Here is a 57,671-nt window from a genome sequence, read left to right as displayed (position 1 = left end):
AACCCGAAAACCCTTGGTGGCACAACGGACCGGTGCTCGAACCACCGTTCGGAATGCACAGCCGGCTGATCGGACCGATCGGAAAAGTGGTCGCGCAGTTCGGTTCGTGGGCCGACCGTCAGGTGCAGATCTCGGGGTCACCGTCGATGATCAAGACAACCGTCTACGCCTTGCGTGCCGGCGGAACTCCGCTCGACCAGATCCGGCACGACCCGCTCTACTGACTACAGGAGAACTTTCATGGCCCAGCGAACCTGGTCGAGCACAGTCGTCGAACATCACCGTCTCCGTGAGGATCTGGCGGTTGTTCGTCTTGTCGGCGACGTCGTCCCGTTCCGACCGGGCCAGTACGTCGACGTCAGCGTCCCGCAGAATTCGCGGTTGCTCCGTCGACTCTCCCCCGCACTGCCTCCCTCACACGACGGGAAGTTGGAGTTTCACGTCAAGACGGTTCCCGGTGGTTGGGTCAGCGGTTCGATAGTCAAGGACACCCAGCCTGGTGACGTCTGGCAGATCCTCGACCCGCGCGGCAACCTGTCCGTCGACGAGAACGGCCCCACCGTCATCATGGTCGCGGGCGGAACCGGTTTGGCCCCACTCCGGTCGATCATTTTCGATCTGGCTCAGACCCCGAACCCGCCGCAGGTGTACCTCTTCTTCGGTGGCCGAACGCTTCGTGATCTCTACGCTGCGGACATGCTGTGGCTGCTCGCCGACCAGTTTCCGTGGTTGCAGCCCATTCCTGTCGTCGAAGATCTCTCCGACGGCGGCCCGCCCGACGGATGGTTCGACCGGTTGAACGTCGACATCGGATTCGGCGACGATCATCTCATCGAAGGCACGCTCGCCGACGTCGTCGCGTCGTACGGTGCGTTCACCGAACATCAGGTCCTGGTGTGCGGATCGGCGGCCATGGTTCGGTCGACGCGTGATCGATTGATCGAGGCCGGAACGCCGGCCGAGGTCATTCAGTTCGATCCGTACTGACGGTCAGTACGTCGGGTCGTTGCGAACGGTGTCGACGTCGATGCCCACCGCGCGAAGCCTGAATTTGGTGCTGTTGACCATGGATTCGCTGCCGACGACCTGGATGTCGTAGCCCGCCCAGTCCCCGAACGAGGTCACGACCTTTCCGACCTTGCCGACGATGCGCCTTGCCATGCCGATCGGCGGCAGCGGTTCCGACTCGGTGTGCCACCACGGATTCTCGTCTTCTTCCGAGACCGGGATGATCGTGAGCCACGGGTGCTTCTCGGCCAGCTTCCACAGATGCGGAAGGTCGTAGAGATCGCACGGATGCTGTCCGGAGTAGAACAGTTGGACCTTGCGAGTGTTGCCGCGTCGGATCAGCTCGAGTATCTGAGCGCGCAGCGGAGCCACTCCGGTTCCCGACGCGATCATCAGAAGGTCCTTGGAGTTCTCCGGAATCCCCAAGGCACCGATGGGCGAACCGACCACCCAGGTGTCACCGACAGCGGTCTGGTTCACCATGACCGGGCTGACCCACCCGCCGGTGACCTGGCGGATGTGGAACTCGAGGATTCCGGTCCCGTCGTACGGCGTGGCCGGAGAGAGGTAGCGCCACATCCGTGGCCTCGCAGCGACCTGCACGCTGACGTACTGACCGGCGCGGTACTCCATCGTCTGGTCGAGTTGCAGCCGCACGACGGCGACGCCCTTGATGACCGGGCGGCATTCGATGACCGTGGCACTCCACGCGGGCGGACCGTCTTCCGCGTTGGCGGCGTCCATCATCGCTGCCGAGATGATCGCGAGCGCGTTGCGCCACGCGCTGTCGACCTCGTCTGTCCACATTTCGGCGCCACCGAAAGTCTCGAGTGCTTCGATCAGGGCATTGCCGACTGCCGTGTAGTGCTCGTCGGTGACGCCGTACTTACGGTGATCGCGGCCGAGCTGCGCGAGGTACTCGAGTATCGCGTCGGACTCGTCGAGGCGTTCGACGACGTGAGCGATAGCGCTGACAAGCCGGTCACGCTGCACATCCATCGCTGCCGGAAAGAACTCCCGGGTTTCGGGCGATCGAGCGAACAGGATCGAATAGAAGGTACGGGCGAGCCGTTCCGGACCATCTTCTACCGCAGCGACGGATTTGAAGCTCGACCGGACCAGAGAGATTGCTTGCGAATCCACGCTCATCCTCGTCCCGACTAGACGCGGCAAGACCCGCCGCGGAATTTCGTCTGCAGCTTATGTCACAAATGTCTGACTCGTAAATCATTCTGGACAAGTGTCACAATGCGACCCCATTTCGCGGTGTGACCGTCCCTTTCTTATTCTTGCGTGCAAGATAAACAAGAGCTTCGACACTCTCGATCGCCGAGCTAACGTTCAGCGAAATCTCAACCAGCCAAACAGGAGTCGTGCCGTGGATTTTGTTCGACAGGACGAATTGCCCACCGATAGCGGGCTTACGTCCCAGATCGCCTCCACTACCCCGACGCTGACCGAGCTTCAACGTCGGGAACTCGAGTGCGTCGAATTTTTCGACTCTCCGGAACTGGGCCACCTCCCGACGTCTCGGCGGCGTGAGGCCTTGCGTGAACTCCATCGGACCGGCACCTACACGCACACAGCGGAGGAATTGCTCGTCGGCGCCAAACTCGCGTGGCGAAACCACGCCAGGTGCGTCGGTCGCGCACATTGGCGGACCCTCAAACTCATCGACGCGCGCGATGCCGTCACGGCTTCCGCTCTCGCCGAAGCATGCTGGGAGCACCTGCGACTGTCGACCAACGGCGGCGCTCTGCAGTCGGTCGTGACGGTCGGGCCACTCCCCCGCGAGGACGGTCAGGAGTACCGAATCCTCAGCCCGCAACTGATCCGCTACGCCGGCTACCGGCAGCCTGACGGCACCATTCTGGGCGACCCGTGGCACGTCGATCTGACTGCTCAGGTCACCGCGATGGGGTGGAAGGGCGCCGGTACGCCGTTCGACGTTCTCCCCGTACTGATTTCGGTTCCCGACGAACCCCTGCAGTACTTCGACGTCCCGACCGACCTGATTCTCGAGGTCGAGATCGAGCATCCCGAATACAGCTGGTTCGCTGATCTGGGGCTTAAATGGCATGCCGTCCCTGCGGTCTCGGACATGAACCTCGACATCGGCGGAATCGTTTATCCCTGCACGCCGTTCAGCGGTTGGTACGTCAGCACCGAGGTAGGCGCACGCAACTTCAGCGACACCGATCGCTACAACATGTTACCCACCATCGGAGCGATGATGGAGCTCGACATGAGCCACGACCGCACGCTCTGGAAGGACCGCGCACTGGTCGAACTGAACCGTGCAGTTATCCACAGCTACCGCAAGGCCGGCGTCATCATGGTCGACCATCACACTGTCGCAAAGCAATTCATCGATCACATCGCGCGTGAGGACAAGGCCGGGCGCAAGTGCCCGACCGACTGGTCATGGGTGAACCCGCCCATGTCCAGCTCGCTCACGCCGACGTTCCACCGCCTGTACGACGAACCCGATCTCGACATCCGGCCCAATTTCGTGACAAAAAAGAAGAAGGGCACCGACCAAGGCCGGTGCCCCTTCCACAACTGATCGCGCTCAGAAGGGGATCTGCCCCAATCCGACGCCGACCACGAGCATCGTGATCGAGATCAGGCCCGCTCGCCACAGAACCTTCTTGTGGTGATCCGCCAGAGAAACACCGGCGAGTGTGACCAGTAGCAGGATCGCCGGGACCAGCGGGCTCTGCATGTGCACGGCCTGCCCGGTGATCGAGGCGCGCGCCATCTCCACCGGCTCGATGCCGTACTGCGCTGCAGTCTCGGACAGCACCGGCAGCACACCGAAGTAGAACGCGTCGTTGGTCATGAAGAACGTGAGCGGGATACTCAGGACGCCCGTGATGACGGCGAGGTGCGGGCCCATCGCGTCGGGGATGACCTGAAGCAGCCACTCTGCCATCGCCTCGACCATGCCGGTTCCCTGGAAAACGCCGGTCAGCACCGCTGCTGCCAGCACCATCGCGACCACCGAGACGATGCTCGACGAATGGCGTGCGATTGCTTCACCTTGATCCTTGACCGCCGGGAAGTTCACCGCGAGGGCGATCGACGACGCGATCATGAACAGCACCGGGATGGGCAGGATGTCCATCACGAGTACGACGAGAAGGATCGTCGTCAGCGCAGCGTTGAACCAGAGCAATTTCGGCCGCAAGGTGTCCCGCTTGGGGTCGAGGCCGTCGATGAATCGTCCGGTGTCGCCGCCGTCGTCCTCGGAGTCTTTCGAGCCGCCGGTGCCGGCGCTACCGGTGCTGGAACTTCCACCGTTTCCGACCTTTTCGAGGATGCGCTCAGAAGTCAGGACCAAAGTCCCGATCCTGCGGCGCTCCATGATCCCGAGGTGAATCGCGAATCCGAGCACCATGATCAGGCCGACGATCAACGACGGCACCATCGGCACGAACACGTCGGAGGGCGAGAGTCCCAGCGCGCTCGCGGCCCGGACGGTCGGGCCGCCCCACGGAATGATGTTCATCGTCGCGTTGGACAGGCCGGCGATCACCGTCAGAACGACGGGACTGACACCGAGTTTGAGGTAGAGCGGAAGCAGCGCCGAGGTCACGATGATGAAGGTCGTCGAACCGTCTCCGTCCAGCGAGACCACCATCGCGAGCACTGCGGTTCCGACCACGAGCCGCATCGGATCGTCACGCACCATCCGTAGGATGAGCTTGACCAGCGGATCGAAGAGTCCGACGTCGATCATGATTCCGAAGAAGATGATCGCGAAGAACAACAGTGCCGCAGTGGGTGCGAGCGACTTGATGCCGTCGGTGATCATGTCGCCGATTCCGAGGCCGGCCCCGGCAAGTAGTCCGAAGGCCACCGGAACCAGAGTCAGTCCCACCACCGGGGTCGCGCGTTTGGTGAGGATCAGGAACATGAACACCGCAACCATGAGGAAGCCGAGTGTGACGAGCATGATGAACTCCTTTAGTGCTGAATTGCCGAGAAAAACGGCACGGCAAATCGAGCCGGTGACCTTCGTGGAGGTGAAACGAAACTTCGGTAGTGCTCAGTTGATGCCGGGCGGATCGAGTGTTGCGTCGACGAACCGGGATTGATCGGTGAGGAATGCGGAGAACTCGGGTTCGGTGAGAACTGCACTGTTCCAACCGTTTCGGCGAGACAGCTCGTTCCAGCGCGGGCTTGCCGCCAGATCCCGCACCAAATTCTGCAAGTGCTGACGCTGATCGTCCGTCAGGCCCGGCGGCGCCATGAGACCCCGCCAATTGGTGAACGTGACGTCGACGCCAGACTCCGCCATCGTGGGCGCATCCACCGCCGGGGTACGGGCCGGCGAACTGACCGCAAGGACCCGAACCGTGCCTGCCGCAATCTGATCGAGGTATTCACCGATACCGGTGGCGGCTACGTCGACCTGCCTCGTGAGCAGTGCGGGAAGCAGTTCGCCGCCGCCGTCGTAGATGCGGTACGGGGAGCGCGACGGATCGACGCCGACCGCCCGTGCGAACAGAAGGCGGAACAACCCGTCCGGTCCACCTTCACTCGAACCACCGCCGATCGAGATCGACGACGGATCCGCCACCCAGGCCTGCGTCAGATCGGCGAGAGTTTTGTACGGTGAATCTGCTGGAACCAGTAGCGCTTCCGGTTCTTCGACCAGTCTCGCAATCGGTGTCACGTCGGCAAGTGTGTGCTCGGACGGCAGTATCTCGAGCGAACCGAGAACTCCGAGCCCCATGACCATGAGTAGGTCGGGATTCCCGCTTTCGAGAGCCAACCGGTTGAGTCCGACGATGCCGCCCGATCCGGGCAGCACAACGACGTCGGCGTCGACGGTCCCTTCGTCGGCCAGTGCTTGCACCATGGTCCGGGCGGTCAGGTCGTAACCACCACCGGCCACCGAGGGCACCAGTACGCGCAGTTCTTCGGAACTCTCACCCGCTCGGCCACCGGCGAAGAAGGACTCGACCGGAGTGCATCCGGTCGAGAGCACGAGAGTCATCGCGCAGGCACCGAGCAGGGCGATATGCCTGCTCAGCCCCTTCGATGTGCTCATGGCTTCGTCCTTGTCTGCCGGTACCGATGTGTGAACAGGTTTCATACTGACGCACTTTGTGACTGGGGTCACCATTGGGAAAGCAAATTGATTTGTGCTCATTGTGCTCACGAACGGCCGCTTTCCCGGCATCGAACTGAAGGCTAGGGTCTGGCTGGTGTCCTCAGGAAACGAGCAGGCGGAGCGAGAGAGCAAGTCGTCTCTGTTTGCCCGGCTGTTTCGCCGCCGGCACACTCTGGCGACACAACTTCTCGAACTGCAACTTCTGATCGTCGTTGCAGTTCTCGTGTGCGTCACCGCCCTCTCCCTCGCGCAGTCGTCCGCGAGTTTCCAACGCGAGGAGGGACGTCGCGCACTCTCGGCAGCGGAATCGCTCGCAGCCAATCCGGCAGTACGCGAGCTACTCCCCCAGGCGCAGACCCGCCTCCGCTCCGGACTACAAGGTTCGGTCGACTCGGTACGCGCCATCTCGGGCGTCACCTACGTCTCGCTTGCCGACGCCGACGGCAGTGTCGTCATTTCGACGCGTCCCGGTGATGTCGGCATCGACGCACGTCAGACGGAGGATCGGTCGTGGACGGGTTTGGTCGACACGCCCTCCGGCAAGGCCGTGGAGGCGCACGTTCCGATTCTCGGCAGCGAAGGAGCGATTACCGGAACCGCGATCGTCGGCATCGAGTACCCCTCGATCTGGACACGGCTGCTGCAGTCTGCACCGAATCTCCTGGTATACCTCGCGGTGGCATCCCTTCTCGGCGGCGTCGGGTCGATCCTGTTGGCCCGCAGGGTAAAACGGCAAACCCTCGGCATGGAAGCCGGCGAGATCCTGGACCTGGTTCGCCAACGTGAAGCAATGCTGCGCGGTCTCAAGGAAGGCGTCATCGCATTCGACGCGCAGGGAAAGGTGGTGCTGATGAGCGACAGTGCCCACCAACTCCTCGACATCCCACGCGGCAGCGCCGGTAGATCGGTGCGGGACCTCGGTCTCGACGACCGCCTCCAGAGTGTACTGACCTCCGGCACAACCGAATCCGATCAGTTGGTTCTTGTCGGCGATCGCCTGCTCGTCCTCAACACCGTCTTGATCGAATCGAAAGGCCGCACCATCGGGTCGGTCACCACTTTCCGCGACCGCACCGAATTGCGCTCCGTGGAAGAAGAACTCGACGTGACCAAAACCAGCACCGACGCACTACGCGCCCACATCCACGAGTTCGACAATCAACTGCACACCATCTCCGGCCTCATCCAGCTCGGCGAATACGACGAGGTGGTCGGCTACGTCGAGGGTCTGACCATGGAGCGCGCGCAGGTCAGCGCGACCGTGACCGAGAAGATCGCCGACGTCGGCACCGCCGCACTCGTGATCGCCAAGATAGGTGCTGCTGCACAGGGGTTGGTCACGGTCGAGCTGGCGGCGGACACACATCTGGAGACGGTGGACCGCAGACTCGGACGAGATCTCGTGACAGTGGTCGGAAACCTCGTCGACAATGCCATCGACGCCGTCGGTGAGATGCCGGAAGCCGCGCGCCGCAAGGTTCGGTTGTCGATTCGGGGCCGTGGCACCGCGGTCGAAGTGCGGGTCGAGGACGCCGGCCCCGGTATCGCGCCGGAGAATCGCGACAGGGTGTTCGGCCAGGGTTGGAGCACCAAGGGACAATCGAGCGACGGACACGGTTTCGGTTTGGCGCTGGTGCGCCTGACGTGTCGTCGGCGGGGCGGCGACGTCACCGTGAGCACTCGTTCGGCAGAGGACATCGAGTGGACTGTCTTCAGCGCAGTCCTACACGACGGAGAGGGCGCATGATCCGGGTACTGGTGGTCGACGACGACTTCATGGTGGCGAAGGTGCACAGCGGATTCGTCTCACGGATAGACGGTTTCGAAGTGTGCGGCGTTGCCCATTCGGCCGAGACCGCGCTGGCCGCAGTCGGTGAGTTGCAACCCGACCTGGTGCTTCTCGACGTCCACCTGCCTGGCACCACCGGACTCGATCTGATCGCCCCGTTTCGCGAGCTGGCACCGGAGCTGGATGTTCTTGTCATCACTAGTGAGCGCGAGGCCGGCTCGGTCAAGAAAGCGCTGCGCAGCGGCGTCGTGCATTACCTGATGAAGCCCTTCACGTTCGAGGTTCTCCGTGAGCGTCTCGAGCGTTACCGATCGACATACGCAAACCTCGACAGCTCCGGCGAGGCAGAACAGGAGGCGGTGGACGAGGCTTTCGGCGTGGCAGGTGGCGCGACAACGGCGTCGTCCCTCAAGGGTCTACCGAAAGGACTCAGTCCTGAGACCCTTCAGCTGGTCGAGGCAGCACTACGAGACGAAACCGAACCCGCCTCGGCCACAGACATTTCCGAGAGGGTCGGCATCTCACGCGCGAGCGCGAGGCGCTACCTCGAATACCTCTACGAAACCGGGCGGTCCACCACTTCGCTGAAATACGGAGTGGTGGGCCGCCCGGAACGTCGTTACGTCTGGAAACGCTGACCCTTCGCTACACGACGCTGGTTCCTAGACCGCGCGGGCGCTGGTCTCCCAGTACCGCGCGCGCAGCGCCTTCTTGTCCAGCTTGCCCAGCGGTGTCAGCGGGAGTGATTCCACGAAGTCGATGCTCTTGGGAGCGTGAACCGAACCCTTGGCTGCCTTCACCTTGTCGACCAGTTCCTCGGTGTCGACGGTCAGTCCGGCACGAAGTACGACACAGGCCTTGACGGCTTCGCCCCACTTGTCGTCGGGCACACCGACTACCGCCACCGACGCGACGGACGGATGCGCCGAGATCACGTCTTCGATTTCGCGGGGGAACACGTTGAAACCACCGGTCACGATCATGTCCTTCTTGCGATCGACGATGGACATGAACCCGTCCTTGTCCTTGCGCGCGATGTCGCCGGTGTGCAGCCAACCACCCCGGAACGCCTCGGCGGTTTCGGCCGGCTTCTTCCAGTAGCCCTTCATGATCAGCGGGCCACGGACGCAGATCTCACCGAGTTCTCCCTGCGGCACCTCGTTGAGGTCGTCGTCGAGCAACCGGACGTCGAGCCACGGCACCGGACGCCCACACGTGGCGAGGCGGGCCGGATCGTCGGCGAGGTGTTCTTCCTTGCGCAGCACCGAGATAGTCATGCCGCACTCGGTCTGACCGTAGAACTGGAAGAAGATCTGACCGAACTTCTTGATGCCCTCCTGCAGTCTGGCGGGAGACATCGCGGACGCTCCGTAAAACAGCGTCTGCAAACTCGAGACGTCCCGCTTGGGCAGATCGGGGTGGTCCATGAGCATGTAGATCATGGTGGGCACCAACATGGTTGCCGTGATCTTGTGCTTCTCGATCGCTTCGAGCACAGCACCTGGCTCGAAGGCAGGCAGGACGATCAACGCACCGCCGCGCAGCAAGGTCGGGATGAAGAACGCTGCACCTGCGTGTGAGAGTGGCGTGCAGATGAGGAAGCGGTTGTCCTCGGGCCACTGCCACTCCGACATCTGGATCTGATTGAGCGCAGCACCCGAACGGAAGGATCCGACAACACCTTTGGGCTTGCCGGTCGTTCCACCGGTGTACACCATGCTGCTGGCGTCTTCGGCGTCGACGTGCGCTGCCTTCAGCGGCGCGGGCTCGAACGTGGCAGCCAGCGCGAGGATGTCGATTCCAACCTCGGACGGCCCCATCGAGAGCACGTTGGTCAACGAGGGTGACGACGCCTTCAACTCGGCGGCGCGCTCTTCGAAGGCATTGGGATCGAAGATCAGCGTCTCGATCTCGGCGTCGTCGACGATGTACTTGTGGTCGTCGAGCGATCCCATCGGGTTCAAGGCGCTCGCCCGGCAGCCGGTGATCATGGTCGCGCCCATACTGATCAGAACCTCGGGGCGATTCTTCGACAGCATCGCGGTGCTGGTGCCCTGAGTGATTCCCAAAGACGCGAGCGCCTGGGCGAAGCAGCTGATCTGATCGCGCATCTGACCGCCGGTGAGGATCACGTCGCCGAGGTACAGCGCGGGCTTGTCGTGATTGCGTTCCAGAGCGGTGATGAGCAGGTCCGGACCGTATACCGGTCGGTGCAGGTCAGCGAACTCGTCTGTCATCTGGTCTTCCTTCTGCTCGGCGCGTGCAGTCATCGAGATGTGCTCCCGGTCACGGATACGATATCCAGAATTGCACAAAACTGGAACAGGTTCCACCTCTTCGATCGAATCCGAGAATGCTCCCGATCAGCGGGAAGCCCGTCGTCACCCGCGTGAGCGGTGGTTAGCGTCGATGTACCCACCGAGACGACAGCGTCTCGGTCGCGTCCAACGGAGAGTGTCATGACTACCAACCTCGGTACCGCCCACTTCACGGCAACTGCTCCGCGTACTGCCACCACGCTCCTCTCCGATTTCGACTCGTTGTACGGCACCGTGCGCTCGGCACCCGACGGGGCCGTCGTCGAGCAGGACGTCGTGTTCTTCGGACGCCCCGATCCCGGCGCACTGCTCACCGGATCCGTGAGGGCGTTGAGTTCGACACTCGAGCGGATCACCGAATACCACGACCAGACCGGACATCTGGTGGCCGAGGTCTTCGTCCGGGAAGTCCCGACAGCGGGCACCGGAACCGATCCCGTTGCCGCCCTTGCTGATTTCGCTGCTCGTCGTTACGGCTCGGCGTCACTACGACGCTTCCGCGGACGTTCCACCGCGACTTCCACGGGAACAGATCTGCACTGCTCCGTGACAGTGCTCGCGACGTACGAGAAGGACCACGAGAGCGTGGCCGACGTAGCTCTGGTCGCCACCGATCCCGCTGGGGTCGTCACTGCCCGGGCCTGGGCGACTTACGCGATCGACGATGTGGCGACACTCGCGAGCTGAATCTCTGCAGGTCACCGAGTAGGCGTTCCATCCAGCGGGAACTGCCGTATCTCCAGCGGACGCTTCGTCGTTGTATGAGACGGATCACATCACTGGAGCGTCGCAAGACGCGGCTCGGAGGAAGACATGGCACTCGGAACCGGCCCACTCACCACTACGGACACCCCGACGCAGACGGGCGCCGGCGAGGAAATTCGAGAAATCGAAGCGGCAGCGCCTCCCGCACGGTTCGCACGTGGATGGCACTGCCTCGGACTGAGCAATACCTATCGCGACGGTCAGCCCCACCAGATCGAGGCATTCGGCACCAGCCTTGTCGTCTTCGCCGACAGCAAGGGCGACATCAAGATTCTCGACGCCTACTGCCGCCACATGGGTGGCAACCTTGCTCACGGAACCGTCAAGGGCGATTCGATCGCCTGCCCGTTCCACGACTGGCGTTGGGGCGGTAACGGAAAATGTACGGCGATCCCCTACGCACGACGCGTTCCGCCGCTGGCCAAGACGCGGGCATGGATCACTCTCGAGAAGAACGGTCAGCTGTTCGTCTGGCACGATCCCCAGGGAAATCCCCCGCCCGCCGAGGTCACGATCCCCGACATCGAGGGCTTCGGAAGCGATGAGTGGAGCGCCTGGAGCTGGAACACGCTCACCATCGAAGGCTCTCATTGCCGCGAAATCGTGGACAACGTCGTGGACATGGCCCACTTCTTCTACGTTCACTACTCGTTCCCCAAGTACTTCAAGAACATCTTCGAAGGTCATGTCGCGAGCCAGTACATGGAATCGGTGGGACGTGAGGACGTCATCAGCGGCACCAACTACGGCGATCCCAACGCTGTGCTCCGTTCGGATGCTTCATATTTCGGACCGTCGTACATGATCGACTGGATCAAGAGCGAAGCCAACGGGCAGATCATCGAGACCGTCCTGATCAACTGCCACTACCCGATCTCGAACAATGCGTTCGTCCTGCAGTACGGCGCGATGGTCAAGAAGCTACCCGGTATGGACGACGAGTCCACTGCCGCGATGGCCGCGCAGTTCACCGAGGGCGTCGAGATGGGATTCCTTCAGGACGTGGAGATCTGGAAGAACAAAGCTCCGATCGACAACCCCCTGCTCTCCGAGGAGGACGGCCCGGTTTACCAGTTGCGTCGCTGGTACAACCAGTTCTACACCGACGTCGAGAATGTCACGGAAGACATGACGAAGCGCTTCGAATTCGAGATCGACACCACCCGCGCAGTGGAGAGCTGGAAGCGGGAAGTCGCCGAAAACGTTGCCGCACGCGACGCCCAGGCACTCGAGACAACCTCCTGATCCGCAGTCGAAAACACTGCTGAGACAAACAGACTGGATGCAAGGAACAACATGACGTACGAAGTGCTCGAACAGATCAACGCGATGGCCGACGACATCTTCGCCGAAGGCATCGAGGCCGAGCGGATCGGCCGGGTGGCCGACGACACCGCCAAGAAGATGAAGGCAATCGGTTCCATCCGCATGCTGCAGCCCAAGGAACATGGCGGCATGGAGGCGCATCCGCGCGAATTCGCCGAAACCGTCATGCGGATGGCTTCACTGAACCCGTCGGCCGGCTGGGTCCACGGGATCGTCGGAGTTCACCCGTGGCAACTCGCGTTCGCGGATCCCAAGGTGCAGCAGGAGATCTGGGGATCCGATCCCGACACCTGGATGGCATCGCCGTACATGCCCGGCGGAATGTGTATCCCCACCGACGGCGGCTACAAGTTCTCCGGTCGCTGGCAGTTCTCCTCCGGTACCGACCATTGCGACTGGGCATTCCTCGGCGCGATGGCGTGTGACAAGGACGGCAACATGGAGATGCCGCCGCGCATGCTCCATGTGATCATTCCGCGCACCGACTACGAGATCATCGAAGACTCGTGGGATGTCATGGGACTTCGCGGCACCGGCTCCAAGGATCTCGTAGTCAAGGATGCGTATGTCCCCGATTACCGCGTCATGGACTGCGACGAGGTCATCGACGGCACGGCAGTGCGCAAGTACGGGCGCACCGAGACGCTGTACCTCATGCCGTGGTCGAACATTTTCCCCCTCGGAATCACCGCCGCCACGATCGGCATCTGCGAGGGAATGCTCTTCCACGCCAACGAGTACCAAGCCGATCGCATCAACGCGCAGGGCACGGCGATCAAGGACGACCCGTACACCTTGTTCGCCATCGGTCAGGCAACCGCCGACATCCGGGCTGCGCGCGACACCCTGCTTGCCAACGTCGACCGCATGTGCGATCGAGTGGACGCTGGCAAGGAAGTGACCTTCGAGCAGCGCGCGGAGGGGCGTCAGACTCAGGTACAGGCCGCCTGGCGCGCCGTCAACGCAATCGATCAGGTCTACCCACGCTGCGGTGGCAACGCATTGCGGATGGACAAGCCGCTTCAGCGATTCTGGCGCGATGCTCATGCTGGACAGCATCACGCAATTCACGTGCCGAGCACCGTTTTCCACGCCGCATCACTGAGCCGTCTCGGCGCAGACCCGCAGGGTCCGCTGCGGGCGATGATCTGATCAGACTTCGACACAAGAAATCGACAGGAAAAAGACACGATGACACGCACCGACATCAAGGGACTTGGCTACGTCAAGATCTCGACCAACGACATGGCACGTTGGCGCACTTTCGCTTTCGACGTCCTCGGCTTCGCCAAGGGCAGTGGGCCGGACGAGAACGCGCTCTACCTACGACTCGACGAGCGTGCTGCTCGCATCGTCGTCGTCGAGGGTGAGCGCGACGAGATCGTCAACATCGGTTGGGAGGTCGCCGACCACGCCGCACTGCGCCGCGTTCAAGAAGCACTCGAAAAGAACGGCACCGAGGTCGAGCAGCTTTCGCTCGCCGAAGCAGATGCTCGACGGGTCGAAGAGGTCATCGCCTTCACCGATCCCGGCGGAGCAGCCATCGAGGTCTTCCACGGAGCGATCCTCGACCACAGCCCCGTGGTGACGCCCTTCGGCGCTCGATTCGTCACCGGCTCACAGGGTCTCGGCCACGTCGTACTCCCCGTCATGGACAGTGCTGCGAGCTTCGACTTCTACACCGAGGTGCTCGGCTTCTACCCGCGCGGCGCCTTCCGCCTGCCGGCCCCGCCTGAATTCGGGCCGCTGCGAATCCGTTTCATGGGCGTCAACGAGCGTCACCACAGCTTGGCCCTGTGCCCGGCACCGCACGGCGGCGCACCCGGCCTGATTCACATCATGGTCGAGGTTGACACCCTCGACGCCGTCGGCCAGGCACTCGACCGCGTGATGAAGGACGGATTCTCCGTGTCGTCGACCCTGGGTCGTCACACCAACGACAAGATGATCTCCTTCTACGTCCGCGCACCCGGCGGCTGGGACATCGAGTTCGGCACCGAGGGCGCGAGGGTGGATCAGGACTCGTACTCCTCCGAGGAGATCACCGCTGACAGCTACTGGGGCCACGACTGGTCCGGAAGCGAACCACTGGCAGCTATGTAGTACCCGCCGGTGGCGATCAATACCTGCCGGTGGCGATCAATACCTGCCGGTGGCGATGTAATACCTGCCAGTAGTTAAATGACGAGGGGGTTTGCGCGAGCATTCGCGCAAACCCCCTCGTCATTTCCACCGCGACGCGCCCGAAAACAGACCGGTGATCCACTTCACAAATCCGTAACTCTATGACACTATTTCTAATTGAAATAGCCAGTTCACTGGTTGTGGAGCTCTAAGAGAAGTGAGGTACACGATGACACTGCAGGCTGTGGATGCTTTAGGCGCCGATTCGGCCCCGACAGCAATTCTCGATCGCGTCTCGCTGGTTCTCGACGCCTTCGACGGTCCCGGCAGGTTGACGCTCGCTCAAGTCGTTCGGAGCACGGGCCTTCCCCGCTCGTCTGCCCACCGCATGCTCGAACGTCTTGTCTCGATGCGTTGGCTGCGTCGCGACGGCCGTGACTACGAACTCGGTATGCGCCTCGTCGAACTGGGATCGCTCGCGGTTCATCAGGACCGCCTCCACGCTGCAGCCATGCCCCTTCTCCATGAGCTCTACCGAGTCACCGGATTCGTGGTTCACCTCGGCATCCTCGACGGGCCCGATGTGGTCTACATGGAGAAGATCGGCGGACGCCTCGCCGCCGCAGTGCCGACGCGTGTCGGTGGTCGACGCCGCGCCGAGACCACTGCGATCGGTCAGGCACTGCTCGCGTTCGGTTCGCCGAAGTCCTCGGGCTACGCACTGCCCCACCTCGCCAGAATCCGCGAGTCCGGGGTTGCCTTCGAATCCGGAAACGGCCTACCGGGATTCAGCTGTCTTGCGGCACCGATCGGCCCCATCGGCCGCGCCGTCGCCGCGGTATCCATCTGCGCGCCGTCGAAGGCCCTCCGCCTCGACCACGTCAGCGCAGCGCCGGTCCGTATGGCGGCCGCTGCCATTTGGCGAGGCATCGACGGCGGATCGCTGAGCGTCACTCCGACTTTGCAACGTCGTCATCTGCTGCGCAACATGCCGACCGCAGCCGGGGCCTGACTCAGATACTCGAACCGTTGCCGGTGAGCCCGGCTTGCTCGAGCGCCAACACGTACTCCTCGACGTTCTTCCATTTGCCAGGCGTCGAGGGCAACGGTGATCCCAGTCGGTCGTGCTCGGCGACGTTCGCGAACTCGGCGGTCGCACGATCGATGTCGTCGAGCAGTTCGCGAGCAAGTTCGATCTCGGCTCGGAAGTACCGTTCCGACCATCGCAACGTCATGACCGGGAACGACCAGGCCGGCTCGTTCTCGGCATGATCTGCGTGGAGTTTCGCGCGTCGAATCTGCTCTTCGACATTGGCGATGTGGGCTTCCACCAGCGCCTTCAGTCGCTCGGGCTCGTTGAGGTGTCCCATCCACAGACGCAACATCACGCCGTGCTTGAGCACCGGAACTTCCACCGGTGCCTCCCGTGACCACGTCCGGACGGCGTCGGTTCCTGACTGAGTAATGGAGTAAAGGCGCTTGCCTCGCACCCCCGGTTCGGAGACGACCCGGGACTCCACGAACCCGATGCTTTCGAGCTTCTTCAGTTCTGCGTACACCTGGCTGATGGACGGGCTCCAATAGAAGAAGCCGACACTCCAGTCAGCCCACTTCTTCAAATCGTTTCCGGTCAGCTCCTCCCCGAACGTCAGCATCCCGAGCACTGCCCAGCTGGTAGCGGGAAGTCCTCGGGACACGTCATCAGGTTCGGACATGCCCGAAGTCTAACAATCACTGGTCATTTGCTGGTTTCGTAGAATCCGAACGGACCGCTGAGCGGGATCAAATTTGCTCGAAACCCCTCCACCTGCCACTCGGTCGGTCCTGACCCGTGCCGAGAAGCCATTGCTGCCATTGAGTGGGACTGCCGCTGGATTACGGCCGCGGCGCCACACATCGTTGCTTCTGAAGCTGTTTGCAGAGTTTTGAACAAAAGATTTGAACAAGGAGACGACATGACCGTGGAAAACGCCGAGCCGCCAGTTCTGGACGGACGCACACTTCGCAACGTGATGAGCAATTTCTGCACCGGCGTCACCGTCATCACCGCTCACGACGGAAATTCACCCCTCGGTTTCACCTGCCAGTCCCTGGTCTCGGTATCGCTTGATCCCCCGTTGCTCTCGTTCTGCCCGGCGAAGACGTCGACAAGTTGGCCGAAGCTTCGCGAAACGGGAACTCTCTGCATCAATGTTCTCGCCCACGATCAGCAGGACATGTGTTCGGCGTTCGCTCGCGGCGGGACGGACAAGTTCCTCGGCGTCGAGTGGGATGCCGCCGGCAACGGTGCTCCGGCGCTGAGCGGCGCGCTCGCCCGCATCGAAGCAACGGTCGAGCAGGAGCACGACGCCGGTGATCACACCATCGTCGTCGCACGCATCACCGATCTGAACGTGCTGCGCCACGACGGTCCGCTTCTGTTCTACCGCGGCGGGTTCGGACGCTTCGACGCCTGAGTGCTCAGGCTGTCCCGCTGCGTGGGAGATGCCGGCGCCGAATCGAGCCCGCACCGATAGCGTCCGAAGTAGTTGTCAGACCCTGAACTTCTCGACTGATCGGACTAACTCGATGACCACTCTCGAACCAGACACCACGGCCGCGATCACGGCGACGGTTACCACCTACCTCGACGCCGTGGCTCGCGGATCGTCAGCGGACATCGCCGCCCTCTACGCCGAGAACGCGACGCTCGAAGACCCGGTCGGCAGCGAACCCCGCGTCGGCAAGGCCGCGATCACCGAGTTCTACGGCGCTCTCGAGGGCGGTTCGCAAGAGACGGAACTGCTTACCTTGCGGGTGAGCGGATCCAGCGCGGCCTTCCACTTCCGCGTCGTCACACCGGTGGGCGATCAGGTCTACGAGGTCGAACCGATCGACGTCATGACTTTCGACGAGGACGCCAAGATCACGAGCATGCGCGCCTTCTGGTCACCGGCCGATCTGATTGCACGCTGATGCGTCAGGTCAGTTGCCGCAACTGCGGAAATCGCGTCCTCGTCGAGAAGTACAGCGAAGCGCACACCAGCGTCCAATGGCTCGAAGAGTCGCAGGAAGTGTGCCCGGAGTTGGGTCGCGCGAACAGCCGTGCCAACGCTCAGCGGACGTGTGGCGCTCTGCGCCAGACGATCAACGACCTTGCCGACGCCGGTGAGCTGGAGATGAGCCTGCGCAGCTACCCGGTGCCGGGCAAGCTGTCCTGAACGCTTCCGCGTAGCATTTCGGCGAACATGCGCGCCGATTCCAAGTCGTCGGCGTTCGGCCGCCCCTTCCGGATACCGCCGAAAGGCTTGAACGGGAGATAGGTATCCCACGCACGGGACGAGAAGGCTGCGACCACATCGAAGCCCTTCTGTTCGAGCAACTGAACCAGTGGACGCGAGAAGCGATGAATCCCCTTGTCAGGAAATCCACTGGTGGCGAAGACAAAAGCCTTGGATCGTCGTTCTTCGGGGAGTGCCTCGACGAACGAGCGTAAATCTGCGTGGTACGAGCGTAGGTAGATGCCGGAGCCGAACCCCACGAGGTCGTAGTCGGCGAGCTGCGCAGCGTCGATGTCACCGGGCTCGACCACGCGAGCATCGAGAACTTCTCCGATGACGTCGGCGATCAGCTTCGTATTGCCATGGGAGACAGAGGTACACACGATGATTGCTTTCATCGGCTGAGTTCTCTCATTTTGGACATACGCATCCCTCCGCCTGGTTTGTCACTGACAGTTCCAGGATAGAGGCCCCGGCGAAGCTACGGAGAAGGGTGGCGATGGGGAATGATGCCGGTATGTCAGCAAGGTTGAAGGGACGAAGACGTGCGGTGAACGCGCTGCTCGTCGACGTCGAACGATGGGCCGCTGAGCACGATGACGTCAAAGCTGTAGCGCTGGTCGGGTCCTACGCGCGCGGCGCGGAGCGTATGGCGAGTGATCTTGATCTGATGATCCTGGCCGACGACGCGAACGCGCTCGCAAATGAAGACTGGTTCGACCGGCTCCGCCCCGACGCGCGATTCATCAGAGCCGCCAACTGGGGGCCAGTCCGAGAACGACGCTTCCGCCTACGGTCCGGTCTTCTCGTCGAACTGAATTTCGCGAGCGAGAGCTGGGCCGACCTTCCGCTCGACGCGGGCACTCGACGCGTCCTCGAAGACGGCCACCGAATCCTGTACGACACCGGGCCTCTTCGCGTCGCTACGAGCGCGGGAAGAACTGCTCGATGAGCACCAAGACGGTCTTCGAGACCTTGGCCGCCGAAATAAACGCGCTGCGCGGCTCTCCCGTCGTCGCGATCGACGGCGTCGACGGGAGCGGCAAGACGACATTCACGAAAAGTCTTGCAGCACAGCTGAATGAACGCCCCGCCATTGTGATTCACGTCGACGACTTCCTCAATCCGCCGGAGATTCGCCATCGCAGAGGTCGGCTGTCACCGGAAGGCTTCTGGCTCGACAGCTACGACTACGACGCCCTCGAGCGTCATGTTCTCGCCCCTCTGAGACCGGGAGGTGACCGCGAGTACCGACCACGACGGGACAGCGACGCGTACTTGCATGCAGCCGACGGAGCCGTGGTCCTCGTCGAGGGACTCTTTCTGCATCGGGACGAATTTGCTTCCCGATGGGACTATTCGATCTTTCTCGACGTGCCCTTCGAGATCACCGCCGAGCGAATGAACCTTCGCCACGGAACGAACGCGGATCCGGAACACCCGTCGATGAACCGTTATGTCGGCGGCCAACGTCTGTACTTCGCGGCTGCAGAGCCCTGGACCCGCGCGGACAGTGTCATCGACAATTCAGACCCGAAACTGCCTCGAATCACGACACATGCCGCCCACTGGAGTTGGCAGTCCGCATCGCCGGCCCCGCGTTTCATCGGTGCGCTGTGGATGTGAATTGGAAGGTTGCGGCATCCACGATCTCAGCGGGCGTGATGTCGATTTCGCCGTTGAGCCAGGCCGTCACCAATTCGGCCAGGCCGCCCACGAACAGTAATCCGTTGATCTCACCCTGATGGGGAGGCCAAGCTCGATCGCCGTACAAGAGCGCAGCCTCGTCGGCCACCATCTGCGCGAACCCACGCAGCGCTCCCCGCCTGTGAGTGCGCAGCGGCTCGTAAGCCACCGACTCGACCATCGCGACACGCCCTTTTCGAGGATCGTCCGTCAGGATGTTGACGAACGAAGCAATGGCGCTCCGCACGCGCTCCTCCCGTGTCCCATCGGTCGTTCGGAGTGCAGCCATTCCGGCCACGCGCACCTCGTCGACGATTCCGTCGAAAACCTGCTGGAGGAGTTCGTCCCTGCTGGTGAAACTCTCGTAGAAATATCGCTCTGTCAGCTTGGCATGCGCACAGATGGCGGTCATGGTGGCACCCTGCCTGCCCGCGGCTGCAAACACGTCCAGTCCTGCTGCGAGCAAGCTTTCACGCCGAAGCGCGGCCCGCTGCTCACCACTCAGACCGGCATATCGACGGGGTGTGGGAGAAGCCATGAGTCGATCTTGACAGACAACGCGACTGTGACGCAGACTACCCCCATCTGACAGGCGCCACTGTCAGATGCAAACGGAAGGCAGGTACGTGATGTCGAAAATCCTGGCCGCTCCACCCATCCGGTCGCAGTTGCGTCCCATCTCAGGCAATTCGGGACTACCCGGAATAGGGCAAACTTTCGAATACATCCGCGACCCTCTAGCTCTGATGCAAAAACGCTGGGATCGTTACGGCGAGGTCTCGTGGTTCTCGATGGCCGGTAGACGGTGGGTCGCAGCCCTCGGACCCGACGCATGCCAAGAAGTTCTCCAGAACAAGGACCGCGCTTTTGTCAACAGCGACGGGTGGTCAGTGCTCATCGGTCCCTTCTTTCACGGGGGTCTGATGCTTCTCGACTCCGAAGAGCACCTACGACAACGACGCATCATGCAACAAGCCTTCACGAGATCGCGTCTCGAAAAGACCGTGGACGTGCTGAATCCCGCGATCGCCTCCGCGCTCGACGCCTGGACTCCGTCCGATGGCTTCCGCGCCTACACCGCTCTCAAAGCTCTCACACTCAACCTCGCGACCGACATCTTCATGGGCGGCGCGGAAGGGACCACTGACAACGAAATCGACTCTGTGAAAAAAGCTTTCGTCGATTGCGTGCAAGCTGCAACCTCGGTGATCCGTTATCGAGTTCCCGGCACCAGATGGAAGCGCGGCCTCGACGGGCGCCGAACCCTCGAAAACTTCTTCCGCCGCTACCTACCTGCGCGCCGTTCACGCGAAACCGACGACCTGTTTTCCGTTCTCTGTCACATCGAATCAGACACCGGACAGCGCTTCAGCGACGGCGAGGTGATCGATCACATGATCTTCCTGCTGATGGCCGCACATGACACCTCCACCATCACCATCTCGACAATGATGCAATATCTCGGCCAGAATCCTCAGTGGCAGAACAGATGTCGGGCGGAATCACTCGCACTGAGTACGTCGACGCCGAGCTATGCCGAACTCGACCAACTCGCCGGCTTGGACCTGGTGATGAAAGAATGCCTCAGACTCGTCGCTCCCGTGCCGGTCATGGCTCGCCGAGCGGTGTGTGACACCCAGATACAGGACCACTTCGTACCCGCTGGGACCTACGTGTCAGTGGTGCCACATTTCACTCACCACATGCCGCAGTACTGGCCCGACCCCGAACATTTCGATCCCGAACGTTTCGCGGACCACCGACGTGAAGACAAGGTGCACCGGTATGCCTGGGAACCGTTCGGTGGAGGCGTGCACAAATGCCTCGGCATGCACTTCGCCGGCGTCGAAATCAAAGCGATCATGCACCACCTGCTCACACGCTTCGATTGGCAGGTCGCGCCCGGCTACACCGCCCCTCTCAACTACATGTCCTTGCCGTTCCCCTCCGACGGACAACCGATCGATCTGAAACCACTCACGACTTCTCATGACCGGTAGCGACCGAACCGACGTCAAGATCGACTCGCACATGACTACCGGCACAGACGCTTTCGAAATCCAGAGGAAAACATGAGCACTCGGCCCGCCCGAAACCGGCATGCACGCGCTGCTCCGAAACCAGAGGTCGTCGCAGCGGCGGAGTTCCTACTCGCAGAATCCGACGCCCATGTCTTCCGTCGCCGCTATCTCGAACTGCTCACCCACACCACAGCGCCGGATGGCGCAACCGTCACGGACTACACGGTCGCCGAAAGGTATCTACTCAACTCTGCAGCAAAGAGACGTGCTGCGCGGCGCCCGGCCACTCCTTAGCCACGATCGCCGGTCGGGCAGCGCTCGCGGCGAACGTCGAGAACATCGGTACGGGGTTCACGAATTCGTCTTGGGGTAACGACGAAGAATAGAGTGCGCTGCCTGGGTGACGGTGGTGCGATCGTAGGTTTGCACGAAGTCGAAGGTCCGCTCGAGATCTGGACCGTTGTCATGAAGATCTCGCGCCGACAGCATCGCCGCATGGTGTGGTCCCAGAGTGACGACCGTCCACTCGTTGACGAGATCATCACCCGGGTCGAGCGGTGCGTGTTGAACTTTACCGTCGAGCATCACGGACAGTCCGACACCGTAGACACCGGCAAACCCTACGGTATCGGCGAGGTGACGCCACCGTGCTGTTGTGGATGCGGTGAAATGCTCGGCTTGTTGAAAGGTGCCCAGAACAAGCATCGAGGAACCCGATGTGGCGGCTTGCGCTTCGAGGGACTTGCTCAGTTGGATCAACAGACGCTTGGTACCGCGCCGGATCCGGCTGTGAGCAGACACGATCGAGTAGGGAGTGCCCACCTCGGGGATGGGATCACTCCACACCGGACTGTCGGGCATCGCGACGACCGGTTCGGACAACAGTGAACTCGGATCGTCGACTGCGGGATACAACTCACCCGTTCCGTATGTGGCTCCGATGGTGATTGCGGCAAGACGGGACGATTCCGAGTCGACACCCTCGGCAAGGATAATCGCGTTCGATCGCTCGACGTAGGCGCCGAGCGCGTGCACCGTCGTTCCCACTTCGAAATATGCTGCCTTGGAAAGCAATTCAGCGGAAGTGATAATGATGTCGGGTTCGACCAAAGACAGAAGTGTCGCCGAGTGCCTGTCGATGCCGACACCGTCGAGTGCAATCAGACGCCCGCCCGCGCGGGCTTCTCTGATCACTGCCAGAGAGTTGTGGGGATCGGTAAGCACCGATGCGCTGTCAACCGTGATGACGATCCGTTGCAGATTTCTCGTCGCTCCTTCGATACCAGGAGCGTTCAGAGCTGCTCGGGAAGCCGAGTCGACTGCCACCAGCAACGGCAGGCGATCCGCGACGGTGCATGCGAGTGCAGTACGGGACATGGCCAGTTTGTGACTGTCGAATTCCGAGCGTTGCTGCATCAACTGCGAGGCGCGACGGAGGGCATGCGCCGAACACAGAGAGGAATTGTCAGGCCCACGCAATTGCAACTCGGCGCCTGCAAGTGCGTGGTCGTCGAGGCGGCGTATCGGTGCGAACTGCATGCTTACTTCCAGACCAATCACATCGGAGAACTGGGTGATCGGAGAATTCGACGATGTCGAACCGTTGCTGGTGTCATACGCCATGGTGTGGCTCTTCACTACGAGTCGGGACCACCAAGCGTTCATGCGGCCGGACGCGTCGATGGCAGCGCCGGCTGCTCGACACCGAACGAGACTACCGCAAATCTCGGCGCAACCCGGTGACGACAACCTGATCCCGCGCCGCAAAGTGCACATCGACACGCAGATCAGACCAGATACCAAGTCAACGCGTATCGAGCACTGCTCACTTCACATCGTTCGTGGGAGTTGTTTCCGGCTCAAGCACCGAGAGCATCAGCGGTCGACGTGGCAACGCCCGCAATGAGTTCGGAGGCGCCGAGAGCCTGAAAGATCATGGAGACCGCTCGCGTCGGGGCAAACAAGCGAATGCGGTTGTTGCCACGCCCCGCAGCATCGACAACGGCATTCGCCACTCCGGACGACATGAAGGTCACGCCGGAGAGATCGACGTGAATATCGGTTCCGATCAGGAGAAGTCGGTCGAGCGCGTGCACCAATTCCACCCGCTGACCCATGTCCAATTCTCCGGCAAGTCTCAGTACCGCATACGAAGGGGTGTAGCTTTCCACGTCGATACTGTACCGATGCCCTTCTCGGCCGGCGCTGTCAAAGAGATCGAGAACATTTGCAGCTGAAGAACGTTCGTTGATCGTAGTCATGAAAGCCTCTTGTCTGGACTCGGCGTGCCCCACCGCCCGAATCAGCGATGAATCACTGTGCGTCGGATAACCAACCGTGTCGGTCACTGCGTTCCAGACGAACTCTGCCACCGGCAGGTTTCGCCGACACAACCACATCTATAACGCTAGGGTCTCGAAAACGTCACAGCGCGATATCGCACTTTTGGCGCCACCCCCGACGCACTGAACCGCTACCTCGCCTGGCCCCCGACGTGCCTGCGGGGCGACGTCTCTGCGACGTCGACCACTGGCTTTCTCGCTCATCGGGAAGGTGGGTTCGCCGCACCACCATTCCGCAATACCTTCTGTGACATGGATAACATTGTCGACGTACTCGTCATCGGATCGGGCGCTGCCGGATCGGCCGCAGCGCTCCAAGCGCACGCCGACGGCGCATCGGTCGTGATTCTGGAAAAGAGCGGACCTGATTCCGCGGGCGGCAACACTCGACTGTCCGGCAGTGGATGGTTCGTCAACCAGGACCCCGCTGCCGCCCGAACCTTCCTGCGTTCGTTGAACGGGGAGTTCCCCGTTGCCGAGGACGTCATCGATGCCTGGGCCGAGAACACTCACGGACTGTCCGACTGGATCCGCAGTCTGGGTGCAACTGTAGCGATGACCGGCGATTTCCATTCCGCGGCAGAGTTCGCCGAACTTGACGGAAGTTCTTGTTACGCAGGGATGGACACCGTCGAAGGGAAGATGGGCAATGAACTTCTCTACCGGTTCCTCGTCTCCGCTCTCGCTGAACGCGGCGTCACAACACTATTCGACACCGAAGCCACCGGACTGCTGACGGATGAATCCGGAGCGGTGACCGGAGTCGAGATCCGTTCGGGTGAAAAGACTTCGCAGATCCAGGCACGCCGGGGCGTCATCCTTGCCACCGGAGGATTCGAAGCAAATCCGACGATGGTGCGCGACTACTTGCGTCTGGAGAATCCGAAGATCTGGGGCTCACCATCGGCAACCGGCGACGGTCACCGCATGGCACAGGCCGTGGGCGCCGATCTGTGGCACATGAACAACATGATGACCATTACGGGAATTCCCGGCGACCTCGAAAATCCGACTGGATTCTTCCTCGCACTGTGGAACGCGCACAACTATGTGTTCCTCAGCCGGGAAGGTAGACGCTTCACCGACGAGTCAGCCGAAATGCGGCATGGTCATGTGTTCAGAGAGGGTTCCTACCAACACTTTCCGGTGCAACCGATGAACGTCGTCTTCGACGAGACGATGAGGTTGGCCGGACAGCTGAGCCCCGGCCGCGACGCACTGCCCGTCGGCCACAGGGTTCTCGACGAAGGGTACGAGTGGAGCTCGGACAATCAAGCCGAGATCGACAAGGGATGGATCCTCAAGGCGGACACGCTCGCCGAACTCGCCGAGAAACTCGGACTGGACCCAACAGTCGTGGAAACGAGCGTGCGACGCTACAACGAGGCGTGCGCGGACGGCATCGACCATTCGTTCGGCCGCAATCCCGAAACTTTGGCCCCGGTGGCCACCGCTCCGTTCTACGCCGTCTCCGGGTCGCCACTGCTGGGATGGAGTAGCGGTGGGCCGCGCCGCGACGGTCATTCCCGCGTACTCGATACTGCCCGCAATCCAATTCCTGGCCTCTACGCCGCGGGCGCGGTCAGTTCCACCTACAGCGCGGCGAAGGACGGCGGATTCCACATTGCCGACGCCTTCGCATTCGGCCGTGTCGCCGGGGCCCATGCCGCCGCGCGTAAAGCTTGATATCGCCGGCCTTTCGACTGACTAGCCACGCACGATTACGTGGCTGGTCAGTGGTGGTCGATCGTCACGCAGATGAATCCTCTGCGCCGGATGAAACCGGGATTCGTACCGGGACGCTATCGTGGCAGCGTACGACATGCTCGCCGAGAGAATCCGAATCATCCGCGCCGAAGGTCTTCTGCCGATTCACGCCCGAGCAGCCTTGACCTCGTCGAAGAACGCGATGACGGCTGCCTCGTTCTCCGGCGGAACAGTCAGCGATGCCCGTGGACCCGCTACCGCGATCGAGTCGTCGGCGAGCCTGTTCCCGATGGTGAGTTTCAGTCCCGACTTCGACGGTTTCGCCTTCACCGCAATGTGTTCGACATGCCAACGAGCCACTTCGCTCGTGCTCGCGGCGGTGCGGTCGAAGACCTCCACCGTGCGGTGGTCGAGGACCATCACGATGTTGGTCCCGACGGTGACTTCCAGATAGCGCCGTTCCGCCACGGTGTACGCCTTTCGGTTAGGTGAAACCGACGCTACACACCGTGGCGGAACTCAGCGTGTCAAAACCTCAGCTGTTCAAGATTTCAGCTGTTCGAAACCTCAGCGGGACGAACTTCCTGCATCCACCGGCAGGGCGACCGACGTGATGTAGCGAGCCTCGTCGGAAGACAGGAACAGAGCAGCGTTCGCTACGTCCACCGGTTCGATCCACGGAATGGCGAGCATGTTCATCGTCATCGCTGCGGCAGCAAATTCTTCGCGCGTCGGGTTCTCGAGATCGGGGCGGAACTTGCCGCGCACCAACGGGTTTTGAATCATGAGGGTGTCGACGTTGGTGGGATGGACCGTATTGACGCGTACGTTGTGCGGAGCCAGTTCCTTTGCCAGCGAACGCATCAGACCAACGACTCCATGCTTGGCTGCGGTGTAGTGCGCGACTCCGACCAGCCCCCGAAGTCCGGCGATGGAGCTTGTGAGTGTCATCGATCCCCCGCCCCGCGCGATCAAGTGCGGAGCCGCGACGGTCGTGGTGTGCCACACGCCGGTCAGATTGACGTCCACCATGGTCTGCCACATCGTTTCCGACATGGTCAGGGCCCCGTCGGAGGACGTGATACCAGCTGTAGCGCAGACGATGTCGAGACCACCGAGCGTTCCGACGGCCGAGTCCACGGCACTGCGCAGTGCCTCGAGATCCCGAACGTCCACTACCGCAGATTCGACCTTTCGCCCCAGCGCCCGGATCTGCGCCACTGTCTCATCGAGATCGGCCTCCGTCGCGGGCGGCGTGACTGTGGTTTCCACCGAGGTGCACACGTCGACCGCGATGATGTCCGCGCCCTCTTCGGCAAAACGCACGGCCTGAGCCCGCCCGATTCCTCGTGCCGCACCCGTGATCAGCGCGATCTTGCCTTCCAATCGAGAAGTCATCAATTCACACTTTCTGGGTCAGGCCGGCGTCGACAACCAACTGACAGCCGGTCATGTAGCGGGACTCCGCGGATGCGAGGAACAGGACCGCATTACTGACGTCCACCGGATCGACCCAGGGAACGGGCAGCAAGTTGCGAGCGCTGAGCACTGCAGCAGCGTCTGCTTCGGTGGGATTCTCGATGTCCGGGCACAGGTTCGCGAACACTCGCTCGTTGATGATCATCGGGGTACGTACCGAACCCGGATGCACGGAGTTGACGCGGATACTCTGCGCCCCCAACTCGTTGGCCAGCGTTCTGGCCAGGCCCACCACGGCATGCTTGGCTGCGCTGTAATGACTTGCTCCGGCAATACCTTTGATTCCCGCTGTCGAGCTGACCAGAACGACGGATCCACCGTCGCCGAAGTGCGGAACGCAGGCCTTGACGGTGTGCCACGCCCCGGTCAGATTGACGTCCAGCGAGCGGTTCCACACTGCAGGATCGATGGTCCACGACGGTCCCGGCGTGTCGTAGACGCCTGCATTCGCGACCACGACGTCCAACCCGCCGAGTTCGGTAACGCACTCGGCCACGACGGCGGCCAGACCGTCGAAGTCCCGAATATCCGCCACACCGGTGACCGCGACACCGCCTCGATCACGCACTGCCTGAGCGGTTTCCGCCAACCCCGATTGCGCCTGTTCGACATCCAACGCGATCACGGACGCGCCTTCCTCGGCGAGCCGCTCACAGTGTGAGCGTCCCATTCCTCCGGCAGCACCCGTCACGAGTACCCGCTTGCCCTCCAGCCGGCTCATGCGTGCACCGCGCTGTTCAGCTCGAAGCCTCGGTATCCCGCTGCTGCCACGTCTGCACAGATGTCGGAGTAGACACCGAAGCCTCCGATGAAGGGCATGAATATCCTCGGCTTTCCCGGGATGTTGGCTCCCATGTACCAGGAGTTCGCGGATGGGAACAATGTTGCCGACGCCCGGCGTGAGCACTCCTCGAGCCAGTTGTCCACGGCTTCGGCACTCGGCTCGATGGTGTCGATGCCCGCCGAATCGAGGTGGTTGATCGCGTCGGCGATCCAGTCGACGTGCTGTTCGGCAGCGAGAATCATGTTGGACAGCACACTCGGGCTGCCCGGCCCGGTGACGATGAACAGGTTCGGGAAGCCGTGAACTCCCAAACCAAGATAGGTTCTCGGACCCGCATGCCAGTTCTCTCGCAAGGTCTCGCCGTTGCGGCCACGGATCTCGATGCGATCGAGTGCCCCGGTCATCGCATCGAAACCGGTGGCGAACACCAATGCGTCGAGTTCGTAGTGCGAGTCGGTCGTCTTGATCCCGGCCTCGTCGATTGCCTCGATCGGTGCGCTCTTGAGATCGACCAGGCTCACGTTGTCACGGTTGTAGCTCTGGTAGTAGTCGGTGTCCGTCACGATCCGCTTGGTCCCGATGGGGTGGTCGTTCGGGATCAGCAGGTCGGCGATGGCCTGATCTTCGACCACCGATCTGATCTTGGCCTCGGCAAATGCGGCCGCCGTCGCGTTGGCGTCGATGTTGCTGGTCTGGTCTGCGAAGGTTTTGGCGAACAGAACACCGCCGAGCTTCCACCGCTCCTCGTAGGCCGCGTTCCTCTCGGCCTCGGACACCTCGAGCGCGCTGCGAGGATCCGAAACGAACGGAGATCCACCGCCACTGCGCTTGGACAGCGCTCGACGCTCGGCGTAGTCGGCCTTGATCTCTGCGCGTCGTTTGTCATCGAGAGGCGTGTTTCCCGCCGGCACACTGTAATTCGCGGACCGCTGGAACACGAAGAGGTGATCGGCCTGCTCGGCGATCAACGGAACGGACTGGATGCCCGACGATCCGGTGCCGATCACTCCCACTCGCTTGCCGGTGAAATCGACGCCCTCGTGCGGCCAGAAGCCGGTGTGGAAGACCTCACCGCCGAAAGTCTCGCGACCTGCAATGTTCGGAACGTTCGCGGTCGAGAGGCTGCCCGTGGCGCACACCACGAACCGCGAGGTGACGTCATGACCACCGTCGGTGTGCACTCGCCACGTCGACGAGTCCTCGTCGAACTGTGCGCTCAGGACACGGGTATCGAAAGTGAACCCACTGCGTAGGTCGAAGCGATCGGCGACGTGATCGAGGTAGGACAGGATCTCCGGCTGCGCGGCGTACTTCTCGCTCCAGTCCCAATCCTGTTGCAACTCTTCGGAGAACGAGTAGGAGTAGTCGAAACTCTCGACATCGCAGCGTGCGCCCGGGTAGCGGTTGAAGTACCACGTGCCGCCCACTCCGGAGCCCGCCTCGAAGCCGTGGACACGCAGCCCCTGCTCGCGAAGTCGGTGCATGGCGTACATGCCGGCGACGCCGGCGCCGATGACTACGACGTCGAGTGGTGCGGTGGAGAAGTCAGGATCGGTCATGGTGGCCACGCTACGAGTGGGTTGAATGGTAGAGGAACAGGTTCTCCCGCTGGGTGGGCGGAGCCTCCACCCCATGACGCTGGGTGGGCGAAGCCTCCACCCCATGACACTGGGTGGGCGAAGCCTCCACCCCATGACACTGGGTGGGCGAAGCCTCCACCCCATGACACTGGGTGGGCGGAGAGCGCTGTGTCCACCGATCGGGGGACAGCGATGTCGTCCAGCACTCGGACCCGTAGGTGGACAGACCCGAAGGGAGTTCGGGGCCATAGTTGTCTCATCACAGAAACACACGGTCACCGAGACCGACAAATCGAGGAGAACATGATGAGCACCAACACAATTCGACCTGAAGCACTTTCCTTCTCCGGCCTCAGCATGGCAGCTCTCGTTGCCCGCTCCGCCGGTGCGAACACGGTGAAGTCGATGACCGACACATCCGTCACGACGGCGATGATCAGCAATTCGGGTTGCGGGGCCCTGTATCTGGTCGACGCATCCAACCCGAACGGCGACTGGGTCGTCCCGCCGGCGGACTACATCCTCCCCAACATGAACGTGAACGTTGTGGCCACGAGCAAGAACCAGAACGACTTCCCCATCGTGCTCACGTACCGCTCCGACGACGGTGGGGTGTTTGTCTTCAGTGCTACCAACTCGAAGACCAGGGCGGATGCCGGAGGTACGTACGCCCCCGACAGCCACGACGTCACGGTGACGATGACCTCGGGTTACCCGGCCATGAACGTCACGTACGTGCTTCGGTGACGCTTGCTCACTCCAACAATCCCTGCCGCATTGCAGCGGCGACGGCGGCGCCTCGATCGTTGACTCCGAGTTTCTCGTAGAGGCGCTGCACGTGAGTTTTGACGGTGGAGGGCGCAAGAAAGAGTTGTGAGGCGATGACCGGGATGCTGGCGCCCTGCGCGATCAATCCGAGAACCTCACGTTCGCGGGCGCTGAGCGTCGGACCGGACGGTTCACTACGACGCCGAACCTCTCCTACCAATCCGGCGGCGATACTGGGCGGCAACACATCTCGTCCCGCAGCACAGTCGAGCACGGCACTCACGATCTCGGCGCGAGTGGATTCCTTCGGCAGGAATCCGGCAGCACCGGCTTGCAGGGCCTGGTACACGACAGACGATTCGTCGTGAGCGCTGAGCAGAAGCACACGCGTCGGAAGCTCGTCTCGAACGACTGCGGCGGCGACCTGAGTTCCATCCAGGTGCGGCATCCGGAAGTCGAGCAGCGCGACCTGCGGGCGTAGTTCGCGGATCATTGCGAGCGCTGCTGCGCCGTCGTCGGCCTCGCCCAGGACGTCGATGCCGTCACTGCCGGTCAGAGCCCGAACCACGCCCTCACGGAACAGTGGGTGATCGTCGCCGACCACCACGGAAACCTTGCCGGCCAGCGGCTTCGTGCCTTCGCGCATTGCTCACTTTCTCACGCCCGTACCAGCAATGCGAGCACTTACGCCTCCCCCGATCGGGGGACAAGAGATTCAACCCCGCCACGGCCCCGTCGGCGGACATACTGCAGCACTCATTCGCGACAAGATTGATTCATCGCCGAGAACGGCAACCACACACCATCCCAGGAGCAGACATCATGCGTACCAACACCACTCGCTTCGTAGCAGTCACCGCAATCGCCCTCGCTGTCGGCGGAACCGCACTGGGAACCGCAGCGATCGCCAACGCCGGCACCATGCCCACCGACGGCCCGACGGTTGCCATGACCATCACCAACAACACCGACAACCCGATGCTGCTGGACAGCGCGTCCAACCCCTACGGACAGTGGATCAACGGCCCCCGCTCCTACCTGGCCCCGCACACCACCGAGATCGTCACCGCCTACAGCAGCGATCCCCGCGGTATCGGTGTCGACGTCACCTACAACGTCGCCGACGGCGTCCAGACGGTCATGGCTGCCAACAACTACGTCGGCAACCCCACCCTCGACGGGACTCGCATCATCGGCGACCCGACGCACGTCATCCTCACCGACTACATGGCCACCGGCTACCCCACGATGAACGCCTCCTACGACGTCTTCACGCAGAACTGAACCAAGCGTTGATGCGACCACGAACTTGATCCGCTACGGCCCACGACCCGGTATCCGCATGGATGTCGGGACGTGGTGTGCGCTGACCAGCTCAGACGCGTTCGACCAACACGCAGCGGGCGCCACTGAAGATCGTGGGCATGCACTTGTTGCAGTGGATGCACAGTGATTGGGTATCGGATTCGGCCGCGATCCGATTGATCAGATCCGGTTCTCTGAGCAGCGCCCGTGCCATGGCGACGAACTCGAACCCTTCCGCCATTGCGGTATCCATGCCCGCTTTGTCCGTGACACCCCCGAGCAGCACGAGCGGCAACTTCACCGCAGCACGAATCTGCCGAGCCTCTTCCAGCATGAACAACGGCTTGTACGGATAGGTATGCAACATGCTCTTCCCCACCAACTGCACACCGAGTCGAACAGGTTGCGGCATCGCGGCGGCGAACTCGCGGATCGGCGCATCGCCCTTGAACAGGTACATCGGGTTGAGCAGTGAACTGCCCATCGTCAACTCGAGCGCGTCGACGCTTCCGGATGCTTCGAGCCACTGCGCCACCTGGATTGCTTCGTCCACCCAGAATCCGCCTGGCACACCGTCGTCCATGTTCAGCTTGGCCAAGATCGCGATCTTGTCACCGACGGCATCGCGCACACTGCGTGCAGTTTCGAGTACGACGCGAGCCCGGTTCTCCAGCGATCCGCCGTAGGAGTCCTTACGACGGTTGAGTTTCGGGCTCAGGAACGAGCTCGCGAAATAGTTGTGACCGAAGTGGATCTCGACGGCGTCGAATCCTGCCTCGACGGCAAGTCGCGCAGCGCTCCCGTGCGCCGCCGCAATTCTGGTGATGTCCGCTGTCGTGGCAGTGCGAATCATCCTCATGCTCAACGGATTGAACGAACTCGACGGTGCCAGCGCGGGCAGTCCGGTCGACTTCTGATTCGCCACGGGACCGGCATGGCCGAGCTGCGCCGACGCAGCAGCACCTTCGGCGTGAATGGCATCGGTGAGCCGCCGAAGCCCGGGGAGGGCATCGGGCCGCATCCAGAGCTGGCCGTATTCGGTGCGCCCTTCCGGTGCGACGGCGCAATACGCGACGGTGGACATCCCGACTCCGCCGGCGGCTGGGCGACGATGGAACTCGATCAGCTCGTCGGTGACCAGGGCGTCGGGAGTTTTGCCTTCGAATGTCGCGGACTTGATGATTCGATTTCGAAGGGTCACCGGGCCGAGCTTCGCCGGGGCGAGCACGTCGGGAGCAGTGGTCATCGAGTTTGCCTCTCGCGGGAGTTGTTTGCAGGACGGTAGATCGATGGCCCCGAGCCGGCTAGGGCCCGTGCCACGGAGCGGGAAACGGCTTCAGCCCGGCCGAGGAGGCCGGGCTGAAGTCGTCATTGCCGTTCAGACGCGTCCGAAGTACGCATCCTTGAGCACTGCCAGGTCGTCGATGTCCTTGGCATCGGCGTCGAGAACCACCTTGCCGATGTCGAGGACCGTGACATGATCGGCGACGCTCATCGCGGCCTCGACTGCCTGCTCGACCAGTAGAACAGCCAGGCCGGTTTCCTTGAGTTGTTGGACGCGGTCCATCACCTCACCGACGATCACGGGAGCGAGACCGCCCGAAGGTTCGTCGAGAAGGAGCAACCTAGGCTGCGCCATCAGCGCTGCGCCGATCGCGAGCATCTGCTGCTGACCGCCCGACATGGAACCGGCGGGAAGCGAACGCTTCTCCCCCAGGATCGGGAACATCTCGTACATCGATTCGACGGATTCCATAAGCTCGCCGCGCTTTGCCTTGCGGGTGTACCCGCCCAGCAGGAGGTTCTGCTCGACGGTCTGCTTGTGGAAGACCCGCTTGCCCTCCTGCACGTACGCCATCCCCTGTCGTACCCGTTTGTGCGCGGGGACTCCGGTGATGTCGGCGCCGTCCATCTCGACGGTTCCGGAGGCCACCTTGTTGAGGCCGGACAGGGCACGGAGCGTGCTCGTCTTGCCTGCGCCGTTGCGTCCGAGCAGGGCGGTCACCTGACCGGGATAGACGTCGAACGAGACATCCCAGACGACGCGCAGATCGCCGTACCCGGTCTGCAAGTTTCGGACCTTCAGAATCGGTTCCATCACTTCACCTCACTGGTCTGATGGTCTACCGCGCCGATTTCTTCGAGAAGTGCTTCTTCGTCACCGGACTTGACTCCGAGGTACTCGCTCAAGACGCGTGGGTGATGTTCGATGGTTGCCGCATCGCCGGTCGCGATCACCTGCCCTTGCGCCAGCACGACTATCTCGTCGGCCAGCGAGAGGACGAGGCGGAAGTTGTGCTCCACCAACACCACTGTCGCCCCGGCATCTCGCAGTACCCGGATCAGATCTGCCAGGCGTTCGAGTTCGTCCTCGTCGAGTCCGGATGCCACCTCGTCGAAGAGGACGACCCTCGGTTCGGCGATGACGGCGCGAGCAACCTCGAGCATGCGACGCATCCCCAGGGGCAGCGACGTCGCGATCTCGTTGCGCAAGTGCGACATCCCCACGAGTTCGAGGACACGCTCGGCCTCGACGATGTCGGCCTTCGCGATCCTGCGGAAGCTGGGCAGGCGAAGCACAGCCGACGCCATCGACGCTCGGTGCACCGAATAACGTCCGGATGCAACAGCTTCCAGAACCGTGATGTTTTCCGGAATCGTCGGAGTTTGGAACGTGCGCGCCACACCCACGCGCGCCACCTTGTGCGGCGACGACTGCGAGACCACCGTGTCACCGATCGTGATCACGCCCGCATCTGCGGTGTAGAAGCCGCAGATCATGTTGAGCATGGTCGTCTTACCCGAACCGTTGGGCCCGATCAACGCGGTGACCTTACCGGCCTCTGCGGTCAGGGTTGCCGCATTGAGCGCCTGGTTGCCACCGAACGCTTTGGACACTCCGTCGACCACCAACCGTGCTCCGTTGATCGGCGCCAGTTCCGGTGTCCCACCGCTGTTTTCCTTTGCGGTGACTACGCCCAGTCCGGCCTTGCGATCGAGTTTCGAGACGATCGCTCGCCCGACCTTGGTCAAACCCCCGGAGAGAAGCACACCGCCGATGATCAGGAAGCCGCCGTAGAAGATCAGCGAATACTCCTGGAACGCCGTCGACTGGTTGGGACCGAGCTGCATGATCGCGGCACCGACCACGGCGCCGTACACACTTGCCGCACCGCCGAGGATCGACGCCGCCAGAACTGCTGTGGCAAAGGTGAACCCGAAGGCTTCCGGCGAGATGAACAGGTCGGTGTTGGCGAACAGCGCACCCGCCAGACCGGCGGGGAACGCACCGATGGCATAACCGAGCAGCTTCATCCGGTACACCGATACACCCTGCGACGACGCCAGAACCGGCGACTGCTTGAGCGTGCGGAACGCGATGCCGTGCCGCGAGACCACCAGGTTACGCATCACCGCGAACCAGAGCACGGTCACGACGACGACCACCATGTAGTACTGCTGGGTGTCGAGTTCGGAACCGAAGAACGTCGGCGGCTCCATACCGGTGAGGCCGTTTCGGCCGCCGGTCTTGCCACCGAAGATCGCCAGTACGTCCGGTACCAGCAGAACCAGGAAGAACGACGTCATCGCCAGGGACCAGTTGCCCAGGCGCAGACCGGGAACACCGGTCAGGATTCCGACCGCCAGTGCCACTGCTCCGGAGGCAGCAAGCTGAAGCAGAATGTCGGTGTGACCTGCCTGGGACATCAGACCCGCGGTGTAGGCACCGGCCGCGTACATCGCTGCCTGGCCGAGTGCCAGTTCACCGGCAAAGCCGAGGCTCAAGTTCAGGCCACTGACCACAAGTGCCAGGATGCAGGCCAATTGAATCTGACGTGATGTCGACAGGTCGAGTCCCATCACGGGCAGCAGCAGGATCACCACGGCCAGGACGAGTGGGATGATCCAGCTCGGTAGGGAACGGAAAGTCCGCCACGCACTTACCATCTCACACCACCCGTTCTCGGACATTGCCGAACAGTCCAGCCGGTTTGACCATCAAGATGACGATCAGCACCGTGAAGACGGCGATATTGCTGTACTGACTTCCCGCCCACAGGGCGGTGAACGATTCCACCAGGCCGACGGTCAGACCGCCGATCAAAGCGCCAGGCAGAGAGCCGAACCCGCCGATCGCCAACGCCACGAATCCCTTGAGGGCCAACGCTGCACCCAACGTCGCAACTGCAAACGTCTTGGGGCCGACGAAGAGTCCGAGGACACCGGCCAAGGCACCCGAGAAGGCAAACGCTCCCAGTGCCAACCGTCGTACGTTGACTCCTCGCAGCATCGCCGCTTCACGATCCTCGGAGATGCCGATCAGAGCCAGACCCGTCATCGTTTTCTTCGAGACGTAACTCAACCCGACGACCAGTGCGATCGCCGCAACCAGCAGAGCGATCTCGACCGGGTAGGTACGGCCGCCGAGCAGGGTGATCGGTTCGTTCGATCCGAAGAACGGAACCGTGAGAGGTTCACTACCCCAGATCAATTGAGTGGCGCCGTTGAGCAGAGTTGCGACACCCAACGTCGTGACCAACTGGTTCTGGTGATCGGCCACCGGTCTGATCGCGACGATCTCCTCGACCGAGGCGAGGAGCATCACGGTCACGGTAGCCATGACGGCCACCACGAGAACGGGGAGTTTCAGGGTCACCAGACCCGTGTAGGCGACAAAGGTGCCCACCATCATCAGCTGAGCTTGAGCGAAGTTGAATGTGTTGGAGGAAACGAAAACGATGTTGTACCCGATGGCAACCAGCACGTAAACCGCGCCGAGCGCCAATCCGGACCACAGAATGGTCATGACGCAGCCGGGTTTCCGAACTGACCGTTGAGGATCTTCGTCGGGCTGATGAACTTCAGCTCGCTGGTGTCCGGGTTCGGGCCGTGGTTGTCGGAGCTGAAGTTGTAGCGCGAGAGGAATGCGGTCTTGGCATTCTCCTGGACCTCAGTGGTTTCCAGTGCTTCGGCGAGCTTCTTCGGATCGGTCGAACTGCCGACCTTCTCCGCTGCCGCCGCGACGAGGGGGAATGCGTCGTAGTTGTCTGCGAGGATCAGCGTCGACGGGATGGAGCCCAGCGAAGCCATCGTGTCCACCATCGTGTTGACGAGTGCGTTGTTCGGATCGAACACCGTGCTGCTGAACACCTGCGTCACCAGGTTCTTCACCTGCGGGGTGCCGAGCACACCGGCCGGCGGATCATTCGCGATCAGGTTGGTGGCAGACACCGAGGTGTTTCCGACCAGCGGCACGTCCCAGCCGAGTCGCTCGAGGCTTTGCAACACGTATCCGAGAGGAGCGCCGTACGCATCCAAGGCGATTGCCGCGGCACCCGAATTCTTGAGCGACTGCAACTGCGCCGTCATGTCCAAAGCGGCGGCGTCGTACTCCTCGTTACCGGCGGCCTTCAGACCTGCGGATTGCAAAGCACTGGTCATTTCTTCGCCGAACAGCTCACCGTAAGCGGTGCTGCCGTGCAAGACTCCGACGCTGCTGTAACCCTTGGACTTCGCGTACTCGGAAATTCCGCGAGCGGTATCGGTCGCACCCGGAGCCAGATCGAAGTTGAGCGGGAACTTCGAGGGGTCCGTCGAATCGGGCGAGGGAGCCATGCTCATCGAGAGAATGTTGTTCTGCTTGAGGATCGGCAGAACCGCAGCCGCGATCGACGACGGACCCGAGTTCAGGTAGAGGTCAGGCTTGTTCCCCGAATTGATGGCTTCGCGCAGCTTGGTGACGGCGATGGTTGCGTCACCCGCGTCGTCCACCGTAGTGAGCTCGATCTGACGGCCACCGATCCCCCCGGCTTCGTTCTGGACCTGAACGCCCGCCTTGGTGGCGAGCAGCGAGGTCTGCGAATTAGCCGCGAGGACTCCCTGTGCACTGATCCCGCCGGTCAGCAGCACACGGTAGGGCGAGTCCGCACCTCCGTCGGACTCCGAAGAACCACTGCACCCTGCAAGAGCCAGAGCCGTCACGGCAACTGCCGCAACAAGAATGGGCCGACGATTCATGTCTGCACTCCTAGAACACATGTATGCACCGAACGTCAGGCGAATACCTGACGAAAGAATGATCGGCCGGTGGACGTGCCTGATTTCGAGCACCAGCCAACCAAGCACCCGCTTGATGATCTAGCAAGCAGTTGCTTGGGATGGAGCATAGAATGTGATCTGGATAACGTCAAACGCTGAAAAGTGGAGTCATGGAAGCGGACGCTATGCACATTGAGGCGGCGTCGACAGATCTCTTCCCGCTGGGTGGAAACGCCGAAACGGCTCCACGCCCTGGCGGATTCGACGAAATGAATCCGACAGGGCGTGGAGCCGTTTGTGTAAAGGTCCGACTATCGCTGGTTGCGGGGCTTCCAGACCACCAACGCGTTGTTGCGCGGAATCGGCACGAGATCCCGGCGATAGCCCGCATGGACTTTCGCGATCTCCTCGGCCAATTCGCGGACGCGATGCTGCAGAGCCTCGACCTGGTTGGTCAGTTCGATGATTCGTTTGATTCCGGCAAGGTTGACTCCCTCGTCCTGCGAAAGCCGTTGTACTTCACGAAGAAGCGCAACATCGCGCGGGGAGTAGCGTCGTCCGCCACCGGTGGTTCGATGCGGGGTGACCAACCCGAGTCGGTCGTAGTTACGCAAAGTCTGCGCGTGCATTCCGGCCAACTCGGCTGCCACCGAGATCACGAAGATCTGAGCGTCAGGATCGACCGTCGCATCCCATTGATTCTGCGGTCGCTCTGTCATCATGCACCGGCCCACCCGGCCCGTGGATCGAACCCGCTCGCCTTCTCGGCTTCGAGATAGGTTTTCAGCGCTTCGATCGCCGGGTCGTCCAACTTCTGCGGAACGGATACCTTGACCGTGACCAGAAGGTCACCGGCACCGTCCGGCCGCTTGGGGATACCGCGTCCGCGAACTCGCAGAATGCGTCCGTCCACCGTTCCAGCCGGAACCTTCACTCCGACACGGCCTTCCAAAGTCGGCACGGACAGTGTCGTTCCCAGCACCAGCTCGCCGTAGCTCACCGGAACCGTCAGTGTCAGGTCGTCGCCGTTGCGTCCGAAGACACTGTCCGGCTTGACGCGGATGTTGACGAACAGGTCGCCGGCCGGAGCGCCGCGGAGTCCCGCTTCGCCCTTGCCCTTGAGTCTGATCTTCTGACCGTCGCTCACACCGGCAGGCACGCGAACCGTGATGGTCCGTGTGCGATTGGTGACGCCGCTACCGTGGCAGTCTTCACACGGCGAGTCGATGATCGAGCCGGTTCCCCGGCAATCGTCACACGGCTCACTGAATCCGAAGGCGCCCTGGTTCCGGCTGACCACGCCGGTTCCGTTGCAATGTGGGCACACTCGCGGGCTGGTGCCTGGCTTTGCGCCGCTGCCGTGACACGTGGTGCACGACGTAGGGCTGGTCAGACGAAGAGGGACGGTGACACCGAGCGCTGCTTCACGAAAGGCGAGCGTCGTCTCGGTCTCGAGATCCTTGCCTCGACGCGGGCGGTTGGGCGCAGCTGTTCGCTGGCCCGCTCCCCCGCGGTTGAACAATCCGCCGAAGATGTCTCCGAGACCCGAGTCCTGCCCACCGGCCCCGCCGCCGAACAGGTCGTTGATGTCGAAACCACCAGCGCCGGGGTTGAATCCGCCGCCGCCCTGCGCGCGGGGGCCGAAGCCGCCGCTGGCAAAGAGGCGCCGAGCCTCGTCGTACTCCTTGCGCTTGTCCGGATCAGACAGAACGGCATGAGCTTCACTGACGGACTTGAAACGCTCTTCGGCCTTCACATCGTCAGGGTTGGCGTCGGGATGAAGATCCCGAGCCAGCTTGCGATACGCCTTCTTGATTTCGTCGGCCGTCGCGGTGGACGAGACGCCCAGCTCCTTGTAGAAGTCCTTCTCGATCCACTCCCGTTGACTCACTGGGCGTCTCCTCCTCTCACTCTTACTTCGCTTCTTGTTCTGAACCGTCTGCAGGCTTGTCGCCTACCCGGTCCGTCACGGCCACCATTGCGGTCCGAAGGACCCGGTCGCCGAGCTTGTATCCCTTGCGCATGACCGTCCCGAGTACCGGGTCGTGGCCTTCGCCTTCATGTTGCACCGCTTCGTGGAGTGCGGGATCGAAATCGTCACCCTCGCTACCGAAGTCGGTCAAACCCAGACCCGTCAGAGTCGTGTTGAGTTTGTCTGCGAGTGCACGCAGTGGACCCGATTCGAGGTCACCGTGTGCCCGAGCGCGATCCAGGTCGTCGAGAATTCCGATGAGCTCGGTGATGACCGAAGCCCGCGCGGTTTCCTTGATGACCTGCTTGTCACGCTCGACGCGACGACGGTAGTTGGTGAACTCCGCCTGAAGTCGCTGCAGATCCGCAGTCCGTTCGGCGAGCTGATCGGTGGCGGATGCTTCCTCCACGATCGACTCTGCTTCCTGAACTACCCCTGTGTCTTCCGAGTCGAGCGGCGGCAGGGATTCCCCCGCCGCCTCTCCCTGTGCACCGGTCTCGGGGTCGACCGGGTTGTTCTCGGGGTTGTCCGAGGTCACTTCTTGTCCGAGTCGGTGGGCTCGTCGACAACCTCGGCGTCGACGACGTCGTCGTCATTGCCTGCGCCGTCGGTGTTTCCGGCCTCGTTTGCAGCGGAAGCCTCGTAGATGGCCTGGCCCAGAGCCTGCGACTCGGTGCCCAGCTTCTCCACTGCGGTCTTCACTGCAGCGATGTCGGTGCCTGCCAGGGCGTCGTTGACGTCCTTGACCGCTGCCTCGACCTTGGTCAGGATCTCCTCGGAGACCTTGCCCGCGTTCTCACCTTCACGCTGCTCCTTGACGAACTTCTCCGTCTGGTGGACCAGCGACTCGGCCTGGTTGCGAACCTCTGCCTCTTCGCGACGGGCCTTGTCTTCCTCGGCGTGAGCCTCGGCATCCTTGACCATGCGCTCGATCTCTTCCTTGGACAGACCGGAGCCGTCCTGGATCTTGATCGTGTTTTCCTTGCCGGTGCCCTTGTCCTTCGCCGTCACGTGCACGATGCCGTTGGCGTCGATGTCGAAGGTGACCTCGATCTGCGGAACGCCACGCGGGGCGGGCGGCAGATCGGTGAGCTCGAAGGAGCCGAGCAGCTTGTTGTGCGAAGCGATTTCGCGCTCACCCTGGAAGACCTGGATCTGCACCGAAGGCTGGTTGTCGTCAGCGGTGGTGAAGGTCTCGGAACGCTTCGTGGGGATCGTGGTGTTGCGCTCGATGAGCTTGGTCATCACGCCACCCTTGGTTTCGATGCCGAGGGAAAGCGGCGTGACGTCGAGGAGCAGAACGTCCTTGACCTCACCCTTGAGCACACCGGCCTGGAGTGCGGCGCCGACGGCGACGACCTCGTCCGGGTTGACGCCCTTGTTGGGCTCACGGCCACCGGTCAGTTCACGAACCAGATCGGAGACGGCCGGCATACGGGTGGAGCCACCGACGAGCACGACATGGTCGATGTCCTTGACGGCGATTCCGCTGTCCTTGATCACTGCCTGGAACGGCGCACGAGTGCGATCGAGCAGGTCCGAGGTGATCTTCTGGAACTCGCTGCGGGTGAGCTGCTCGTCCAGGAAGAGCGGGTTCTTGTCCGCGTCGACCGTGATGTACGGGAGGTTGATGGAGGTGCTCTGCGAGCTGGAGAGCTCGATCTTCGCCTTCTCCGCAGCCTCACGCAGACGCTGCAGGGCCATCTTGTCCTTGGTCAGATCGATGCCGTTCTGAGCCTTGAACTTGTCGACCAGCCAAGCGACGACGCGCTCGTCCCAGTCGTCGCCACCGAGGTGGTTGTCACCGGAGGTTGCGCGAACCTCGACGACACCGTCGCCGATTTCGAGCAGGGAGACGTCGAAGGTGCCGCCACCGAGGTCGAAGACCAGAATGGTCTGCTCGGTGTCACCCTTGTCGAGTCCGTATGCCAGTGCAGCCGCGGTGGGCTCGTTGACGATACGAAGGACGTTGAGGCCGGCGATCTGGCCGGCTTCCTTGGTTGCCTGACGCTGTGCGTCCTCGAAGTACGCGGGGACGGTGATGACGGCGTCGGTGATGTCTTCGCCGAGGTAAGCCTCCGCGTCACGCTTGAGCTTCATGAGCGTGCGGGCGCTGATTTCCTGCGGCGTGTACTTCTTGCCGTCGATTTCCACGTTCCAGTCAGTGCCGATGTGGCGCTTGACGGAGCGGAGGGTGCGGTCGACGTTCGTGACTGCCTGGTTCTTCGCGGGCTGACCGACGAGAACCTCGCCGTTCTTGGCAAATGCGACCACCGAGGGGGTGGTACGTGAGCCTTCGGCGTTGGCGACCACTACGGGCTCGCCGCCCTCCAGCACTGCAACTACCGAGTTGGTCGTACCGAGATCGATACCGACTGCACGAGCCATAGTGTTCCTACCTTTCGTTCTGCGGTTCTCTGCCCGAGTGGTTGCTCTCGAACATGACCGCGAGTTTTTCGCTTGGTGAGCGTCCTCCGCTCAAGTTTGCCTCCGACCGTGGCCGGGAGTCAACTTGAAGTTGAGCCGAGGGCGCTCAAGCTTGTCGAAATGGTCAACTACAGCCCACGTAGATTTGTTCCCGCCTTCCCCGAAAAGCCGGAAAAGTGCGCCACATCACTTCCGTATCTCTCCGAATGGCTAGGATCGGCCGGTGACCGATCCCGACAATTCTCCCGCGCGACCTCCTCGCCCGTCACCTCCACGCCCGGCACCCGAGCGACCCGACGTCTCGGTTCGGCCGCTCCGACCTGCAGCGAGCGACGAGACACCCAAAGCCGTGACATTGTCCACCTCTGCCTGGATCGGCTCGTTCGTCGTCCTGGCCGGAATCGCCGGAGTGGTAGTCACCAGCCTCGACGACGTCCGGTCGGCTCTCGAAGAATCGACTGCGCGCGACAATCCCGGATACTCGTCCACCGACATCTCCGATGCCGTGACCGTCGTACTCGCGGGCAGCGGCGGCGGCGCTCTCGTCCTGGTCCTGCTCGCACTCATGAGCCTTCAACTCCTCCGCGCACGCAAGAACGCCGGGCGGGTGATGACGGCGATCGTGGGAGTCGTGAGCATCGCGGCCGGACTCGGCTTCATGTCTCTGGTCGACGGCGCAGCAGACATCGGCGCCGGAGTTCTGAGATGGGGTCCGATTCTCTACTGCGCCCTGGTCGCGGTGGCGGCGATCGCTCCGTTCGCTCCCGGTGTCAGCACCTGGCTGCGGGGACGCCGATGAAGGTTCACGTACAACTGGACTCCGCGCCGGGCGCGGGCGCTGCTCGTAGCCGTGAACTCGCGGAGACCGGCGCCGGTGGCCTGTTCACGTTCGAGGGACCACACGACGTGTTCTTCCCGCTCGTCGAAGCAGCATCGGCCGTCGACCTCGACCTGATGACCAACGTCGCCATCGCATTCCCCCGCAGTCCCATGCATCTGGCGCATTCGGCCAACGACCTGCAGTTGCTCAGTCGCGGCCACTTTCGACTGGGTCTCGGATCGCAGATCAAACCGCACATCGAAAAACGCTACAGCGCAACTTGGTCGCGTCCGGCGGCCCGCATGAAGGAGACGGTCGCAGCGGTCAAGGCGATCTTCACTGCGTGGGAGAACACCTCGACGCTGAACTTCCGCGGCGAGTTCTTCACCCACACGTTGATGCCTCCGACGTTCGATCCCGGCCCCAACCCCTATGGGCCGCCGCCCATCCTGATGGGTGCGCTCGGACCGGTGATGACCAGGACGGCTGCCGAGGTGGCCGACGGACTACTGGTCATGCCGTTCCACACGCAACGTCATTTCCTCGAACGAACACTTCCGGCCGTCGATGCCGGTCTTCGCGAATCCGGCCGCACCCGAGACGAATTCACGATCATCCCGCAGGTCATCGTCGGCGTCGGCCGCGGCGACGATCAACTTGCCGCGGCCGCCAGAGGCGTCCGAGGCCTGCTCTCGTTCTACGGTTCGACGCCCGCATACCGTCCGGTGCTCGACGTCGAAGGGTGGGGCGAGGTCCAACCGGAACTCAATGCCCTGTCGAAGCGAGGTGGCTACACCGAGATGGCGTCGCTGATCACCGATCCGATGCTGACCACACTCGCCGTCGTCGGCACTCCCGAAGAGTGCGCCACCGAGATTCGGCGGCGGTTCGGCGAACATGCGGACGAAGTGTGCTGCTATTTCCCCGGTTACGACGTAGAACCGTCAGACGTGGCGTCGATGATCTCGTCTCTCACCTGAACCCGGTCGAACTTCTTGATCAGGCCCCCAAGGCACGGGCCAGCTCGGTCAACGACTCCCGGGCAGCACGCAGGCTCGCGTCACCCTGCTCGATCAGAGGTGCCATCGCCGGAATACGTTGCGCCAAAGTCAGTTCCGCGGTGATGACGGAGACATCCATTCCCATCGACACCCCGAGCACCTGAACGAGTGGCGGGACGGTGTGATCGTTGGCCTCGTTTCCCGAGCCCGGCGCATAGGTGTTTCCGCGGCTGGAGACGATCACCACCGGCTTACCTGCCAGAGGCTGAGTACGCGTGTCGAAAGGGACCGTAGTCCCCAGGACGTGTACGTAGTCGATCCACGCCTTCAACGTGGACGGGATCGACCAGTTGTACATCGGCGCACCGATCACGACGACGTCTGCAGCGGTAAGTTGCTCGATGACCCGAGCCTGGAGTGCTTCCGCTGCGGGATCCGGAATCTCGCCCTCGACTCGCAAGCGTGGTGCATAGTGCAGGGCCGCGTCCGCGAGGTGCGGCAAGGGATCCCGGTGCAGGTCCAACGTCACCGTCGTGTGATCCGGACTGTTCTTCGACCACTGCTGAGCGAACAGTGCGGTCAGATCACGTGAGGTCGAGTGGTGGAGTTCGGCGGACGAATCGATGAGAAGTAGCTGTGGCATCCCTCATCACTACCAGAGCGCGCTCAACTCTTCTCCGCGGCTAGATCGGATTCCGCCGCGTACTGCGCCAGCAGGACTCGTTCGCGCTCGCGACGCGGATAGAAGAACGTCACCACCGCGGCACCGGCACACACGATGATGCTCGCCGCGATGTAGGCGTTTGTATCCCCGTCCAGGAAGGCGTTTTTGGCGGCGGTCATGATTTGCTCCGCGTATTGCGGGTAGCGTTCCGCCAGAACTTCGGCGCTGGAGAAGGATTTGGTGAGCGCGGCCTGAGTTTCGGGAGTCACTTCGGATGCGTTCGGCGAGGACGAGATCGCATTTCCCAACGATTTTGCGTACCCGGCCGTGAGTATTCCGCCGAGAATCGACTGCATGATGGCGCCGCCCAGGTCGCGTTGCAGGTCCGAGGTTCCCGACGCCATACCAGCGCGGTGCACGGGAACGGATCCGGTCAGCGAACGCGATGCCGGTGTGCCGGCCAGACCGACGCCGATGCCGACAAGCGCATAGGCCAACGCGACCTGCCAATACTGTGTGCTTTCGTTCCACAGGAACAGCGCGACGAACAACCCGAGAACCACGAACAGGTAGCCGGCGAGCAGCGTGACGCGGGCGCCGTACCTTTCGATCATGGTCGCCGAGCGCGGCGCAACGACCACCATCGCCAGCGCAGCCGGAATGATCGCCGCACCGGCTGCCAGCGTCGAGTACCCGAGGACGTTCTGCAGGAACTGCTGGCCGATGAACATCGCGCCCATGAGCGAACCGAACACGACCAACCCACCCACCGCCGCGACCCAGAAGGTCGGGCGCGCAGCTACGTGAAGATCGAACAGCGGATTGACCGCGCGTCGCTGTTGCAGGAAGAACCCGATACCCGCGACAACTGCTATCGCCCCGAGCACCAGAGCCAACGTGCCCGAACCCTTCACCGGCGCAAAGTTGATGGACAATACCAGCGCCCCGATGAAGACGATCGACACTATGCCGCCGAGGTGATCGACTCGCTCGGTCGTCTCGTTGACGTGAGCGGGAACCAACACCAGGGAACAGATCAGTGCCACAAGGGCCAAGGGAAGGGTGACGAAGAAGACCGAACCCCAGTGAAACTGCTCGAGCAGCGCCCCCGAGACGATCGGACCGAGTGCTGAAATCGCGCCACCGATTGCCGACCACATGGCAATCGCCTTGGTTCGTGCCGGTCCGGCCCACAACGCCGTGATGATTGCCAGCGTGGTCGGGAACGCCAGACCTGCCGAGACGCCTCCGACTATCCGAGCGAGGAACAGCACTTCGAAGTTCCCGGCGAATCCCGCCACGATCGACGCCGGAATGGACAGCGCCATGCCGGTGACCAGCAACATCTTGCGGCCGTATCGGTCTCCCAAGGCCCCCAGGTAGAGCACCGTTCCGGCCAGGCCCAGCGAGTAGCCGACCGCGATCAGGTTCAGTTGCGTCTGACTGGCGTCGAAAGCCCGCCCGATATCGGGCAAAGCGACATTCGCGACCGAGAGATTGAGGTTCGCGACCGCAGCGACCAGGATGAGCGTCCCCAGGACGAGGGTGGCTCGATCCGGTGAAGCGGACTTGATGTCACTCGCCATGCGCGTGCTCCCATCGAGGTGGGACCCGAACCTGGGAGTTATGTCCGGATCATCCCGAACTCAAGATAGAACCCTCGTCCGGCGCTCGCATAGTGAACGGGTCCCTATTCGGGCACAATTTCAGCCAGGACGCCCTCGGCGCTGCGGGCGGCGACCAGGCAGGCGCGCGAGGTGAACCTGTCGAAGAGCGGATGTCTGGACAACTCGCGCCATCTGCGGACAGCCGCCGTGGCCCGCGCACGCTGCACCTCCGGCGATTCTTCCGGTTCGCAGCCCAACCGGTCACTTGCCCGGATTCCGTAGCCGCCGATCAGTCTTTGCAGTTGTGCCAGGTCGTCGGGTGGCAGATCCGTGTGTACCGAACGAAGACGCCCGAGCAGGCGAAGTTCGTGAAAGCCGTGAACATCGGCAAGCAACCGTTGCGCCTCCGCCGCGATCTGATCGCCTTCCTCGCTCGGATCGGCTTCGAGGATTCTTCCCAGCGTCACCAGCGCCGTGTGCGATTTGAGCTGATCTGCCCGCTGCCCGAATTGAACGTCGATCACCTGACGCAGTTCGTCCAGGCCGCTGCGCTCCAACAATTCGGCCGCCAGGGACGGTGAATCGGTCGCCCCCAACTTGATCGACGTCACGGCTAGGCGAATTCCGAAGAGCCCGAACCGATCGGCCAATTGCGCCCGCATCGCCGCATCGACCGGCAGCGGACTGTCCTGCCTGGCAAAGCGATCCGCGGAGAGCAGTGCAAGGCTCAGATCCTCGGCCGGAACCTGCGCGAGCGCCGAGAAGGCCGCGAACTCGCTCTGCCTCATCGTCCGAGCAGCGAGCGCGAGTAGACCTGCCACCGGAACCACCGACTGGCACAGGCCGGTTCGCTCCAACTCCTCGGCGAATCGCGCCGCGACGTCCTTCGCCGAAGACAACGCGTCGAGCCTGCCTGCGCCGACCTCATCGGCACGCGAGAGAACTCCGATCACTCCGAGTGGCCCGGATTCTCCGCCCACGTGATCCGCGATCTTCCCGAGGAACTGCATGTCACTGGCGTTGAGAGCCCGCAAGAGGTAGACCACTGCATCCGCGCCCGGTGCCTCACCGTCGGGAACGAGCATGTCCCAGGTGCGGGCCGAGACCTCGGTCGAGAGCGACGAGGTGCCCGGTGTGTCGATGATCGTCGTACGAGCCAATGCCGAAGACGGCCAGTCGACGTCGATGCGGTCCACCGAGTCTGCGGTGTACTCGCCCAGATCGAACGTGAGCCTGCCGTCGCGGCGCGTCACCGGCACGTTGAACTCGGCACCGTTCTCGGCCGTCGCGGTCACCTGCGGCGTCGTCCCGTTCCGATACCAGGTGACGACGCGTGTGCATTCCGTCGCGTCGGTAGGCGCTATATCCTGTCCGACAAGCGAATTGAGCAGCGTCGACTTACCCGCTTTGAGGGAGCCGGCGAGCGCCACCCGGAGTGGCTCGTCGAGCCTGGCCGCACATTCTTCCAACTGGGCGCGCGTCTGCGGCTGATCGGCGTAGGCACGTCTGGCGTGGTCGATCAGGGCGTGTGCCGACTCCACTGCGGTCACGGTGGTCGCGGCATTCATGCGTTGGTCACCTTTGCCGAGGCAGGAGCGGGAGTTTCGCCGATCAGCGTTCCGGCAACGGCGTCGAGCTCCGCGACGACGCGCATGTCGGTCTCCAGACGCTTGATCCGAGCGGCATGTTCACTCGATTCCAACTGCGCGGCTTCCTGAGTGGCGCGGAGGGATTCGTTGATCGAGCGCAACGCCTGCTCGGCGATGTCGGTGAAGTGATCACGCAACAGCCGCTGCACCAGGCGCAGGCGGTCCTTCGACTCCTTGCCCACCTGGAAGCTGACGTCGTCGGCAAACCGTCGGATGGCCGCTTTCGCCTCAGCGCGACGCTTGAGCACCTGAGCCTGCTTGTCTTCACGATAAGCCTTGGTGCCCAGCAGAACCCCGGCGCCGATGGAGATCGGATTGACCAGTGCCATGCCCATCATCGTGGTGATCAAGCCGAACATGAGCACGCCGCCGTACGAGCCGCGCATGCCGACCAGGACTTTCTGAGTGATGCCGATTCGGCCGGATTCGAGGTCCGCCAATGCACCGACCGGTTCCAGGAAACCGTCGGTGTCGGCGACGTCGAGATGCGGGAGCGCGACGTCACCGGTCTCCGCAAAGTGCTGCGCCACAACTTCTGCCAGCCACTGTGCGCGATCATGCGCCCACACGAAGTTGTCACCGATCGCGGTGGCGATCTCCTGTTCGAGCCACTCCCCCACGACGTCCCAGTCCTTACCGGGATCGCCTTCGTCGACCGTCTCCTCGGCCTGGCGGGTCACCCGGCGCAACCGGTCCCGGAGGTCGTGATCGATGTCGGCGGCGAGGTCTGCGATGCCGTCACCGAGGCTCTGCTGCCACAGTGAGGTCTTCTTGTGCAGTTCCTCGGCCGCTGCCCGGGCACGCTGCAGTCCCGCGACCGCTGCCTGAGCGGTCGACGGATCCTTCAGCGCCGCAAGCTCACTGCCCATCTCCAACGTCAGATGCGCTGCCGCAGAACGCACATCCATCGCAACTGCGCGTCGAGTATTCGATTCGGCACGCGCAACGACGTTGTCCCGCAAGAACTGATAGAGGTCCAAAAATCCGGATTCCGCTTCGAGTTCCTTGTCCCCCAGCCTCAGCGCGTGCGAGCGCAGTACCGAGGAGATCGGAATGAGCGGCAGATCCAACCCGGCACGCTGGAGATGTCCGCGATCGGCGTCGAGGATCTGCCGCCAATGCGGGTACAGATCGGTCTTGCTGATCAGCCCGGCTACCGCAGGACACAGATTGACGACCTGGCGGATGAATCCCAGCTCCGGTTCGGTGAACTCCTGGCTGGAGTCCGACAGAACCAACACTGCATCGGCCGCAGTGATCAATCCCAATGTTCCTGCAGCATGAGGATTTCCATGACCGCCGACACCAGGGGTGTCGATCAGAACCAAACCGTCGGCCAACAGCGGACTGGGAACACCCACTTCCACACGCAGAACCTCACGCCCTTCGGCGCGAGGCGTGGCCGGGGTGATCCCCATCAGTTCCTCGAGCGGGAGGGGCACCCGAATGGGCGCCGCACCCGGATCGGCGAGAATCAGTTCGGCGACCGCGGTCTCCGCGTACTGGACTACCGTCGCCACGGCCGTGGTCTCGTCGTCACCGACCGAGCACACGTCGATGCCGAGCAGAGAATTGACGAACTGGCTCTTGCCCTGCTTGAGGGGTCCGACCACCACGATGCGAATACGCGGGTCGTTGACTCTCACCTGAGCGTTCTCGAGTCGGCGCACCAGATCCGTGCGCCCGAAATCCTTCGCCACGACGGCTGTTCGTTCGAGCAACGACGCCGTCGACGACGCGACGCGCGCCTTCCGGCTGCTTACCTGACTCGCTGAATCACTCATGAGCTACGTTGACCCGCAATTCTTCCCGACTCGAATATCCGGCCCTGCGAACGCATAGCGCACGCAGGGCCGGATTTGTTACATCAGGTCATTTTGACCGATTTCAGTTCCTGCGTCAGCAGATCAGGGATGCAGGTGATCGACAACCGCAACCGGGTCGATGTGATCGACCGGCGCTGCAACCGAATCCTCGGCGAAGAGCGAGTGTTCGGTATCGGCGCTCAGACCCGAAGTGGAACCCGAACCGAAAGCATCGGTCGCATCGATCGACGACCACGGGTTCAGCGCACCGGTCAACGAACTCGTCAGGTCGGACACTCCGCTCACTGCTCCACCGAGGGATCCGCCCAGGTCAGCGACTCCGCCGCCGCCAACGGTACCGCCGCCGTCGACTGTGCCACCGGCAGCTGCGGCTGCGTCGGCACCGATCGAACCCGTCACGTCGGTGACTGCTCCGACAGCCCCGCCGAGCGATCCACCGAGATCGGTGACGCCGTTCAGTGCGCCGCCGAGCGACCCACCCAAACCGGCCGCAGCGTTCGTGGCCGCGTCGAGACCTGCTGTTGCGTCGAGACCTGCTGTTGCGTCCAGCGCGCCGCCCACAGTTGCTCCGAGGTCGCCGGTCACACCGCCGAGGTTCAGGCCTTCTGCCGCGATGCTTCCGAGGTCGACGGAAGGCAGTTCAGCGGAGATCGGGCCGAGGTTCACAGCGCCGAGGTCGACGGAGGGCAAGTCGGCACCGATCGAACCGGTGTCGATTCCGCCGAGGTTCAGTGCCGTGTCCAGCGCTCCACCGAGTGCACCTTCGGCACCGAGAACGCTGTCGAGAGAGCCCCCCAGCCCGAGGCCCGCGCCCAGCGCACCGTCCAGCGCGCCGGTCAGGTCCGTGCCCACGGAACCGACAGCACCCAAGCCGCCTGCACCTGCGAGGGCGGTGTCGAGAGCCGCAGCGACACCGGCTGCCAAGCCTGCTTCACCGCCCAGACCGAGTGCACCACCGAGGTCGATTCCGGTAAGTCCGCCTGCGCCCAGCGCTGCGTCGAGAGCGCCGCCGAGACCGCCCGCGAGCCCGGCATCGACGCCGAGTGCCGAACCGAGAACACCCTCGAGGGCCGTCGACAGATTCGCGCCTCCGGCCAGAGCTGCCGCGAGGTCTGCGCCGAGACCGCCTTCGAGGTCGAGTGCTCCCCCGAGCAGTCCACCGAGTGCGCCACCCAGGTCGGCTCCGACCGTTCCCCCGGCACCGAGGGCGCCGGAGAGTGCCGCGCTGAGCTGCGCGCCGAGGTCTGCTCCGCCGCCGAGTACGGCGTCGAGGTCGAGTCCGCCGCCGAGACCCAGTGCTGCGTCGAGTGCGCCGCCCAATGCAGTTTCCAGACCGCCGCCGACGCCGAGTGCTCCGCCGAGGGCGCCACTCAGGGCAGCACCGAGATCGAGGCCGCCCGCGATATCGGTGAGAACGCTGACATCCGTGATCGCGCCGAGGACGCCGCCGAGCGATGCACCCAGATCGGCGCCGATCGTGCCGCCGGCTCCCAGGACGCCCGAGAGCGCGCCGGACAATGCCGTGCTGAGGTCGCCTGTCAGAGCGCCGGCAAGATCCAGGCCGCCGCCGAGTGCAAGAGCGGATTCCAGTGCGCCGGTCAGGCTCGTGCCCAGTTCGCCGCCGATGTCAAGGAGACCGCTGAGGTCTGCTGCGCCGCCGAGGAGTCCACCGAGAGCCAGGCCGAGATCGGCTCCGAGGTCACCACCGATGGCGAATACGGGTGCGAGAGCTCCGCTGAGCCCTGCCGTCAGGTCGAGTCCGCCGACTGCGCCGATCGCGGCGTCGAGGGCTGCTCCCAGCTCCGCAGTCAGGCCGCCGGTCACACCGAGGGCGCCGCCCAGAGCCGCGCTGAGCTGTGCGCCCAGATCGAGAGCTCCTTCGAGATCGAGTGCGCCGCCCAAACCGAGACCGGCTTCGATCACAGCGCCGAAGGCTGCGCCGAGTTCGGCACTGATCTCGCCACCGATGGCAAGCGCAGCGCTGAGGGCTGCTGCGAAGTCGCCGACCAGGTCGAACTGGCCGCCGAGGGCGCCTCCGACTCCGATTCCTGCACCGGCGCCGAGACCCAGGCTGCCGCCGAGGCCACCACCGAGACCACCGGTGAGTCCACCACCGAGACCACCGCCGAGTCCGAGACCGCCGCCGATTGCACCGGCAGCGGACGCACCGGCGTTGACGATCGCGGACAGGTCGGCGCCACCACCGGCAAAGAGTCCGGACTCGGCGACCAGCGGAGCGACCGCGACGATGTCGGCGGGGCTGACGTCGCACAGACCGGCAGCATCGAGTGCCGCGGTCGGGTTGGCGCAGTAGTTGGCAGCTGCCTCGTCGTCACGAAGTAGCCCGAGGATGAATTCGAGTACGGCGTTCGTTGCCATGGCGGGTTCTCCTGAAGTTCGTTGACCGGGTTGTTGCCGGTGGGTAGTTGCCGGTGGTCCGGAAACTGGTGCGCTGCCAGAGGTAGCGAGTGGAATCAACGCTAAGAACTTTTGCGACTGGGGCCAACGGGGAGCACCCCCCTCTTCTCCAGGGACAGGTGGGGAAGCCCCCCATTGGGCTACGCCCGGTCGGAATAGGGGATTTGCCCCGATTAGGGGATCGGTCCCCTACTTCGTCGCGACGCCTCCGATCCGGTAACGATCTAGGTCCTGAAACCGACATCGCAGACAACCGCGACAGTCCTTCTGTCGCCCACGACCAGGGGAGTTCGTTCATGGCGGCAGGGCTCGGCATCAGCATCGGTTCGGCCACTCTCGTAGCTGTCACCGACGGCTCGACCGGTGAAACGCAACAGGTCCGCTTACCCAGTGCGCTGCAATTGGACGACGGATCCGTCATCACCGGATTTGTCGAGCGCGTCGGAGACCCGATTCCGATACTTGCGGCCGACGGTACCGAGTACCGCGGCGAGGCTCTCGCGGCGACAGCGGTCGGCGCACTGGTAGACCAGGCAGGCGGTAACGAAGGGCCAACTGTCGTCCTGGCTCACCCGGTGGGGTGGAACCGCCACACAGCACGCACCATGGAGTCCGCTCTGGACGACGCCGGAATTCACGGGGCGACTCTCGTCACCGAACCCGCAGCCGTCATGGCGTGGCTCGCCGCTTCCGGAACTGTCGTCAGCGACGGTCTGACCGTCGTCTACGACCTCGGTGCTCGCTCGCTCGACGTCACGATGATGTCCACGACCGACGGACGAAGCGAGATATTCGGTAAGCCGCTGCGCAGCGAGGACATCGGCGGCGACGAATTCGATCACCTCGTCACCGTTCACCTGCTCGATGCGGTTTCCGACCAGTTCGCAACCCTTGATCCCTTTGCACCCGAGACGATTGCAGCGCTGGAAACTCTGCGCGAGCATGCCCGCGCAGCCAAGGAGGAACTTTCCACCGAGACGGAAACCGTTGCCCGCGTGGCGCTTCCCGGTGCCGTCAGCGACGTTCGACTCGTTCGTTCCGAACTCGAAGATCTGATCCGGCCCGCCCTCACCGAATCGGTGGCATTGGTTCGCGAAAGCCTGCGATCTGCCGGCGTCGAGTCCAGTGACGTCAATCAGGTTGTCCTGGCCGGCGGAAGCTCGTCCATTCCCCTTGTCGCCGAACTACTGTCGGCGGAGCTTCGTGTCCCGGTGATCGCCGACGCCGATCCAGCGTCGTGCGCGGCGTCCGGCGCCGCGACCCTCGCACTCGACGCCAGAGACTCGCAAGTGCCGGCCGCTGCCACTGCAGTGATTCCCGCCGAGCCGTCTCGCAAGCCCGCACCGGTTCCCGCCTTCTCCACTCCGTTGCTTGCCGAGCCGACCGAAGAAGAGAACACGGCGACTCGACGCTCGTCGAGGGTCGGCGTCGTTGCTGCAGTGGTGGGAGCATTCATCGTGCTCGCCGCAGGCGGGCTCGGAATCGGAACTGCCATGGACAAGATCAACGTTCCGTCCAGTTCGGCGAACACCACCAGCGAGTCCACCTCCTCGACCGCTTCGACCACCGCGGGCTCTACTCCCGGCAGCACCACGGCAGCGGAAGCGGCAGGCACCGGATCCACGACTGCGAACAACGGCACTCAAAGCAATCAGCCCGGTTCTCCTGCTGCCGCAGGCGGCTCGACGACGGCGCCGGGGGCAGTTCCGGTTGCCGGCGCACCGGCGGGATCCTCGCCCGCACCGGGCGAGACCGCTCCGTCGGCGCCTGCACCTGCCGCACCCGGCGCCCCGGCGCCCGCACCTGCTCCCGCCCCGGCACCAGCACCCGCACCCGCGCCTGGAGCCGGCGTCGGGACCGGTGTCGGTGACGCTGCGACCGGCATCGGAAACGGAGTCGGCGGTCTGGTCGACGGTGTCGGCAACGGAGTCGGCGGCGTGGTCGGAGGTCTCGGTAACGTCGTCGGTGGTGTCGGAAACGTGGTCGGTGGTGTCGTCGGCGGCGTCACCGCACCGATCCGCTGACCGGCGGTCTTTCGATGAACCGTGACAACGGCACCGAATCGTCGTTCATCGCAGGACTTTTGCGCGACGTCGACCTGACTGCATCGCCACTGCGCCTATTCGTCACCGGGACCGATGCCAGCGCTCGGCCCCAAGTGACGAGGGTTGTACGGAAGCGAATCGAATCGGGTGACAAGCCCGTGGTCACCGCAGTCACGCATGACGTCCCCGCCGACGCGATTGTGGTGATCGCGGACGCGCAAGCTCTGACCTCCGATGAAATCCGTGCCCTGAAAGAGCTTGTCCAACGTGACGACCTCGGAGTTGTCGTAGCCTCCGATCGGATCGATCCACCACTCGCACCGATCTACTCGAACATCTCGAGTTTCGGCACCGTGTTGCATCTGAACCCGTTGAACCGAAACGATATTCGGAAGATCGCGGCCGAGCGAAGAGTCCCGCTCGACGACCGCGCCGTGGTGGCGCTCGAGCATCTGTCCGGTGGTTCCTTCGGGGCGATCGAAGCGTACTTCGCCGCCGCCTCGGAAGGCCGCCTGGAAATGCCGAACGCCATACGCACACACATCCTCCACCAGGTCACCGCTCTGCATCCGATCGAGCGCGAGATCCTCGAAGTTTCACTCGCCGTCCCGGACATCGACGCCTTCGAGCTCGATCTGGGACAGGAGAAGTTCAGCCTCACAGCTGCATTCGACCGGGCACTGGCGACCGGACTGTTCGGTTCGCGATCACCACTCGTCGCGAGCGTGCTCGCCGAGTCGACGAGCACCGGGCGTATCCGCAGCGAGCTGATCAGAATCGTCGAATCACGCGCACACACGAGAACCCTCGATATCGACGCAGCACGAAGACTTTTCGACTCCGGAATCCGCCACCGCGATCTCACGGGTGTACTACGAGACGCCGTCGAGGCGAGCACGCCGGCGGTCGCGGCAGATCTCTTTCGCCGCGTGAATTCGATCGAGCCTCTCGGCGTGGCCGACACGCTGCTGTACGCCCAGGTCTCGGCTCGCAGTGGTGACCTCGACACTGCCTGCCGTCTGGCCGATTCCGTCATCGCCGCACCCGATCTCGACGACGCGAGATTGGCTGCGGCGGTGCGAATCCGCGCAGCTTCGTCCGCAGCATGCGGCCAACTCGGCGCCGCTGCAGATCTCTACACCTGGCTGGGGCCAGGGCGCACCGGAAACGAATCCCCCTTCGTCGCAATCACTTTCCTCGGCATCGGCAAGGTCGATGACGCGAACGCCGCGCTCACCGGACACACCGGATCACCGTCGAGCTCGACGGTCGGCGCTACCACACTGGCCAACGGACTGATGCAATCGGTCACCGGGAGCGCGCCGAGTGCGCTCAACACGATGTCGCGCGCACTCTCGCTCCCCGGCGGAGCCGACACATCTGAATTCCAGCCTGATTCCGCCCCGGCGCTGGTAGCTCTTGCACTCCTGCACAACGGCGCCCATGAACGGGCCGCCGCTGTCGTCACGGCCGCGATCGCCGCCGACGACGCAAGCAGCCACACGTGGGCGCGACTTCACCTTCTCGGCGCCTGGATCGCGATGGTCCGCGGGCAGGACACGATTCTCGAAGACCTACCGCAGGAGGTAGTCCGCGGCCCCCTCCGTGAGCGTGACGCACTGTTTCTGCATGCTCTGATCGTGGGTCTCGCTCGGCGTTCCGGCGATCTCGCCCAGCTGCGTCGAGCTTGGTCGGGCGCGGCAGGCACCCTCTCGTCCTGCAGCGTTGATCTGTTCAATCTGCTTCCCATCGGCGAACTGTGGCTTGCGGCAGTACGGCTCGAGGAGACCGAGCAGGTCGAGCATCTCGTCGACGACGCGCGCTCACTCCTCCGCGCGCTCGGCGAGCCGCCGCTGTGGTCGTCGCCGCTGCATTGGTACGGCGTCCAGGCGTCGATCCTCTCGCAGTCGCCGGCCGATCTCCTCCCACACGCCCATACACTCGCCGAATCAGCCAAAACTCACACTTACGCAGCCGGTTTGGCGATCGCCGGACGCCAGTGGCTCCTACTGATGCAAGGCAACGTCGACGCAGACGGTGTCGAAGCCGCCGCACGAACGCTCAGTCGGATCGGACTCCCGTGGGACGCCGCTCGCCTCGCCGGCGAAGCAGCGCTGCGCACCCCGGACACCAAATCGGCCACGGCACTGCTCCACGTTGCGCGCTCGCTACGCACAACGTCGACGGCCGAGACAAGTGCAACCGATACCGCCACAAGTGCGGCGCCACCGTCGGTGTTGACCGAGCGCGAACAAGAAGTTGCCGAACTCGTCGTCGTCGGACTGACGTATCGGGAAATCGGCGAACGCCTCTACATCTCCGCTAAAACCGTCGAGCACCATGTCGCACGGATCAAGCGGCGCGTCGGGGCGCAGTCTCGTTCGGAACTGCTCACCATCCTTCGCAGCATGACACCGCCGAACAAGTAGTTAGCTGCATATTGTCCAGAGGGTTGCGTATATCCGTTTAAGTGATAGTTTTCACAGGAATCAGGACATGCCTGCCGAGCAAAGTTCGGTAACTGTGAAACGGGGATCGCTATGAAGTGGGGAGTCGGACTCGCCGTCGGCAACAAACGAAGCATTGCTGCGATCGCGAGACCTGACTCGGAGCTGGTGACCCTCGAACGCGAATCGGTTCTGCACCACGCCCCCGACGGCACCGTGCAGCTAGGCGGAACCGCGGCGGGGTCCACCGGGTTGCGCGGGTTCCTCGACAGGGTCGGCACCGACGATACCGACAACTTCTCCGAGCACATGACGCGAGGGGAGGAACTGGTAGCGACAGCGATGTATTGCCTGGTCAAGGAAGTCCGAACACTCACCGATCAGAACCTGAACATCTCTGCGGTGATCCCCGCGGGTTGGTCGAGCGATTCCGTCGACGTACTGCGCGGCGCACTCGACAGCATGAATCTCGACGGCGTCGAACTGATTTCAGAAGATGAAGCCTCTGCGGCTTGGCTCGCGGATCCTGACGCCGACGACCGTGCTGCTCGCGGAGCCGCAGCGTTGGCCGCACCCTTCTCGATCACCTCTACCTGTCCCGAACCCCAGCCAACCGATTTTGCCGAGCCAGAGGACACCCCCGAAGAGTTTCCGCCGTTCGTTCTGATCGAACCGGAGCCGGAATCCGGCGTGGAGGCACCGGTCACGAAAGAACCGAGCATCGACGGTTGGCTGAATCGCCAGTGGCGCTCGGAGCGCCGACCGATCATCGCCGCAGCAGCCGCCGCAGTCTTTCTGACGGTGTCGGGTTGCGCGGCCGCGGTCATCATCGGACACACTCCGACCATTTCAGCACCCAGGATTCTCGACGCACAATCTTCCCTGTCCCCCGGGACGGACACAGCTGCCACCCCGACGAGTTCATCCGGGACAGGCACGCAATCAGCGACCTCACCTCCACCGGAAGTACCCGCTCTCGGCGCGCAGCCGACGGCGCAGTTGTGGGCATCCGAAGCAGAATCGACCTCATCCGAATCCCAGCCCATTCCGGTGAGTCCGGGCACCGGTACAGAGAAATCCACTACGGCGAACGTCCCCGCGCAACAGGGATCGCCGATCACCATCCAGATCGATCCCCTTCGGATCGAGAACCTGCCGCCGGTCGTCGGACCGCTGGATCCGGTCGATCCGGATACCCCGGACACTCCCGCCGTGACCGACCCCACTGATACACAGACAACGCCGACGCAGCCGTCCAACCCGACCGACACAACCGATCCGGTGGTTCCGAATCCCGACATGCCCGTCATGCCATTGGCCCCGAGACCCGGAATGCCAAGTTAGACAGAATAATTCGACTTGCCGACAACAG

53 protein-coding genes (1 of these 53 cut by a window edge) are annotated in these 57,671 nt (G+C 63.0%); 25 read left to right on the top strand and 28 right to left on the bottom strand.

What is annotated here, in order from left to right; all coding sequences use genetic code 11:
* Positions 1-224, top strand: partial view of an FAD-binding oxidoreductase gene (locus tag GN300_RS17895; protein ID WP_007726748.1) — the 3' end only. Its footprint begins 973 nt before the window's first position; only the last 224 of its 1,197 coding nucleotides appear in the window; its start codon lies beyond the left edge, outside the window; the stop codon is at positions 222-224.
* A gap of 16 nt (positions 225-240) precedes the next feature.
* On the top strand, positions 241-987 hold the full coding sequence (locus GN300_RS17890; RefSeq protein WP_063314842.1) for an FAD-binding oxidoreductase: 747 nt from the start codon (positions 241-243) through the stop codon (positions 985-987).
* A gap of 3 nt (positions 988-990) precedes the next feature.
* Here the strand turns inward: GN300_RS17890 and GN300_RS17885 are convergent, their stop codons facing one another.
* Positions 991-2,151 carry a globin domain-containing protein gene (locus GN300_RS17885; RefSeq protein WP_063315133.1) on the bottom strand — a complete coding sequence of 387 codons (1,161 nt, stop codon included), beginning with the start codon at positions 2,149-2,151 and terminating at the stop codon, positions 991-993.
* 235 nt (positions 2,152-2,386) lie between these two features.
* Here GN300_RS17885 and GN300_RS17880 point away from each other — a divergent pair, with 235 nt between their 5' ends.
* On the top strand, positions 2,387-3,574 hold the full coding sequence (locus GN300_RS17880) for a nitric oxide synthase oxygenase (protein WP_082845667.1): 1,188 nt from the start codon (positions 2,387-2,389) through the stop codon (positions 3,572-3,574).
* Positions 3,575-3,580: 6 nt separating this feature from the next.
* Here GN300_RS17880 and GN300_RS17875 read toward each other — a convergent pair whose 3' ends face one another.
* Entirely contained in the window at positions 3,581-4,966 is a 1,386-nt protein-coding gene (locus GN300_RS17875) for a CitMHS family transporter (protein WP_063314843.1), read from the bottom strand.
* Between the two features lie 93 nt (positions 4,967-5,059).
* Positions 5,060-6,112, bottom strand: coding sequence for a tripartite tricarboxylate transporter substrate binding protein (locus tag GN300_RS17870; protein ID WP_063315135.1), 1,053 nt, complete (start codon positions 6,110-6,112; stop codon positions 5,060-5,062).
* A 112-nt stretch (positions 6,113-6,224) separates the two neighbouring features.
* On the opposite strand from GN300_RS17870, the gene GN300_RS17865 reads away from it, so the two are divergent.
* Together GN300_RS17865 and GN300_RS17860 are read left to right on the top strand one after the other, a co-directional pair.
* Entirely contained in the window at positions 6,225-7,877 is a 1,653-nt protein-coding gene (locus tag GN300_RS17865; RefSeq protein ID WP_223304623.1) for an ATP-binding protein, read from the top strand.
* Positions 7,874-8,557, top strand: coding sequence for a response regulator (locus GN300_RS17860; RefSeq protein ID WP_003944308.1), 684 nt, complete (start codon positions 7,874-7,876; stop codon positions 8,555-8,557). The genes GN300_RS17865 and GN300_RS17860 overlap by 4 nt, the downstream gene beginning before the upstream one ends.
* Positions 8,558-8,581: 24 nt before the next feature.
* On the opposite strand, the gene GN300_RS17855 is transcribed toward GN300_RS17860, so the two are convergent.
* The gene (locus GN300_RS17855) at positions 8,582-10,156 is read right to left on the bottom strand and encodes an AMP-binding protein (RefSeq protein ID WP_039972740.1); all 1,575 of its coding nucleotides are present in this window, start codon (positions 10,154-10,156) and stop codon (positions 8,582-8,584) included.
* A 222-nt stretch (positions 10,157-10,378) separates the two neighbouring features.
* Between GN300_RS17855 and GN300_RS17850 the strand changes: the two genes are divergently transcribed.
* The 5 genes from GN300_RS17850 to GN300_RS17830 all read left to right on the top strand — a co-directional run bounded on the left by GN300_RS17850 (position 10,379) and on the right by GN300_RS17830 (position 15,464).
* Entirely contained in the window at positions 10,379-10,924 is a 546-nt protein-coding gene (locus GN300_RS17850) for a hypothetical protein (protein ID WP_063314844.1), read from the top strand.
* A gap of 126 nt (positions 10,925-11,050) precedes the next feature.
* A complete protein-coding gene (locus GN300_RS17845; RefSeq protein ID WP_058038551.1) occupies positions 11,051-12,247 on the top strand; it encodes a Rieske 2Fe-2S domain-containing protein in 1,197 nt (398 codons plus the stop codon).
* 51 nt (positions 12,248-12,298) lie between these two features.
* Positions 12,299-13,480: an acyl-CoA dehydrogenase family protein gene (locus GN300_RS17840; protein ID WP_063314845.1), complete on the top strand. Its 1,182-nt coding sequence runs from the start codon at positions 12,299-12,301 to the stop codon at positions 13,478-13,480.
* A gap of 39 nt (positions 13,481-13,519) precedes the next feature.
* Positions 13,520-14,431, top strand: coding sequence for a biphenyl-2,3-diol 1,2-dioxygenase (gene bphC, locus GN300_RS17835; RefSeq protein WP_007726736.1), 912 nt, complete (start codon positions 13,520-13,522; stop codon positions 14,429-14,431).
* Positions 14,432-14,681: 250 nt separating this feature from the next.
* Entirely contained in the window at positions 14,682-15,464 is a 783-nt protein-coding gene (locus tag GN300_RS17830; RefSeq protein WP_007726735.1) for an IclR family transcriptional regulator, read from the top strand.
* 1 nt (position 15,465) lies between these two features.
* On the opposite strand, the gene GN300_RS17825 is transcribed toward GN300_RS17830, so the two are convergent.
* Positions 15,466-16,167, bottom strand: coding sequence for a PadR family transcriptional regulator (locus GN300_RS17825; RefSeq protein WP_003944324.1), 702 nt, complete (start codon positions 16,165-16,167; stop codon positions 15,466-15,468).
* A gap of 240 nt (positions 16,168-16,407) precedes the next feature.
* Here GN300_RS17825 and GN300_RS17820 point away from each other — a divergent pair, with 240 nt between their 5' ends.
* The 3 genes from GN300_RS17820 to GN300_RS17810 all read left to right on the top strand — a co-directional run bounded on the left by GN300_RS17820 (position 16,408) and on the right by GN300_RS17810 (position 17,652).
* On the top strand, positions 16,408-16,908 hold the full coding sequence (locus GN300_RS17820; protein ID WP_007726733.1) for a flavin reductase family protein: 501 nt from the start codon (positions 16,408-16,410) through the stop codon (positions 16,906-16,908).
* A 112-nt stretch (positions 16,909-17,020) separates the two neighbouring features.
* Entirely contained in the window at positions 17,021-17,407 is a 387-nt protein-coding gene (locus GN300_RS17815; RefSeq protein ID WP_003944423.1) for a nuclear transport factor 2 family protein, read from the top strand.
* Positions 17,407-17,652: a hypothetical protein gene (locus GN300_RS17810; protein ID WP_007726731.1), complete on the top strand. Its 246-nt coding sequence runs from the start codon at positions 17,407-17,409 to the stop codon at positions 17,650-17,652. The genes GN300_RS17815 and GN300_RS17810 overlap by 1 nt, the downstream gene beginning before the upstream one ends.
* On the opposite strand, the gene GN300_RS17805 is transcribed toward GN300_RS17810, so the two are convergent.
* A complete protein-coding gene (locus GN300_RS17805) occupies positions 17,625-18,110 on the bottom strand; it encodes a flavodoxin family protein (protein ID WP_003944338.1) in 486 nt (161 codons plus the stop codon). The genes GN300_RS17810 and GN300_RS17805 overlap by 28 nt on opposite strands.
* Before the next feature lie 119 nt (positions 18,111-18,229).
* Between GN300_RS17805 and GN300_RS17800 the strand changes: the two genes are divergently transcribed.
* The gene (locus tag GN300_RS17800) at positions 18,230-18,664 is read left to right on the top strand and encodes a nucleotidyltransferase domain-containing protein (RefSeq protein ID WP_037131485.1); all 435 of its coding nucleotides are present in this window, start codon (positions 18,230-18,232) and stop codon (positions 18,662-18,664) included.
* On the top strand, positions 18,661-19,338 hold the full coding sequence (locus tag GN300_RS17795; protein ID WP_063314846.1) for a hypothetical protein: 678 nt from the start codon (positions 18,661-18,663) through the stop codon (positions 19,336-19,338). The genes GN300_RS17800 and GN300_RS17795 overlap by 4 nt, the downstream gene beginning before the upstream one ends.
* Here the strand turns inward: GN300_RS17795 and GN300_RS17790 are convergent.
* Positions 19,316-19,936: a TetR/AcrR family transcriptional regulator gene (locus GN300_RS17790; RefSeq protein WP_039972697.1), complete on the bottom strand. Its 621-nt coding sequence runs from the start codon at positions 19,934-19,936 to the stop codon at positions 19,316-19,318. The two genes, GN300_RS17795 and GN300_RS17790, sit on opposite strands and share 23 nt — an antisense overlap.
* Before the next feature lie 91 nt (positions 19,937-20,027).
* Here GN300_RS17790 and GN300_RS17785 point away from each other — a divergent pair, with 91 nt between their 5' ends.
* Together GN300_RS17785 and GN300_RS17780 are read left to right on the top strand one after the other, a co-directional pair.
* Positions 20,028-21,398, top strand: a complete 1,371-nt coding sequence (locus GN300_RS17785; protein WP_007726721.1) for a cytochrome P450 — start codon at positions 20,028-20,030, stop codon at positions 21,396-21,398.
* A gap of 72 nt (positions 21,399-21,470) precedes the next feature.
* Positions 21,471-21,713 carry a hypothetical protein gene (locus GN300_RS17780; protein ID WP_042452212.1) on the top strand — a complete coding sequence of 81 codons (243 nt, stop codon included), beginning with the start codon at positions 21,471-21,473 and terminating at the stop codon, positions 21,711-21,713.
* 57 nt (positions 21,714-21,770) lie between these two features.
* Here GN300_RS17780 and GN300_RS17775 read toward each other — a convergent pair whose 3' ends face one another.
* On the bottom strand, positions 21,771-22,958 hold the full coding sequence (locus tag GN300_RS17775) for a DICT sensory domain-containing protein (protein WP_042453459.1): 1,188 nt from the start codon (positions 22,956-22,958) through the stop codon (positions 21,771-21,773).
* Positions 22,959-23,278: 320 nt separating this feature from the next.
* Entirely contained in the window at positions 23,279-23,590 is a 312-nt protein-coding gene (locus GN300_RS17770) for an STAS domain-containing protein (RefSeq protein ID WP_223304622.1), read from the bottom strand.
* A gap of 423 nt (positions 23,591-24,013) precedes the next feature.
* Between GN300_RS17770 and GN300_RS17765 the strand changes: the two genes are divergently transcribed.
* Positions 24,014-25,447, top strand: coding sequence for an FAD-dependent oxidoreductase (locus tag GN300_RS17765; RefSeq protein WP_054187130.1), 1,434 nt, complete (start codon positions 24,014-24,016; stop codon positions 25,445-25,447).
* A gap of 186 nt (positions 25,448-25,633) precedes the next feature.
* Here the strand turns inward: GN300_RS17765 and GN300_RS17760 are convergent, their stop codons facing one another.
* The 4 genes from GN300_RS17760 to GN300_RS17745 all read right to left on the bottom strand — a co-directional run bounded on the left by GN300_RS17760 (position 25,634) and on the right by GN300_RS17745 (position 29,290).
* Positions 25,634-25,936 (bottom strand): hypothetical protein, encoded by a 303-nt coding sequence (locus GN300_RS17760; RefSeq protein ID WP_042924156.1) that lies wholly within the window; start codon positions 25,934-25,936, stop codon positions 25,634-25,636.
* 99 nt (positions 25,937-26,035) lie between these two features.
* Positions 26,036-26,866 carry a mycofactocin-coupled SDR family oxidoreductase gene (locus tag GN300_RS17755; protein ID WP_063314848.1) on the bottom strand — a complete coding sequence of 277 codons (831 nt, stop codon included), beginning with the start codon at positions 26,864-26,866 and terminating at the stop codon, positions 26,036-26,038.
* A 4-nt stretch (positions 26,867-26,870) separates the two neighbouring features.
* Positions 26,871-27,668 (bottom strand): mycofactocin-coupled SDR family oxidoreductase, encoded by a 798-nt coding sequence (locus GN300_RS17750; RefSeq protein ID WP_058038555.1) that lies wholly within the window; start codon positions 27,666-27,668, stop codon positions 26,871-26,873.
* Positions 27,665-29,290, bottom strand: a complete 1,626-nt coding sequence (locus tag GN300_RS17745; protein WP_007726712.1) for an NAD(P)/FAD-dependent oxidoreductase — start codon at positions 29,288-29,290, stop codon at positions 27,665-27,667. Before GN300_RS17745 ends, GN300_RS17750 begins: the two co-directional genes overlap by 4 nt.
* 327 nt (positions 29,291-29,617) lie before the next feature.
* Here GN300_RS17745 and GN300_RS17740 point away from each other — a divergent pair, with 327 nt between their 5' ends.
* A complete protein-coding gene (locus tag GN300_RS17740) occupies positions 29,618-30,058 on the top strand; it encodes a hypothetical protein (protein ID WP_063315137.1) in 441 nt (146 codons plus the stop codon).
* 7 nt (positions 30,059-30,065) lie between these two features.
* Here the strand turns inward: GN300_RS17740 and GN300_RS17735 are convergent, their stop codons facing one another.
* Positions 30,066-30,725: a response regulator transcription factor gene (locus tag GN300_RS17735; protein ID WP_063314849.1), complete on the bottom strand. Its 660-nt coding sequence runs from the start codon at positions 30,723-30,725 to the stop codon at positions 30,066-30,068.
* A 176-nt stretch (positions 30,726-30,901) separates the two neighbouring features.
* Between GN300_RS17735 and GN300_RS17730 the strand changes: the two genes are divergently transcribed.
* Positions 30,902-31,363 (top strand): hypothetical protein, encoded by a 462-nt coding sequence (locus GN300_RS17730; protein WP_007726708.1) that lies wholly within the window; start codon positions 30,902-30,904, stop codon positions 31,361-31,363.
* 91 nt (positions 31,364-31,454) lie between these two features.
* Here the strand turns inward: GN300_RS17730 and GN300_RS17725 are convergent, their stop codons facing one another.
* The 9 genes from GN300_RS17725 to dnaK form a co-directional block, all read right to left on the bottom strand.
* Positions 31,455-32,630 (bottom strand): NADH:flavin oxidoreductase, encoded by a 1,176-nt coding sequence (locus tag GN300_RS17725; RefSeq protein ID WP_042452220.1) that lies wholly within the window; start codon positions 32,628-32,630, stop codon positions 31,455-31,457.
* A 132-nt stretch (positions 32,631-32,762) separates the two neighbouring features.
* On the bottom strand, positions 32,763-33,482 hold the full coding sequence (locus GN300_RS17720; RefSeq protein ID WP_003944438.1) for an ABC transporter ATP-binding protein: 720 nt from the start codon (positions 33,480-33,482) through the stop codon (positions 32,763-32,765).
* On the bottom strand, positions 33,482-35,332 hold the full coding sequence (locus GN300_RS17715) for an ATP-binding cassette domain-containing protein (RefSeq protein ID WP_054781170.1): 1,851 nt from the start codon (positions 35,330-35,332) through the stop codon (positions 33,482-33,484). The genes GN300_RS17720 and GN300_RS17715 overlap by 1 nt, the downstream gene beginning before the upstream one ends.
* A gap of 1 nt (position 35,333) precedes the next feature.
* The gene (locus GN300_RS17710) at positions 35,334-36,191 is read right to left on the bottom strand and encodes a branched-chain amino acid ABC transporter permease (RefSeq protein ID WP_007726703.1); all 858 of its coding nucleotides are present in this window, start codon (positions 36,189-36,191) and stop codon (positions 35,334-35,336) included.
* Positions 36,188-37,402, bottom strand: a complete 1,215-nt coding sequence (locus tag GN300_RS17705; protein ID WP_007726702.1) for an ABC transporter substrate-binding protein — start codon at positions 37,400-37,402, stop codon at positions 36,188-36,190. Before GN300_RS17705 ends, GN300_RS17710 begins: the two co-directional genes overlap by 4 nt.
* A gap of 332 nt (positions 37,403-37,734) precedes the next feature.
* On the bottom strand, positions 37,735-38,145 hold the full coding sequence (locus GN300_RS17700) for a heat shock protein transcriptional repressor HspR (RefSeq protein ID WP_003944355.1): 411 nt from the start codon (positions 38,143-38,145) through the stop codon (positions 37,735-37,737).
* Positions 38,142-39,314, bottom strand: coding sequence for a molecular chaperone DnaJ (gene dnaJ / locus GN300_RS17695; protein ID WP_058038558.1), 1,173 nt, complete (start codon positions 39,312-39,314; stop codon positions 38,142-38,144). The genes GN300_RS17700 and dnaJ overlap by 4 nt, the downstream gene beginning before the upstream one ends.
* Positions 39,315-39,336: 22 nt before the next feature.
* Positions 39,337-39,933, bottom strand: a complete 597-nt coding sequence (grpE, locus tag GN300_RS17690) for a nucleotide exchange factor GrpE (RefSeq protein WP_003944430.1) — start codon at positions 39,931-39,933, stop codon at positions 39,337-39,339.
* Complete coding sequence (dnaK, locus tag GN300_RS17685) at positions 39,930-41,783, bottom strand: molecular chaperone DnaK (RefSeq protein ID WP_003944365.1); 1,854 nt, start codon at positions 41,781-41,783, stop codon at positions 39,930-39,932. Before dnaK ends, grpE begins: the two co-directional genes overlap by 4 nt.
* A 262-nt stretch (positions 41,784-42,045) precedes the next feature.
* Between dnaK and GN300_RS17680 the strand changes: the two genes are divergently transcribed.
* Both GN300_RS17680 and GN300_RS17675 read left to right on the top strand, forming a co-directional pair.
* Positions 42,046-42,621: a hypothetical protein gene (locus tag GN300_RS17680; protein ID WP_039972689.1), complete on the top strand. Its 576-nt coding sequence runs from the start codon at positions 42,046-42,048 to the stop codon at positions 42,619-42,621.
* Entirely contained in the window at positions 42,618-43,622 is a 1,005-nt protein-coding gene (locus tag GN300_RS17675) for a TIGR03617 family F420-dependent LLM class oxidoreductase (RefSeq protein ID WP_063314850.1), read from the top strand. Before GN300_RS17680 ends, GN300_RS17675 begins: the two co-directional genes overlap by 4 nt.
* 19 nt (positions 43,623-43,641) lie before the next feature.
* On the opposite strand, the gene GN300_RS17670 is transcribed toward GN300_RS17675, so the two are convergent.
* The 5 genes from GN300_RS17670 to GN300_RS17650 all read right to left on the bottom strand — a co-directional run bounded on the left by GN300_RS17670 (position 43,642) and on the right by GN300_RS17650 (position 51,768).
* Positions 43,642-44,286, bottom strand: a complete 645-nt coding sequence (locus GN300_RS17670) for an FMN-dependent NADH-azoreductase (RefSeq protein WP_063314851.1) — start codon at positions 44,284-44,286, stop codon at positions 43,642-43,644.
* Positions 44,287-44,309: 23 nt separating this feature from the next.
* Positions 44,310-45,893: an MFS transporter gene (locus GN300_RS17665; RefSeq protein ID WP_063314852.1), complete on the bottom strand. Its 1,584-nt coding sequence runs from the start codon at positions 45,891-45,893 to the stop codon at positions 44,310-44,312.
* A gap of 104 nt (positions 45,894-45,997) precedes the next feature.
* Positions 45,998-47,482: a dynamin family protein gene (locus tag GN300_RS17660; protein WP_054827512.1), complete on the bottom strand. Its 1,485-nt coding sequence runs from the start codon at positions 47,480-47,482 to the stop codon at positions 45,998-46,000.
* Positions 47,479-49,347 carry a dynamin family protein gene (locus GN300_RS17655; RefSeq protein WP_007726689.1) on the bottom strand — a complete coding sequence of 623 codons (1,869 nt, stop codon included), beginning with the start codon at positions 49,345-49,347 and terminating at the stop codon, positions 47,479-47,481. The genes GN300_RS17660 and GN300_RS17655 overlap by 4 nt, the downstream gene beginning before the upstream one ends.
* Positions 49,348-49,470: 123 nt before the next feature.
* On the bottom strand, positions 49,471-51,768 hold the full coding sequence (locus tag GN300_RS17650) for an IniB N-terminal domain-containing protein (protein ID WP_007726688.1): 2,298 nt from the start codon (positions 51,766-51,768) through the stop codon (positions 49,471-49,473).
* A gap of 335 nt (positions 51,769-52,103) precedes the next feature.
* Between GN300_RS17650 and GN300_RS17645 the strand changes: the two genes are divergently transcribed.
* From GN300_RS17645 to GN300_RS17635, 3 genes are all read left to right on the top strand, one after another.
* Positions 52,104-53,831: an Hsp70 family protein gene (locus GN300_RS17645; protein WP_063314853.1), complete on the top strand. Its 1,728-nt coding sequence runs from the start codon at positions 52,104-52,106 to the stop codon at positions 53,829-53,831.
* A 14-nt stretch (positions 53,832-53,845) separates the two neighbouring features.
* Positions 53,846-56,281, top strand: a complete 2,436-nt coding sequence (locus tag GN300_RS17640; RefSeq protein ID WP_063314854.1) for a LuxR C-terminal-related transcriptional regulator — start codon at positions 53,846-53,848, stop codon at positions 56,279-56,281.
* Between the two features lie 111 nt (positions 56,282-56,392).
* A complete protein-coding gene (locus tag GN300_RS17635) occupies positions 56,393-57,643 on the top strand; it encodes a hypothetical protein (protein WP_063314855.1) in 1,251 nt (416 codons plus the stop codon).
* The last annotated feature ends 28 nt before the right edge of the window (positions 57,644-57,671 follow it).

The sequence above is a fragment of the Rhodococcus sp. Ni2 genome (assembly GCF_021352185.1).
GTDB lineage: Bacteria > Actinomycetota > Actinomycetes > Mycobacteriales > Mycobacteriaceae > Rhodococcus_F > Rhodococcus_F qingshengii.
Note: the sequence above shows the minus strand (reverse complement) of the source record. Positions and strands in the feature narration are given on the sequence as shown.

Bases quoted from the DNA above. Each gene is read 5' to 3' on its own strand.
- GN300_RS17640 (WP_063314854.1), top strand. From the start codon at position 53,846: ATGAACCGTGACAACGGCACCGAATCGTCGTTCATCGCAGGACTTTTG.
- GN300_RS17755 (WP_063314848.1), bottom strand. From the start codon at position 26,866: ATGACTTCTCGATTGGAAGGCAAGATCGCGCTGATCACGGGTGCGGCA.
- GN300_RS17870 (WP_063315135.1), bottom strand. From the start codon at position 6,112: ATGAAACCTGTTCACACATCGGTACCGGCAGACAAGGACGAAGCCATG.
- GN300_RS17850 (WP_063314844.1), top strand. From the start codon at position 10,379: ATGACTACCAACCTCGGTACCGCCCACTTCACGGCAACTGCTCCGCGT.
- GN300_RS17700 (WP_003944355.1), bottom strand. From the start codon at position 38,145: ATGATGACAGAGCGACCGCAGAATCAATGGGATGCGACGGTCGATCCT.
- GN300_RS17830 (WP_007726735.1), top strand. From the start codon at position 14,682: ATGACACTGCAGGCTGTGGATGCTTTAGGCGCCGATTCGGCCCCGACA.
- GN300_RS17715 (WP_054781170.1), bottom strand. From the start codon at position 35,332: ATGGTAAGTGCGTGGCGGACTTTCCGTTCCCTACCGAGCTGGATCATC.
- GN300_RS17855 (WP_039972740.1), bottom strand. From the start codon at position 10,156: ATGACAGACGAGTTCGCTGACCTGCACCGACCGGTATACGGTCCGGAC.
- GN300_RS17740 (WP_063315137.1), top strand. From the start codon at position 29,618: ATGAGCACCAACACAATTCGACCTGAAGCACTTTCCTTCTCCGGCCTC.
- GN300_RS17890 (WP_063314842.1), top strand. From the start codon at position 241: ATGGCCCAGCGAACCTGGTCGAGCACAGTCGTCGAACATCACCGTCTC.
- GN300_RS17730 (WP_007726708.1), top strand. From the start codon at position 30,902: ATGCGTACCAACACCACTCGCTTCGTAGCAGTCACCGCAATCGCCCTC.
- GN300_RS17665 (WP_063314852.1), bottom strand. From the start codon at position 45,893: ATGGCGAGTGACATCAAGTCCGCTTCACCGGATCGAGCCACCCTCGTC.
- GN300_RS17840 (WP_063314845.1), top strand. From the start codon at position 12,299: ATGACGTACGAAGTGCTCGAACAGATCAACGCGATGGCCGACGACATC.
- GN300_RS17825 (WP_003944324.1), bottom strand. From the start codon at position 16,167: ATGTCCGAACCTGATGACGTGTCCCGAGGACTTCCCGCTACCAGCTGG.
- GN300_RS17705 (WP_007726702.1), bottom strand. From the start codon at position 37,402: ATGAATCGTCGGCCCATTCTTGTTGCGGCAGTTGCCGTGACGGCTCTG.
- GN300_RS17780 (WP_042452212.1), top strand. From the start codon at position 21,471: ATGAGCACTCGGCCCGCCCGAAACCGGCATGCACGCGCTGCTCCGAAA.
- GN300_RS17815 (WP_003944423.1), top strand. From the start codon at position 17,021: ATGACCACTCTCGAACCAGACACCACGGCCGCGATCACGGCGACGGTT.
- GN300_RS17860 (WP_003944308.1), top strand. From the start codon at position 7,874: ATGATCCGGGTACTGGTGGTCGACGACGACTTCATGGTGGCGAAGGTG.
- GN300_RS17775 (WP_042453459.1), bottom strand. From the start codon at position 22,958: ATGCAGTTCGCACCGATACGCCGCCTCGACGACCACGCACTTGCAGGC.
- GN300_RS17750 (WP_058038555.1), bottom strand. From the start codon at position 27,668: ATGAGCCGGCTGGAGGGCAAGCGGGTACTCGTGACGGGTGCTGCCGGA.
- GN300_RS17790 (WP_039972697.1), bottom strand. From the start codon at position 19,936: ATGGCTTCTCCCACACCCCGTCGATATGCCGGTCTGAGTGGTGAGCAG.
- GN300_RS17645 (WP_063314853.1), top strand. From the start codon at position 52,104: ATGGCGGCAGGGCTCGGCATCAGCATCGGTTCGGCCACTCTCGTAGCT.
- GN300_RS17810 (WP_007726731.1), top strand. From the start codon at position 17,407: ATGCGTCAGGTCAGTTGCCGCAACTGCGGAAATCGCGTCCTCGTCGAG.
- GN300_RS17805 (WP_003944338.1), bottom strand. From the start codon at position 18,110: ATGAAAGCAATCATCGTGTGTACCTCTGTCTCCCATGGCAATACGAAG.
- GN300_RS17655 (WP_007726689.1), bottom strand. From the start codon at position 49,347: ATGAGTGATTCAGCGAGTCAGGTAAGCAGCCGGAAGGCGCGCGTCGCG.
- GN300_RS17800 (WP_037131485.1), top strand. From the start codon at position 18,230: ATGTCAGCAAGGTTGAAGGGACGAAGACGTGCGGTGAACGCGCTGCTC.
- GN300_RS17735 (WP_063314849.1), bottom strand. From the start codon at position 30,725: ATGCGCGAAGGCACGAAGCCGCTGGCCGGCAAGGTTTCCGTGGTGGTC.
- GN300_RS17650 (WP_007726688.1), bottom strand. From the start codon at position 51,768: ATGGCAACGAACGCCGTACTCGAATTCATCCTCGGGCTACTTCGTGAC.
- dnaK (WP_003944365.1), bottom strand. From the start codon at position 41,783: ATGGCTCGTGCAGTCGGTATCGATCTCGGTACGACCAACTCGGTAGTT.
- GN300_RS17635 (WP_063314855.1), top strand. From the start codon at position 56,393: ATGAAGTGGGGAGTCGGACTCGCCGTCGGCAACAAACGAAGCATTGCT.
- GN300_RS17675 (WP_063314850.1), top strand. From the start codon at position 42,618: ATGAAGGTTCACGTACAACTGGACTCCGCGCCGGGCGCGGGCGCTGCT.
- GN300_RS17710 (WP_007726703.1), bottom strand. From the start codon at position 36,191: ATGACCATTCTGTGGTCCGGATTGGCGCTCGGCGCGGTTTACGTGCTG.
- GN300_RS17820 (WP_007726733.1), top strand. From the start codon at position 16,408: ATGACCGTGGAAAACGCCGAGCCGCCAGTTCTGGACGGACGCACACTT.
- GN300_RS17795 (WP_063314846.1), top strand. From the start codon at position 18,661: ATGAGCACCAAGACGGTCTTCGAGACCTTGGCCGCCGAAATAAACGCG.
- GN300_RS17785 (WP_007726721.1), top strand. From the start codon at position 20,028: ATGTCGAAAATCCTGGCCGCTCCACCCATCCGGTCGCAGTTGCGTCCC.
- GN300_RS17745 (WP_007726712.1), bottom strand. From the start codon at position 29,290: ATGACCGATCCTGACTTCTCCACCGCACCACTCGACGTCGTAGTCATC.
- GN300_RS17875 (WP_063314843.1), bottom strand. From the start codon at position 4,966: ATGCTCGTCACACTCGGCTTCCTCATGGTTGCGGTGTTCATGTTCCTG.
- GN300_RS17725 (WP_042452220.1), bottom strand. From the start codon at position 32,630: ATGACCACTGCTCCCGACGTGCTCGCCCCGGCGAAGCTCGGCCCGGTG.
- GN300_RS17845 (WP_058038551.1), top strand. From the start codon at position 11,051: ATGGCACTCGGAACCGGCCCACTCACCACTACGGACACCCCGACGCAG.
- GN300_RS17720 (WP_003944438.1), bottom strand. From the start codon at position 33,482: ATGGAACCGATTCTGAAGGTCCGAAACTTGCAGACCGGGTACGGCGAT.
- GN300_RS17660 (WP_054827512.1), bottom strand. From the start codon at position 47,482: ATGAATGCCGCGACCACCGTGACCGCAGTGGAGTCGGCACACGCCCTG.
- GN300_RS17670 (WP_063314851.1), bottom strand. From the start codon at position 44,286: ATGCCACAGCTACTTCTCATCGATTCGTCCGCCGAACTCCACCACTCG.
- bphC (WP_007726736.1), top strand. From the start codon at position 13,520: ATGACACGCACCGACATCAAGGGACTTGGCTACGTCAAGATCTCGACC.
- GN300_RS17765 (WP_054187130.1), top strand. From the start codon at position 24,014: ATGGATAACATTGTCGACGTACTCGTCATCGGATCGGGCGCTGCCGGA.